Source organism: Citreicoccus inhibens (assembly GCF_019039035.1).
GTDB lineage: Bacteria > Myxococcota > Myxococcia > Myxococcales > Myxococcaceae > Citreicoccus > Citreicoccus inhibens.
The window spans coordinates 1-57,671 of sequence record NZ_JAHNZT010000012.1; the positions used below are offsets into that span (position 1 = coordinate 1).

Consider the following 57,671-nt stretch of genomic DNA (forward strand, 5'->3'; position numbering starts at 1 on the left):
CCGCGAGGCGCCGCCCCGCCCTCCGCCGCCTCGCGCGACGCCCCCCGGCATGGCGCCCGCCCCGCGCGCGGCGCCGATGGCACGGCCCGCGGCCCCCGCGGACAGCCCCGATGCGCGCCGCAACGGGCGGGTGCGGATGCACACGTCCATCGACATGCGGAGCGACTCGAACTTCTTCACCGGCTTCTCCATGGACATCAGCGAGGGCGGCGTCTTCATCGCCACGGTGGAGGCCGTGCCCCGCGGAACCCAGGTCGAGTTGGACTTCACGCTACCGGGCGGCCGGCCCATGAAGGTGGCCGGCGTGGTGCGCTGGGTGCGCGAGGGGAATGACCGCACGCCCGAGCTGATGCCAGGGGTGGGCGTGCAGTTCACGGGCCTGGCGCCCGAGGTGGCCCGCGTCATCTCCTCGTTCGTCACCACCCGCGACCCCATGTTCTATCCAGACTGAGGCGGCTTCGTTGGGTAGCCAACCCGCTGGCTCGCCGCCGCGAGCCCGGGGGCACTATCCTTCGCAAAGACAGACACGGTAGGGTGTCCCCCCTCGTCCGGAGCATGGCAGGCATGACCTCTCCCATCCGGAGCACCGCCTCGGGTAGCGCGCGTCCGCCTCGCTGGGACGCGGGCCGCCGCGCCGAGCCAGCCCCGACCCCGCAGCCCTCACCCGTGGACCTCACCTTGGACAAAGTCAATCTGGCCGCGAAGCTGTCTCTCTTCTCCGAGCACTGGTCGCCCAAGGTCGTGGGCGAACTCAACGGGCAGCAGGTGCGTCTGGCCAAGCTGCTCGGGCCCTTCGTGTGGCATCAGCACGAGGTGGAGGACGAGCTGTTCCTGGTCCTCCACGGACACCTGCGCATGGAGTTCCGCGACCGGACGGTGGACGTGAACCCCGGCGAGTTCATCATCGTCCCCCACGGCGTCGAGCACCGCCCCGTGGCCGACCAGGAAGTCCACGTGCTCCTCTTCGAGCCCGCCACCACCCTCAACACCGGCGACGTGCGCGAGGCGCGGACGGTCGAGCGGCTGGAGCGCCTCTAGGCCCCGGAGTCAGTGCGGCGCGGGAAGCTCCGCGTCCACGCCCGCTCGCGGCAGCGGCAGGTCCACGATGAAGGTGGCACCCTCTCCCAGCGTGCTCTCCACGCGGACGGTGCCGCCGTGCGCCTCCACGAGCTGGCGCACGATGTAGAGCCCCAGCCCGAAGCCGTTGTTCCTCCCAGCGGACGGCTCGCGCTCGAACCGCTCGAAGATGCGCCGCTGCGACTCCTCGGCGATGCCCAGGCCCTGGTCCTTCACCGACAGCCGCGCCCAGCCGCCGCCCGCGCGCTCCACGCTCAACAGGATGGGCTTGCCCCGCCCGAACTTCAGCGCGTTGGACAACAGGTTGGTCACCACGCGATCCAAGCGCGGTCGATCCCACCGGCCCACCAGGCCCAGCTCCGCGGACATCTCCAGCCGGCTGCCCGCCTCCGCCGCCTGCGCCGCGAAGCGCTCCATGCACTCGTGCGCCACGTCCGCCAGGTCCACCAGTGCCACGTCCAGCACCAGCTTCCCCGAGGACAACCGAGACAAGTCCAACAGGTTGTGCAGCAGTTGCCCCAGCCGCTGCGCCTGCTTCAACGCCGCCGCCAACCCCACCCGCATGCGCTCCGGCGACTCCTGCGCGTCCACCCGCTGGAGCCTGCGCAGCAGCAACTGCAACGCATGCAAGGGATTGCCCAGGTCATGCGCCGTGACGCCAATCAGCTCCAGCGCTTGCTGGGCCTCGCTCAGCAGGCGGGCGTTGTCGAGCGCGAGCGCGGCCCGCCCCGCCAGTTCCTCCACCAGCACCTGGTCCTCCGGGGTGAACCGGCGGCCGGCGGGCTCCGCCAGCAGCACGAAGACGCCCCGGGTGCGCTCCTCCACCCGCAGCGGCACCGCCAGATAGGAGCCGATGCCCGTCGCGCACAGCAGGGCCCGGTGCTCGGGGGACTCGGCGCCGCGGTCCAGGGCCTCGGGCGGCACCTCGGACACCCGCTCCGAGCGCCCCGTGTGCAGCACCCGCCAGACCCCGTGGGACGCGTCCTCGCGCGAGGGGTAGCGCCGGGCCGCCTCCCACAGCGCCTCCTGGCGCTCCGGCCGGGCGTGCGCCACCGCGCGCGGGGCGAGCTGCCCCGAGGGCGTCAGCAGGAACAGGATGCAGCCCTCGGCCACCTCGGGGACCATCATCCGCGTCAGCTCGGCCACCATCAGGTCCGGAGCCTTCGCCTGCTGGAACACCTTCCCCGCCACCGCGAGCAGCCGCTGCATGCGCTCGGCCCGGCGGCGCTCGGTGATGTCGCGCACCAGGAGGGCGAAGCCCTGCATCCGCCCCTCCTCGTCGCGCAGCGCCACCAGGATGACCTCGCCCCAGAAGAGCGTTCCATCCTTGCGCAGCCGGGCCGCCTCGCCGCGCAGCCGCCCGTCCCGCTCGGCGCGCGCCACGTCCCGCTCCGGCTGACCCTCCGCCACCGCCTTCTGGGGATAGAACATCGCCACGGACCGGCCGAGGACCTCGTCCTCCCGCCAGCCCGTGATGCTCGCGGCGCCGGGGTTCCAGCTCGCCACCCGGCCCTGGGCATCCAGCAGGCAGATGGCGTAGTCGCGCACGCTCTCCACCAGGAGCTGGAAGCGCCGAGCCGTGGACGCGGCCTCGCGCCGCAGGGGCGCCAGCCGCCGCATCAGCACCCAGGCCAGCATCGCCGCCGCCGCCGTGCCCAGCACCGCCGCCACCAGCATGAGCGCCAGGGCCTGCCGGTCCGCGTCCATCGCATCCCGGACCCCGCGCGACAGCCGCTCGCTCGCGTGCGTCGTCAGCCGCTGGAGCGCCTGCTCCGTGCGCTCCCGCGCGCGCCCCACCCGCTCGTGGAACAGCGCGTCCAGCTGCTCCCGGCTGGCCCCCGCGTCGTTGGCCGCCCCCAGCGCCTGGGCCGCGTCCTCGTGCTCCTGCTCGGCCCGCACCGCCGAGCTGAGCAGCGTGGCGGCCGGTTCATCCGCCAGGCGCGGACGCAGACGCTCCTGGAGCGCCTGGAAGCGCTGGCGCGCGGTGGTCATGTCCCGCTGGAACTGCGCATCCCCGGACATCGCGAGCCCGCGCCCGCTGGCCACCTTCTCGCTGAAGGCGCGGTGCAGCCGCTCCACCTCCAGCACGTCGTTGGACAGGTCCAGGATGCGCGCCTTGTGGCTGGCTCGCACCGTCAGCAGCGCGCCCACGGCCGCGCCCGCCAACACGAGCGCCACGACGAGCGAGGCCACGAAGCCCGCCCCCATGCGCTGCGCGAAGGCCCATGGACGCGCCACACCGCCCCTCCGGGCCCCTTGTCCGGACGCACGAGGCCCGCGGCCAAGGTGAGGCGCCCGCCCCGGCCCGCCCAGGCGTGCCGACGGGCCTTATCGATGTCGGGAAGTGGGCGACGCCGCCCCGCTCAGGGCTGACCGCCCGCCGAGGACTCCGACTCGGGCTGGGGAGCCGCGCCCGCCCCGCCCGCGGCCGGCACGAACGTGCCCGTCTTCGGATCCACGTTCCAGGCGGAGTACTTGTGCTGCTTCACGTCCCGCAGCACGCCGTCCGCGTAGCAGACCGAGTAGACGACGAAGGTGGGGTCCCTCAGCGTGGGCTGTCCGTAGCGGTAGCAGTCCGCGCCATCCACCTTGTCCAGGGTGAGGGGACGCCCGAGCACCGCCACCACCTCGCCCTGCGACATGCCCGGGGACACCGTCCGGATGCCATGGGGCGTGAGGACCCGGAAGTTGCGCTGGGCCTGCCGAGAGAGCGCCCACCCCCCCAGCGCCAGCACCACGGCCGCGCCCAGCACCACGGCCCGCCGCGTGGAGCTCGGCTTGCGCTCATGGAAGGCCGTGAAGAGGCCATGGGGGGCGGTGGGGCCGGGGGTACCCGCGGCTGCGCCATTCGAGGAGATGTCTTGTCCCATCACGTTCCCTGAAATGCCGTCCCGCCATTTTGGATGCAAGCAAGACGCGGACAGAACCGCGCCACGGGTCGCGCCTGTTCCCTGGTGCACCAAAGATTGGCTGAGTGTCCGCTCCCCGGGTGAGAGCGCGAGTTTACAATGGCCTTCTGACCGGGCTGGTACACCGTCTTCGTGAGCGTCTCCACGAGGAGTTACTTCATGTCGAAGCGCGGCACGGGCCGTGGCGGCACCCACAAGCCGGCGGAGCGGGACGTGCTACCCGCTGGGGTCGAGGTCACGGACAGCGAGCTGTTCTTCAACCGTGAGCTCTCCTGGCTGGCCTTCAACGACCGGGTCCTCCAACTGGCCGAGTCCGCGGACGAACCCCTCCTGGAGCGGCTGAAGTTCATCTCCATCTACGCGCGCAACCTGGACGAGTTCTTCATGATTCGGGTGGCGCGGCTGCACGAGCAGGCGCGCGGCGGCGTGGCGCGGCTGGTGCCGGACGGGGCCTCTCCGGGCACCACGCTGGACAAGCTGCACGAGGGCATCTTCGAGCAGAGCAAGCGCCACGCGGACTGCTTCGAGCAGGTGCTGCGCCCGGCCCTGGCGGAGAAGGGCCTGCGCATCCTCTCCGTGAAGGAGCTGGACGCCGAGCAGCGCGCGCAGGTGGACCAGCGCTTCCGCGAGCAGATCTTCCCGGTGCTCACCCCGCTGGCCATCGGGTTGGGGCGGCACTTCCCGTACATCTCCAACCTGTCGCTCAGCCTGGCCGTGCTCCTGCGCGACCCGGTGGCGGAGGAGGAGAGCGTGGCGCGGGTGAAGGTGCCCAAGGAGCTGCTGCCGCGCTTCGTGCCGCTCAAGGGCAACATCTTCGTGCCGCTCGAGGACATCATCGCGCACCACCTCAAGGACCTGTTCCCGGGGATGGAGGTGCTGGGCTGGAGCCTGTTCCGCGTCACGCGCGACGCGGACTTCACCGTGTCCGAGGACGCGGAGGACCTGCTCAAGGCGGTGGAGACGGAGCTGCGTCAGCGCCGCTTCGGGGACGTCATCCGCCTGGAGGTGCAGGCAGGGATGCAGCCCAAGCTGCTCGAGCCGCTGGTGGAGGCGCTCGGGCTGGAGCCTCGGCAGGTCTACGAGGAGCGCGGCCTGTTGGACCTGGCGGACGTGATGTCCATCGTGGGCACGCCGGGGTTCCCGGAGCTGCGCGACCCGCCGTGGACGCCGGTCACCCAGGCGCGGCTGCGGCCGGACAGCGAGTCTCCGGATGGCGGCGGCACGGTGATGGCGGCCATGCGGCGCGGGGACCTGTTGGTGCACCACCCCTACGAGTCCTTCGCCACGTCGGTGGAGCGCTTCGTGGCGGAGGCGGTGGAGGACCCGGACGTCCTGGCGCTGAAGCAGACGGTGTACCGGACGTCGGACAGTTCACCGCTGGTGCCCGCGCTGATCCGCGCGACGGAGAATGGCAAACAAGCGGTGTGCATGGTGGAGCTGAAGGCGCGCTTCGACGAGCGCACCAACATCCGCTGGGCCAACGCGTTGGAAGAGGCGGGGGTGCACGTCGTCTATGGAATCCCGAGCCTGAAGACCCACGCGAAGGCCATCCTCATCGTGCGGCGTGAGGGTGAGCGGGTGCGGCACTACGTGCATATCGGCACGGGCAACTACAACCCGAAGACGGCGCGCCTCTACACGGACCTGGGGCTGTTCACCACGGACCCGGACATCGGGGCGGACGTGGCGGATGTCTTCAATTTCCTGACGGGCTTCGGGCGGCCCAAGTCGTTCCGCAAGATATTGGTGGCGCCGCTGACGATGCGAGAGGGGTTGCTGGAGGAGATTCGCCGCACGGTGGCGGCGCACACGCCGGAGCGGCCCTCGCGCATCGTGATGAAGATGAACGCGATGGTGGATCCGGGCATCATCCGCGCGCTGTACGACGCGTCGCGCGTGGGCGTGCGGGTGGACCTGAACGTGCGAGGCATCTGCTGCCTGCGTCCGGGAGTGCCTGGGGTGTCGGAGCACATCCGCGTGGTGTCGGACCTGGGGCGGTTCCTGGAGCACTCGCGCATCTATCTGTTCGAGCGGGGCACGGAGGTGCGGTGCCTCATCGGCTCGGCGGACCTGATGCCGCGCAACCTGGACCACCGGGTGGAGATCCTCGCGCCCATCGAGGATCCGTCGCTCCTGGCGCAGGTCAAGGACCTGGTGGACCGCTGCCTCGCGGACAACACGCACGCGTGGGAGCTGCTGCACACGGGGCAGTGGAAGCGCCGCACGCCGCCGCCGGGCGGAGAACGCCGCTGGGCCCAAGGCGAGCTGATGGAGCGCGCCACGCGGATGGTGCAGGTGCAGAGCGGCAGGCCGCTGCCGTAGTCCTCAAGGCAACCGACCCCGCCATCTCCCATCTGGATTCGGACTCGCCCTTCCGTGGGGCGGGGCTACATGGCCCGGGCGGACAGGCTTCATGGACTGGGGGACAGGGTGGGGCGTGACGTCTGTTCTTCAGGCTTCGCTTCCCTGCATCCCAGACCGCGACCGTGTTGCCCAGACATTCTTGAAAGCCTATCCACGCTGCCCACCCCCGGACAGACATCCGGCGAATCGCGCGTCCCCCTCGCTCGGGTGTCCCTCGCCGGAAGTCTGCCCTTCACGCAGCCGAACGGAGACAGTGGATGAGCACGCGGTCGCCCGTCGTCGAAACGAAGGAAGGCAAGGTTCAGGGCCTTCAAGACCAAGGCATCTCCCTCTTCAAAGGCATCCCCTACGCCAAGCCCCCCGTGGGCCCCCTGCGCTGGCGCGCCCCCGAACGCGCCACCCCCTGGACCGGCACCCGCGACACCCTCGAGTTCGGCCCCTCCCCCCTCCAATCCAGACAAGGCTGCATCGAAGGCGGCGGCGGTGACCCCGGCAAGCTCTCCGAGGATTGCCTCTACCTCAATGTCTATTCCCCCAAGCTCGGCCCCGGCGCCAAGCTCCCCGTCGTCGTCTGGATTCACGGCGGCGCCTTCGTCGTGGGCACCAGCTCCGTGCCGCCCTACAACGGCGTGCCCCTCGCCTCGCGCAACGTGGTGCTCGTCACCGTCAACTACCGCCTGGGACACCTGGGCTTCTTCGCCCACCCCGCCCTGGAGCAGGAGAACCCCGGCGGCCCCGCCAACTTCGGCCTGCTCGACCAGGCGCTCTCGCTCGAATGGGTGCGCGACAACATCGCCGCGTTCGGCGGTGACCCCGGCAACGTCACCCTCATGGGCCAGTCCGCTGGCGCCAAGAGCGTCCTCGCGCTGTTCGCCTCGCCCCTCGTGCGCGGCAAGGGCCTCTTCCACAAGGGCATCTCCATGAGCGCCTACGTGCTCTCCGAGCGGCCCGTGGCCGACGCGAAGCTCAGCGGCATCGCCTTCGCGCGCCGAGCGGGCCTCACCGACCCGTTCGTCACCATGGATCAGCTCCGCAAGCTCCCCGCCGAGAACTTCTGGATGCTCCCCTCGGACACCCTCAACGCCCCCAACGCCATCTACGGCGACTCGGTGCTCCCCGAGCCCATCCGCACCACGTTCGAGTCCGGCGACCAGCTCAAGCTGCCCCTCATCCTCGGCAGCACGAACGATGACTCCAGCGTGGTGAGCGCGTTCGGCATCGACCCGGGGACCATCCTCGAGCGCCTGGGGCCCATCGCGGACACGATTCGCGAGCTGTACCCCGACGTGAACGACGACCGCGAGATTGGCCGGCGCATGTGCCGCGACTTCGTCTTCGCCGTGTCACCCCGCCACTACGCCTCCTTCCACTCGCACCACGGCGGGCGCGCGTGGCGCTACCTCTTCGAGTACAGCGCGAAGCTGCTCGCCCCGCGCCGCCGCCTGGGCGTGCCGCACGGCGAGGACGTGCCCTACTTCCTGGGCACCCCCGAGCTGTGTCCGCCCACCGAGGGCTTCATCTCCGACGAGGACCGCACCCTCACCACGAACCTCGTCGAGGCCGTGGTCCGCTTCGCTCAACGGGGCGAGCCGGGAGCGCTCGGCCGCGTCACGTGGGATGAGCACACCGAGGACCGCGACGTGCTGCTGCGCATCTCCAAGTCCCCCGAGCAGGTGGAGAACTTCGACCAGCCCGTCCTCGACGTGGCGCAGATCCTCATCCCCATCATCGACCAGTTCGCCAAGCCGCCACCGCCGGCCTTGCCGAAGGCCACCTCCTCCTCCACGAGCAGCAAGTCCAAGGGCCGCCCGCGAGCCAACCCCTAGGCGGAGCGCCGTCGACCGGAAGCGCCGTAGAGCGACTGGAGCGCCGCCCCCAAGGCGCCCAGCCGCTGCCTCAGTGCTTCCGGCCCCAGCACCTCCACCTCCGCCCCCACCTCACAGAGCTGCGAGACCGCGATGGCCTCGCGCTCGAAGTCGAGCACCACCTGTCGCTTCCCTTGGAGCGCCGCGTCCAGCCGCGCGGCCTCCGAGGGCGGCCTCACCGCGCGCAGCGCCGCCACGCCGGCCTCCGTGCAGCGCAGCGTGACTTCATAGCGAGGACGCTCGGTCGCGAACCGCGCGCACCAGTCCTTCCAGAAGTGGCTCAGGTCGAAGTCCACGGGCCGCGTGAAGCCCTGGGGACGCCGGCGCACGCCCTCGATGCGCGAGCCTCGGAACACGCGCGGCCCCTTCTCCGTCCCCGCCACCAGGTACCAACGGTCCGCCTTGATGACGAGCCCATAGGGCTCCACCGCCCGCCGGGTGCGCGCCCCCTCGAAGTCCTGGTACGTCAACGTCACGCGCTGGTCCTGCCACGCGGCATCACGCAGCACGCCCAGGTGCGGCACCCGCTCTCGCGTCGTGAACCACCCGGACGCGTCCACGAGCAATCGTTGCCGCGCGTGCTCCAGGGCTGGCTGTTGGAGCGAGGGCAGCGCCGCCGCCAGCTTCACCAACCCCGTGCGCAGCGGCCCGGACAACCCCAAGTCCTCCAGCGCTCCTGGCGCACCCACCGTGGCCAGCGCTTGAAGCTCCGGCCGCGTGAGCCCCGTGAGCTGCGTGCGCCAACCCTCCATCAACGACACGCCGCCGCCCGCGCCTCGCGTGGTGGACACCGGAACGCCCGCCGTGGAGAGCGCGTCCAGGTCGCGCAGCACCGTTCGCCCGGACACCTGGAGCTCTCGCGCCAGCGCCCCCACCGTGCTCCGCGGGCGGGCTTGCAGGCGCATCAGCAGGTGCATCAGTCGATCGGCGCGCATGGGTGGGCCCCTCCGGGCAGGGCGCGGGTGAGGACGAGAAGTCTCGCCGGGGAAACATGACAGAGGGTGTCATCTTCCCTGAGGCATCTTCGCGGTGGAAAGGAAACAACACCATGAAGCCACTCGAAGGACGGATTGCCCTCGTCGCCGGCGCGACGCGGGGCGCGGGGCGCGGAATCGCGACGATGCTGGGCGAGGCGGGGGCCACCGTGTACTGCACGGGGCGCAGCGTGCGCGGGAATCTCGCCAGCGGCCCCAAGCGGCCGGAGACCCTCGAGGAGACGGCCGAGCGCGTGACGGCGCTGGGCGGCAAGGGCATCGCCGTGCGCGTGGACCACTCGGTGGAGGAGGAGGTGGAGGCGCTGGCGCAGCGGATCCGCGCCGAGGCCGGTCACCTGGACGTGCTCGTCAATGACATCTGGGGCGGCGAGTCCCTGATGGAGCTGGGACTGCCCTTCTGGAAGCAGTCCGCGCAGAAGGCGCGGCTCATGTTCGACCGCGCCATCTTCACGCACCTGCTCACCAGCCGGCACCTCGTGCCGATGATGGTGGAGCGCAACCAGGGCCTCATCGTCGAGGTGACGGACGGTGACTCGTTCGGGTATCGCGGCGCGGTCGCCTATGACGTCACGAAGATGGCGGTCATCCGCCTGGCGTTCGCGATGTCTCGCGACCTGCGGCGCACGAACGTCACCGCGCTCGCCATCACCCCAGGCTTCCTCCGCTCGGAGGAGATGCTGGACTACTTCGGCGTGACGGAGGCGACCTGGCGCGACGCCGCCAAGAAGGACCCCAACTTCATCGCCTCGGAGACGCCCGCGTACGTGGGCCGCGCCGTGGCGGCGCTCGCGGCCGACCCGAACGTGAGGGCCCGGGCCGGCCGCGTCGTCGCATCATGGACCCTGGCCCGTGAGTACGGCTTCACGGACCTGGATGGCACCCAGCCCCACTGGGCCGACCACTTCACGCGGACCTACCAGCAGCCCTACACCGTGGCGCAGGATGCGGCGTATGCCTCGTGGATGAACGGGGCGATTGAAGTCATCGTCCCGGACTGGCCCCAGTACTGAGCCGCGCTCAGGGACGCCTCAGCCCGCCTCTTCCCGAAGGGATGAGGCGTCCCGGCCCGCGCGCCACGCATAGCCGGTGAACAGGTCCCGGCCGTCCTTCACGGTGAGCAGGACGCGGATGTCCTTGAGCGTGTGCTGGGACACCGTGAGCGGATTGCTGGAGAGCACCACCAGGTCCGCGCGCTTGCCGGGCTCGATGGTGCCCTTCGTCCCCTCCTCCGAGTAGAGGATGGCGTTGCCGACGGTGAGCGCCTTGAGCGCCTCCATCACGGGGATGCGCTGCTCCTCGCCCACCACCGCGCCGGACAGGCTGGTGCGGTTCACCGCCGCGTCCACCAGCAGCATGGGCTCCAGCGGAATCACCGGCGCGTCCGAGTGGATGGACAACGGCATCCCTCGCTTCAACGTGGACGCCAGCGGGCTGATGCGCAGCGCGCGCGCCGGCCCCAGCGTCTCCTGCATGTGCCAGTCGCCCCAGTAGTACGTGTGCACGTTGAAGTAGCTGGGGAGGATGCCCAGGTCACGCATCGCATCCAGCTGGTCCTCGCGCACCGTCTGCGCGTGGATCATCACCGGCCGCAGCGCCTTGGGTCCCTGCAGCGTGCGCGCCTTGCGCACGGCCGAGATCATCATGTCCGCCGCCGCGTCCCCGTTGCAGTGCACCAGGAGCTGGAGGCCCTCCGCGTAGGCCCGGTCGAACCAGCCGTCCAGTTCCTCCTGGCTCACCACCGACTCGCCTCGGTACGACTCGGGCTTGCCCTCGGGCGGCTTCAGGTAGGGCTGCGTGAGGTAGGCCGTCTTGCCTTGCGGCGAGCCGTCCGCGGTGATCTTCACCCCGCCCACCTTGAGGCGCCCCACGTAGGTGCCCACGTGCTTGCGCGCCTTGAAGTCCGCCAGCAGCCCCGGCGACGACGACGCGGCGCCCCGAGGCTCGCGGTCGCAATCATGCCGGTGCGGCACGCGCGCGGTGGTGCGCACCGGGTGGGGGGAGATCGTCTCCCCCACCGTGGTCCACTTCGGGTACGCGACGATGTCGATGAGCAACCGGTGCTGGCGCGCCGCCTCCTCCAGCAGCGCCAGCGAGTCCGGCGACGTCTGGCCTTCCTGCGCGGTGGTGATGCCCCGGCTGGCGTAGTGCCATTGGACATCCTCCAGCGTGGTCAACTGCTCCTCGGGCGTCTTCGCCGGCAGGTGCGCCAGGAGCCCGAACACGGCCTGCTCCGTCACCACGCCGGTGGGCTCGCCCCGCTCGTCGCGCCAGATGGAGCCGCCCGGCGGATCCTCCGCGCCCTTCACGTAGCCGGCCTGGGTCAACGCCAGGTGGTTGGCCGTGGCCAGGTGCGCGGAGACGTGGATGAGGACGAGCGCGTGCGTGGTGGAGACGCGGTCCAGTTCGTCCGCCAGTGGGTGACGCCGCTCCTTGAGCCGCGAGTCGTCATACCCCACCGCCACGAGGGTGGAACCCGGCGGCGGCGCGTGCGCCTCCAGGTGCAACCGCAGCCGATCCAGGATGTCCTCCAGGCTCGCGACCTCGCCCGCCGGCGGAGGGCTCAAGTCCGGCCAGCCCCAGGTGTCCACCATGGCGCCCAGGTGCGAGTGCCCATCCACGAAGCCCGGCAACATCGTGCGGCCTCGCAGGGACACCACCTCCGTGTTCGGCCCGCGGTGGCGCAGCACCGCGTCTCGCGTTCCCACCGCGAGAATCGTGTCACCCCGCAGCGCCACGGCCTCCGCCGTGGGCTGCGCGTCATTCATCGTCAGGATGGTGCCGCCCTCGAAGATTCGGTCGGCGATGGGGACGGGGGTCTCAGCGGAGGGGCGTTTCGTGGTCATTCAGGGGACTCGGGGCAGAAGTGGAAAACATGCTCCGCCGAGCAAGGTGGTCCCTGAGCGTCACAGCGTCCATCGCCCCCCAGGGTCGCGAAGGGTTGTCTTTGCACTCGTTCAGTGCCCGAGAAAACAAGACAGCCCTTCGGACCGGATGTCTGGAATGAGGCGCGCTCAGTAGTGGACGGAGAGCGTGACGCCGCTGTAGGCCGAATAGCCTTTCAGCAGAATCCACTGCGTGCCCGCGGGCAGGTTACCCGCCAGCGTGCATGTTTCATTGCTACCCGACAAGTAGGGCCGGCAGTCGAACAGGGTCAGCGTGGGCGCGAGGTTGAAGCGCGTGTAGAGGTCCGCGTCTCCCGTGCTGCCGCTCACGATGCGGACGGTGGCCGGGGTGTTGGCCGGCACGTTCAGACAGAAGTACTTCTCCGAGCCCGAGGAGCCAGAGAGCCCGGTCACCTGCGCGTCGTTGGCCAGCGTGGTGCACGTGACGGGCGGAGGCACGGTTCCCAACCCCACGGCCTCCCACGCCGCGTCCACGGCGAGTTGCACGGACATGTCGTAGCCCATGTCCGAGGCCACCTGCTTCAGAATGAACCGCGCCTGGGTGAAGTTGGTGGACGCGACGAAGTAGTCCGTGTTGGCGCGATACATGATGCGCGCGGCCTTCTCGATACCAATGCCCTGCACGTTCACCGTCGTCCTGCCCCGAGGGTGCGTGCCTCCGGTGGACAGCAGCTTGAACGCCAGGTTCGGAATGCCTGAGCCGTAATGCGGGTCAATGGTGGGCGAGAAGTCCGGGTAGTAGTCCAGCGAGTCGCCATCCCGCTTGGGGTCCTGCATGTAGCGCAAGGCGTCCCCGGCGATGGGCGGCGTCCAGACGGCCTCGCCAATCTTCCAGATGTCCTCGCCCATGCTCCACGTGCCCGAGGCCAGGCTCTGGCAGGTGGCGGTGAAGATGTCCGAGACGGACTCGTTGAGCGCGCCGGACTCGCCCGCGTAGTCGAGGTTGGACGTCGACTCGGTGATGGCGTGGGTGAACTCGTGCACGACGGGCTCCGCGTCCATGCATGGCGAGCTCAGGTTGACCCCATCGCCGTCGCCACACATCAACCGGGTCCCGTCCCAGTAGGCGTTCGCGTAGTTCGTCATGTAGTTCACGGTCGCCACCAGCTTCGCGCCCGAGTTGTCGAAGGAGTCCCGCGCGAAGAGGGTGTTGAAGCAGTCATAGAACTCCCCCAGCTTCGCGAGCGGGACGTCGAGTGAGGGGTCCCACGCGGGAATCCCCTCGATGGAGCACAGGTGCGACTTCCACGAGCAGACCTCTCGCCGGCGCATGGTGCGAATGTCGGAGCGGCGCCTCACCACGGCGGCGTCCTCCGCGCGGACGTAGACGCGGTCCTTCACCGGCGTCCCGTCTTCCTCCTCGCCCGTCACCTTCACCTCGAAGGCGCGCACCAGCGCGGCCTCGGGCGTGGGCCGCAAGAAGACCTCTCGGGGCGGGCTCGCCTCGCGCGCGCCGGGCGTGGAGGTGAGCGCCACCTGCAGCGCGGTCTCGGGGGCGATGCGCGCCGCAGCAGGCTCGGGCTCACCGTCGCGCGCCGAGCCGTTCACCGCGTAGAGACGACCGCTCGCGTCGAGGTGAACGCGCAGTTCCTCGCCCACCACGGGGAGGCCTGCCTTCACCTGCGCGTAGCGCACGTGCACGTTGCCCTGCGCATCCGGCCGCACGTCCCGCGGCACCACGTCCGCCAGCTTGAGCCGGAACACCGGCAGCGCCCGCGCGAGCGCCGGCTCCAACAACGCATGCGCCTGGCGCGCCGAGGCCCCTGAGAGCCCTCGCCCCGCGCTGCCCAGGTCTCCCTTCACGAAGGTGGGCACCCCGTCCGGGTGCGTGTCCAGGACGTGAGCATCCGGCAGCGCGCTCAACGCCGATGCGAGGCTTTCCGTGTCAGGGGCGGACTCCAGGGCGGCCTGGGGGGCGCCCTCCATGCCACACGCCGAGACACCGAGCGCCAAGCTGGCCCACAGCCCATACATCTTCCGCGTCATGGACTTCCTCCTGGAGACAGGTCCGAGAAGCCCAGTCAGCTAAGCATATTTTTCAGTTATTTACCGTTTTTCTCGTTCAATAACAGACAGGGGTCAGGAGGGCGCGGAGTCCTCGCGGCGATGGGCCTCCACCTCGGGGACCTCCTCCCAGCGAATCCAACCCGCGCGGGCGGCGTGGCGCGCGGCCGACACGGTGTCATCCACGCAGCGCATCTGGCTGCCCGCGGCGCGGATGTCCTCGGCGATGCGCGCCAGCTCGGCATCGCGGCGCGGGTGGTGGGGCACGTTGCGGATGTAGACGCAGCGGATGCGGCCCGGGAACTCGCGGACGATGGAGCGGTAGTGCTCGGCGTCCTCCTGTCCGCTGTCTCCAATCAGGATGAACGGCAGCGTGGGCAGGGTGGTGAGCACGCCGCGAATCTTCTCGCGCTTGTGTCCATGGCCACCGCCGGGCGCGAAGCCCTGGCGAGACAGGCCCCAGTCGCGCAGCAGCAGCGGGCCCGCCGGGATGCGGTGCAGCGTGAAGAACTCGTCCAGGTGCTCGTAGAGGTTCCACGGGCTGCTGGAGACGTAGAACAGCGGGTTGCCCGCCGCGCCCGAGGTCCCCGCTTGCAGCGCCGCGTAGAAGGCGTCCACGCCGGGGAAGGGCAGGCGCACGCGGTGGTCGCTGAGGAACAGCGCGTGGGCGCGTTGGAGCAGGTCGGTGACGCCCGTGACGATGACGGTGTCGTCGATGTCGCTGATGATGCCCAGCTCCGCGCTCGGGCCCGCCACGTTCACCGGCGCGAGCACGCGCGGGACGTTCTCCGGCTCGGGAGAGAGCAGCTCCAATTCCACGTCGTGCCAGCCCGAGCGGACGCCCTCGGGAGGCGGCACCCACAGCTCGAGGAAGCCCTCCTCGTCGGTGACGCCCTCCCAGCGGTGCTCGCCCCAGCGCACCGCCACGCGCGCCCCGGGAACCTCGCGCGTCATGTAGCGCTTGTAGGAGGCCACGGCGCTGCTCCACACCGTGTGGCGCTCCTGGCGCGGGCGCACCTTCCGGTCCTCCAGCACGCGCGCCTTGATGACCACCCGCTCGTGCGAGCCATAGCCCCGGTACGGGAGGATGCGCAGCGGCGGAGCAACGCCCAGCCAACGCCGGACAGCGCGGCTCAGCGCGTCGTAGCGGGCGTCCACCTGGACGGCGAAGCGGAAGAGCAGGGGCAGCAGGTCGGCCATGAGGGGAGCGGGGCGAAGCGGGTCGGGGCCTCGGACTGTAGAGGAACTCTCCGAGCCCGGGGCGCCCGTTCACTCGTCCAGGTGCAGCTTCCGGGTCAGCTCCGCGAGCTTCTCGGGCGGCAGGTCCGTGCGCGCCAGCGCCTCGCGGAAGCCCTCCGCGCCACGCTGCACCGCGCGGTAACCACACTCGGGGAAGAACTCGGGCAGGGGAGAGTCCAGGAGGTTCCGCGGATAGTCGCGGCACATCCCGGGGCGGCTGTCATACGCGTCGCACTGGCGGCTCACCGGGTCGTAGTGCGTGCAGCGAAAGACGAGCAGGCGCATGCGCCGGTCCTCGCCCACGGGCTCGAAGCCGTTCACCCACCGGTGCCACGCGAGCACGAGCCGGCGCAGCGTGCGCACATGGAACACCGGCGCGCTCACCGGAATCACCGGCGTCTCGCAGCAGCGCCCGCAGCCGTTGCAGGCACCCGCCAGCCGATAGCGAGGCCCGCCGCGCTCGCGGCGCAGCCACCGCGTGACGCGCAGGTCGAACGCGTAGCACGCCCGAGCGATGCGCTTGAGCACCCGGCGGAGGAGGCCATCCTTCATGGCCTCCCAGCTTAGTGCGCTTCGCCGCGAGGAGCCGCCTCCGCCGAGCCACCCATGCGCGTCGCCTCGCCGCTTGGGTCGTTCCCGTAGAGGGGACGCGTCGCGCCCATGACGGCCCGCGCCACGTCCTGTATGCGGAGTTCGTGCTGGCATACTCCAGGCCCTGCCCCACGGAGCCCTCGTTGGATTGAAGGGACATGACCATGCGCCTCCCCACGTGCGCCGCACTGCTGCTCTTCCTTTCGACGTGCGCGGCGTCGGCGCCCAGTGAAAGAGAGCGCGCGCCGCAGAACCCGAGGGTCTTCAACCTCCGCCGCGCGGCCGGGCTGCCCTGGACAGATGGCGGAAGCTGCGTCGTCCGCGAGGCGGCTCAACCGTGGCCCGTGCTGGCGGAGCGCTGCTTTCACACCCTGGACCATGACCGGGTCCGCTTCAATGACCCGACGAGACGATGCGCGGTCGCTTCGGCGGAGGCCGCGGCCCCAGGCTTCGGCCTCTGTGTCTTCGCTGCACCCGAGCTCATCGCGGGCGCGGTCATCGTCGTGGGCGTGGTGGTGATAGGGGTCGCCATCCAGGAAGCGCTCGATGCGCACGCGCTGCGAGCGGGCACCACCGCGGAGACAGCGGCCGCGCCTCAGCGGCTGTCCGCCCGGCAAGCGACCTCCCCAGGTCAAACACCCAAGCCGAAGCCCTCAGGACAAGACTGGCTCCCTCCGGTACCCACCGAGCCACGGGAGCGCGAGCGTCTTCCTGAGTGCACGCCTGTGCCAGTGCCACACGCGGGCAACGATGCCTCGCACAATGCATGTGCAGACACGTTTCCACCCAACCGTTACCCCGGCATGGACGTGCTCGTGAATGGCATCCGCTTCGATGCGCTACAAGTCGGGGCGCTCGCCCTCTGGGAGATCAAGACCCATCGATTTGATACCTACAATGACTTTGTCCGTGACCATGAGATTGAGAACGAACTCAGGCAACTGCACGAAGAGCTCAACGCCGCGACTGCCTGCGGATACGACTTCGTCGTGGGCGTGAGCACCGAAGAACACAAGCGAGCGTTGCTCGATCGAGACCCCGAACTCAGGGTCGTCGCCACGAGGTGTCCGCGATGAGCACTCGAAAGAACCTCGTGGTCATCACGCAGGGCCCAGAGCTCCGGGACCATGACAGTCGCGCCCTCGCGATGGTTCACGGGCTGGAGCGAGCACTCCCGGACGTGCGCCTGGAGTGGACCGTCACCCAGGGGCGCCAACTGGCCAGGGTGCCTCAACGCGACGCATGGCTCACGGAATCAACCCGGGACGGGGGATTTCCTCTCCTGTGCAATGGGGACACGGACTACCCGGTGACGATTTCGGGTCTCCCCAAACCGGCGGGCCTCAGCCCGGGCAGACAGCCCCTGCTCGAGGTCCACGCGAAGCTGCCCCTGGACCCGACGGGAATCGCCTCAGCGGCGGCGGTGCTGGAGTCTGTAGCGGAGGGCACGCGCGCGTACTGGGGACATGCATCACCGGAGGGGTACGGCTCGGAAGTATCGGAGCAGCTCCGCCACTCGGCTCATGGGCTGGAGCATTCACTCCGTGGGCTCCCCATGCTCCAGGTGTCTCGGAATCTGCGCTCACCCGAGATTCCGCCCTACCTCGGGTGGTTGAACTACTGGTCCGCCGCTGCCGCTCGGGCCATCGGGTTCCCGGACCCGGCCCGCGATGCGGACCTGCATTCACGGGCGTGGCGCACGGCATCAGGAGGGTGGGTGGTTCCTCTCACGGATGCGCCACTCGATTACAACGACCCCTCTCACGTGGAAGCGCTCCTGAGAACCTATGAGCGCTTCCCGGAGATTGGTGGACGCGCGGCACATTGACCCCGCGGCACCGTGGCGCGGAGCATGCTCGGCCAGCGAGGAACACTCTCCCCGCAGACCCTCACCCGCTCACACGAGCGGGTGTCCGCCGTCCACGTGCAACACGGAGCCGGTGGTGAAGCTGTTCTCCATGAGGAACAGCACCGCGTGCGCCACGTCCTCCGGCGTCCCCACCCGACCCACCGGCAGGCGCCGAGCCATGGCGTCGAACCGCTCGGCCTTCGCGCTCCCCGCGAGCTTGTCCCAGATGGGCGTGTCCACCCAGCCCGGCGACACCAGGTTGACCCGCAGGGGCGCCAGCTCCACCGCCAGCGCCCGCGCGAGCCCCTCCAGCGCTCCGTTCACCGCCGCCACCAAGGCGCCCCTCGGCGCGGGCCGCTGCGCCGCGATGCCGCCCGTCAACGTGAACGAGCCTCCCACCTCGATGTGCTTCACCGCGTGCTTGGCCAACAACAGCGACGACGTGAACTTCGAGTCGATGAAACTCCGCGCGCCCGCGAGGTCCAGCTCGCGCACCGGCTGGTAGGCTCGCGTCACATCCGCCGCCGTGGTGACCAGATGACGGAAGGAGCCCACGCGGGCGAAGAGGCGCTCCACGTCCTCCTCCCGCGTGATGTCCGCCTCGCATGCTTGAATGCCCTTCGCCTCGCCGCCCAGCTCCGCCACCCCGGCGTCCAGCTTCGTCCGCGAGCGCCCCACGATGACCGCCTGCCCGCCTCGGCGCAGCACCTCCCGCGCCACCCCGAGCCCGATGCCCGAACCGCCTCCGACAATGACCACTTTCATGTGCCACCTCCCGCCTGGGGCCTCGCGCTGACTCCTCCGCGCGGGCCTGATAGATGCGGGCACCGTTCCATGGCGCGCGTGTGCGCCGGAAACGGGAAGTTCCGTTCACCCCCATCGGCGTTTCCGAAGGAAGGGTCGTGAAGCTCAGACAGTTGGAGACGTTCCGCACCGTCGCTCGCACGCTCAACTTCCGCCGCGCGGCCGAGCAACTCCACTACGCCCAGTCCAGCATCACCGAGCAGATTCAAGGACTGGAGTCCGACCTGGACGTGGCCCTGTTCGACCGGACCGGCCGCGTGCTGCGCCTCACCGAGGCCGGCGCCCGCCTGCTGTCCTACGCGGACCAGATGCTGGCGCTCGCCGAGGAGGCGCGCACCGCGCTCCAGGAGCACGACTCCGAGCTCTCGGGGACGCTGACCATCTGGGCCCCGGAGACCCTCTGCGCCCGGCGCCTGCCCGGGCTGCTCACCGCCTTCCACGCCCACCACCCGCGCGTCCGCCTGGTGGTCAGCCCCAAGGGCCGCGCCGAGATCCTCCAGGGCCTGCGCGGCCAGGAGATAGACCTGGGCATCTTCCTGGGCGAGGTGCCCTCGGGCATCGCGGTCCACTGCGAGCAGCTCGCCACCGAGCCCCTGTGCCTCGTGGCCCCGCCCGGCCACGCGCTCACCCAGCGCGACCGCGTGCTCGCGGACGACCTGCGGCCCTGGCCCTTCATCTCCACCGAGCAGGGCTGCGCCTACCGCGACCTCTTCGAGCGCGCCTGGACCGAGGTGGAGGGGAAGCCCGCCGTGGTCGCGGAGATGGGCAGCGTCACCGCCGTCGCGCGGTGCGTGGCCTCGGGCATGGGGCTCGCCGTGCTGCCCCACGTCGCGGTGAGCGACGAGGTGTCCCGCGGCGAATTGGTGCCCCTGCCCTGGCCGTCGCTGGCGGCCGCGGGCATCTGGTTCGCGTGGAGCGGACGGCGGTTGTCCCCCGCCGCCGCCGCGTTCCTGCGCACCGTGCGCGAGGAGCCCTGGGACCGCGCCGCCTGAGCGCGCGCGGCGTCAGTCTCGCCGGCCCAGCGTGCGATCGAGGTTGTACGCCGCGCTGATGAGCGACAGGTGCGTCAGCGCCTGCGGGAAGTTGCCGAGCGCCTCGCCTGACGGGCCCGTCTGCTCGGCGTACAGCCCCACGTGGTTGGCATAGCCGAGCATCCGCTCGAAGGTGAGCCGCGCCTCTTCCAGCAGGTCCGGCCGCGCCACGCTCGCGCGCGTCATCGCCTCCACCAACCAGAAGCTGCAGAGGTTGAAGGTGCCCTCGCGACCGGCAATCCCATCCAACGTCGCGTCCACGTCGTAGCGGTACACCAGACCGTCCGACACCAAGCCGCCCTCGGACGGCGGGCGGCGCATGGCATCCAGCGTGGAGATCATCCGAGGGTCCACCGGCGAGGAGAAGAACACGAGCGGCATGAGCAGGTTCGCCGCGTCCAGCGAGTCCCGGCCGTACGCCTGGATGAAGGCCTGGCGACTCGAGCTCCAGCCGTTGGCCATGATGTCCTCGAAGATGGCGTCGCGCACGGCCAGCCAGCGCGGCCGAGGCGCGGGGAAGCTGCGCTTGTCCGCCAGGCGGATGGCCCGGTCCACCGCCACCCAGCACATCAGCTTCGAGTACACGAAGTGCCGCCGCCCGCCGCGCACCTCCCAGATGCCCTCGTCCGGCTGCTGCCAGTGGTCACACACCCAATCCACCAGCCGCCGCAGGTGCCTCCAGAAGTCATACGAGATGGGCGCGGCGTACTTGTTGGAGAGGTACACCGAGTCCATCAGCTCGCCGTAGATGTCGAGCTGGAGTTGATCCGCCGCCGCGTTGCCGATGCGCACGGGCTGCGCGCCGCCGTAGCCGCACAGATGAGACAGCTCCTCCTCGTCCGGCACCTGGCTGCCATTCACGGCGAACATCAGCGGCAGCGGCCCGTCCCCGTGCTCCGCGCAGCGAGACTCCACCCAGTGCATGAAGGCGGCGGCCTCCTGCCGGAAGCCGATGCGGATGAACGCGTAGATGGTGAAGGCCGCGTCGCGCAGCCAGCAGAAGCGGTAGTCCCAGTTGCGCGTGCCGCCGGGGAACTCGGGGAGGCTGCACGTGGGCGCGGCCACGATGGCCCCCGAGGGCGCGTACGTCATCAGCTTCAGCGCCAGCGCCGAGCGCTGCACCGTCTCGCGCCAGCGCCCCGTGTACTGACAGCCCGCGAGCCAGTGCCGCCAGTAGAGCACCGTGTCGCGGAAGAGATGCTCGGAGGACTCGTGGTCATGCACCTGGTGCTCGCAGGACGCGGAGGCCCCCTCGCGCAAGGTGAAGACCGCGGACTGGTTCGCCTTCAAGACGAAGCGCGCCACCAACCCGTCGCCCTCGCGCGCCATGGGCACGGAGCCCGTGAGCGTCATCCGCAGCGCGTCCGACACGAAGGTGGCCCCGCCGGGGATGAGCTGCGTCTGGTGCGCCGTGCGGCCGTAGTTGAACGCGGGGAAGCACTCCATCGCGAAGGACATCTCGCCGCGCACCACGCGCACGCGCCGGAGCACCACGCGGCCCTCGTCCTCCGCGCTGCTGCCCATGGGCATGAAGTCGATGGTCTCCGCCACGCCGTCCGGCGAGTAGAAGCGCGTCACCAGCACGTTCGTGTCGGGCCAATAGAACTGCTTGTTGTGCACGCCGTCCGGCGCGGGGGCGATGCGCCAGTATCCGCCTCGCTCCGGATCCAACAGCGCCGCGAAGAGGCTGGGACTGTCGAAGTGGGGGAAGCACAACCAGTCGATGGTGCCCTCGGTCCCCACCAGCGCCACCGTCCGCAGGTCTCCGATGATGCCGTGATTCTCGATGGGCACCGACTTGCGTGCCCGCCCTCCGTCCGTGGGACTCACCGCGCGGCCTCCTGGAAGGAGATGACGTGCTTGATGCCGCCCAGCCGTCCCTCCACCACCTGGGAGAATGCTTCCGGTGGGTGCCGCGCGGTGATGAGCCGCTCCAGCCCGCCTGGCCACCGGGCACGGAAGCGCTCCAGGTTCTCCAGCGCGCGCGTGAAGTCCTCACTGCCGGCGTTCACCGTGCCCAGCACCACCTGGTTCCACAGCACGAGCTGACGCAGCACCTCCTCGCCCGCCAGGTGCAGGTGCTCCTTGCGGCCAGGCACGCCCGTGAAGATGAGCACGCCGTTGGGCCCCAGGGCGCGCAGCGTGTCGAAGGCCACGGTGCTGGAGCCCGTGGCCTCGTAGATCACGTCCACGGGCCCCGCCTTCGCCTTGAGCTCCTCCACCGTGACCTGCTGGGAGGAGAGGTACGGGGCGCCCACTGCCTCGGCCGCCGAGGCCTTCACGTTGGGCGGCGGGCTGCGCGAGTACACCGTGGTCGCGTAGCCCAGGCCCATCAGCGCCATCGCGCCGAGCTGCCCCACCGGCCCCGCCCCCAGCACCACCGCGTTCCCAGGCGCCTGCTTGTAGGGCAGCCGCGCCTGGATGCGCGCCGCCTCGCGCAGGGCCTTCTCCGCGATGGTGAGCGGCTCGGTGAGCACCGCCACGTCGCGCAGCGAGTCCTCGGCGCGGTGCAGGTACATCATGTCCTCGACGAAGAACTCGGCGCAGAAGCCGTGCGCGCCTTGGATGCCGCGCTCGGTGTAGTCGCCGGTGACGCAGAAGTCCGGGTGCTCGTAGCAACACGCGGGGCAGTGCGCGTGCGGACACGGCCGGCGCACCCGAGGCACCACCAGGTCCCCGGGGCGGAAGTCGCGCACGTGCGCACCCACCTCCACCACCTGCCCCAGGCACTCATGCCCCAGCACGAGGTGGCTCTCGCCCGGGGGCGGCGCGCCGTGCAGCCCTTGGAGGATGTCCTTGTCGGTGCCGCACACGCCCACCTCCAGCGTGCGCACGCGGACCTCGGTGGGGGAGTGGAGCCGAGGCTCCGGAGCATCGATGACGCGAACCTCGCGCGAGGGGTAGGCGATGGCGACGGCCTTCATCCACGGACTCCGGGCAGGCGTGTGAAAGGGCCCAGTCGATGCCCGAAGCCCCCAGCGCATGCACCGCCCCCGCGGGCCGAGGGCCCGGTGGTGAACACGCTCGCGCGCGCGGGTGCCCAGGGGTCAACGCCAAAAGCGCTGCCGTCGCCCCGCGCTCGGGTCTATAGACAGGCCCGTGAGTCCCTCGGTCCCCGCCCGCTCGCCGTCGTACACACCCTCGCGACCCAGCCGCGCCACGGCCATTGGCGCGGGGGCCTTCCTGCTGCTCGCCCTGCCCTTCCTGGTGCTGGGCCTGTGGCTGATGGATGGGAAGTCTCGCGTGGAGCTGCGCTGCGAGCCCTCGGGGGGGCCGTGCGTCCTGTCCCGCGCCGGCTGGCTCACCCGCGAGGAGGTGGGGCGCTATCCGCGCGAGGCCCTCCAAGGCGTGAAGCTGGACCGGACGCGCAGCGCTCGCCGCGCCCGTCAGCCCATCTTCCGCCCCGTGTTGGAGACCACCTCCGGCCCCCAGCCGCTGGCCTCGCAGTGGCTGGAGGATGAGGCCGAGGCGCTGCGGTTCGTGGACGCGGCGCGCGCGTACCTCGCCTCGCCCACGCCCTCGGCCGAGGGAATCGTGCGCGATGACCGCCGCCCCAACCTGCGCGTGGGCGGCGCCTTCACGGGCGTGGGGCTGGTGCTGCTGGGCGTCTGTGGTTGGTTGCTCGCGCGCACCCGCGCCCATCGGCGCGCGGAGGCCCGAGCGCCCTGAGTCTCGGGGTGGACCGCGACGCGCGCCACGTCCCCGTGCTACCCCGTGGCCATGTCCGCTCCCCACCCCGCCCCTCCGACTCCGGCCGCAGCGCCGCCCTCCGAGCCGCGCGCTGGCGCCGCGTTCACCTGGCGCTCGGAGAGCGAGGAGCCCGCGCCCACCCGGCTGGCCCCGGTGGATGACCGCCTGCGCGCGGACACGGCGCTCAAGCGGGTGCGGCGCGGCGAGTTCCTCCTGTACCAGGGGGACTTCCACAACGCCCGGCAGCTCCTCGGCGCGCTGGGGCGCCGCCTCCCTCAGCCGCCTGCCGCGCGCACCCCGCTGGAGGCCTTCCGCGCGGAGCGCAGGGCGCGCCAGCTCGAGCACGACACGCTCTCCCGCATCGTCGTCGCGCTCGACCGCGGCTACCGCCTCGCCCTCGCTCGCGCGCCGGACGTGGCGAGCGCGTGCCGTCAGGTCTGGGGCGAGCCCGAGACGGACACCACCGTCGTCCCCCTCAAGCAGCTGTTGGGCATGCTCGGCGCGGCGGAGTGGCGCCGCAAGGGACTGGCCGTGCCCGGGCTCTCCGGTCTGCTGCACCCGCACTACGGCGTCTACCTGCCCACGCGCACCGACTACGTGGAGTTGCTGCTCGCGCTGCCCGCGCCGAAGGGGCTGCGTGTGTTCGACGTGGGCACCGGCACGGGCGTCCTCTCCCTCCTGCTGCTCCAGCGCGGCGCGGCCTCCGCCGTGGCCACGGACTGCGACAGCCGCGCGGTGGCCTGCGCCCGCGAGAACGCGGAGCGCCTGGGGCTCGCCCAGCGCTTCCAGGTGGCCCAGGCCGACCTCTTCCCTCCCGGTCAGGCGGACCGGGTGGTGTGCAACCCTCCGTGGATCCCCGAGCCGCCCAAGAACCGGGTGGACCGCGCCGTCTTCGACGAGGACAGCCAGTTCCTCCGGCGCTTCCTGGAGGGGCTCCCGGACGCGCTCGCGCCCGGCGGCGAGGGGCTGCTCCTGCTGTCGGACCTCGCCGTGCTGCTCGGCCTGCGCCCGCCCGGCTGGCTCGCCGAGGAGTTCGCGCGGTGTGGGCTGGTGGTGAAGGCGAGCCACTCCACCCCGGCGCGCCACGGCAAGGCGAAGGACCGCGAGGACCCGCTGCACGCCGCGCGCTCGCGCGAGGTCACCACGCTCTACCGCCTGGTGCCCGAGCCAACGCGGCGCCGCCCGCCCGGCTGACCGCCCCCGCGTGACAGCGCGGTGGGGCGTGCCCAGCTTGAACCCGATGGTCCGCGCCCTGCTCGCCCGCTGGAAGAAATGGCGGAGTTCGCTGCGTCTGCTCCAGCCGGCGCACGTGGACCCCGGTCGCGCCAAGATTTCCATTGCCCAGCTCGGTCATCGCTACGCCAACAAGGTGGTGGCGCTCCACGACGTGAACCTCAACGTCCGGACCGGCGAGTTCGTCTGCCTGCTCGGCCCCTCGGGCTGCGGGAAGTCCACGCTGCTCTTCGCCCTGGCGGGCCACGTGGAGCCCACCGGCGGCACCGTCTCCATCGACGGGAAGCGCATCCACGGCCCCGGGCCGGACCGCCTGCTCATGTTCCAGGAGGCGGCGCTGTTCCCCTGGCTCACCGTGCGCGGCAACATCACCTTCGCCCTGGCCGCGCGAGGCATCCCGCGCGACGAGCGCCGCGCCCGCGCGGACACCTTCATCCGCCGCGTGCAGCTCACCGGCTTCGAGGACTCGCTGCCGCACCAGCTCTCCGGCGGCATGAAGATGCGCGCCAGCCTGGCCCGCGCGCTCGCGGTGGACCCCGCCGTGCTCCTGATGGACGAGCCCTTCGGCTCGCTCGACGCCCAGACGCGCGTGCACATGCAGGAGCTGCTGCAATCCATCTGGATGCGCACCGCGAAGACCATCGTCTTCGTCACCCACGACGTGCAGGAGGCGCTGATGCTGGGCACGCGCGTGGTGCTGATGGCGCCTCGGCCGGGGCGCGTGGTTCGCGACCTGGAGGTGCACCTGCCCATGCCTCGTTCGATGGAGGACGCCCGGCTGACGGAGATGGCGCGCCACGTCCGCCGGCTCCTTCGCCACTTCGAGGTCCCTGACTCCGAGCACCCCACGCCCCCGCCCCGCCGCGCCCTGCCCGCGCGCGGGCTGCTGCGCCCCAGTCCCCTCCCGTCAAGGTGAGCGCCATGAAGAAATGGGCACAGAAGCTGGGCATGGTGGCGCTGCTGCTGGCCCTCTGGGAGGGCCTGTCGCGCTCGGGCATCTGGTCGCCCCACCTCTTCCCCGGCCCCATGAAGGTCGCGGAGAGCCTGGTGGCCATGGCCAAGGATGGACGGCTGGGCTCGGCCACGCTGCGCTCGCTGGGGCGGTTGAGCCGCGCGTATCTCCTGTCCGTGTCCATTGGCGTTCCCCTGGGGCTGCTCACCGCGCGGGTGGCGTTCTTCCGCAACGCGGTGAAGCCCGTGGTGATGGGGCTGCAGGCCCTGCCCTCCATCTGCTGGCTGCCGCTGGCGCTCTTGTGGTTCGGGCTGACGGACGCGGCCATCCTCTTCGTGGTGGTGATGGGCAGCGTGCTGAGCATCGCCATCGCCACGGAGGACGCGGTCAACGGGTTGGATCCGCAGCTGGCGCGCGTGGCCAGCACGTTGGGCGTGCGCGGCCCGCGCTTCTACTTCGGCGTGCTGCTGCCCGGCGCGCTGCCCGGCATCGTCACGGGCCTCAAGCTCGGCTGGAGCTTCGCGTGGCGCGCGCTCCTCGCGGGCGAGCTGCTCTTCGTCTCGGGCGGCCTGGGCCAGCTGCTCACCATGGGCCGCGAGCTGATGGACGTGCCGCAGGTGATGGCGGTCATGGTGGCCATCATCGTCATTGGCATCGCGGTGGACCGCGTCCTCTTCCAGACAGTGGAGACGCGGCTGCGGCGGCGCTGGGGCCTCACCGCCACGGTGTGAGCCGCCCAACGCTCGGGTGCGGCGGGCGTTGAAAACAACCCGAGCCCATCGCCACGTTGGCGGCGTATGCGCCTGCTTCGCTCCTCTTCGCGCCCGCTGCTCCTGTTGTGCCTCGCCGTGGTGTCACTCGCGGGCTGCAAGCGCGAGTCATCCCCGTCCGGCGCCGACTCGCCGCTGCGCCTGGGCTTCTTCCCCAACATCACCCACGGTCAGGCGTTGGTGGGGGACGCCGAGGGCGTCTTCGCCGCGCAGCCGGGCGTGGGCCGGCTGGAGGTGATGCAGTTCAACGCGGGCCCCGCCGCCATGGAGGCGCTGGTGGGCGGCTCGCTGGACGTCTCGTACGTGGGGCCCGGTCCCGCCATCAACACGTACCTCAAGGCGGGCAAGGACCTGCGCATCATCGCGGGCGCGGTGAACGGCGGCGCGGTGCTGGTGGTGAAGTCCGTCCGGACGCCCGCCGAGCTGAAGGGCAAGAAGCTGGCCACTCCGCAGCTCGGCAACACGCAGGACATCGCGCTGAGGCATTGGCTGAAGGCCCAGGGGCTGAGCATCTCCGCGGACCAGGGCGGCGACGTGCAGGTGGTGCCCATCAGCAACGCGGACATCCTGGGCCAGTACCTGCGCGGCGCCATCGAGGGCGCGTGGGTGCCGGAGCCCTGGGGCGCGCGCATGCTGGCCGAGGGAGGGGGCCACATCCTGGTGAACGAGAAGGACCTGTGGCCCGACGGGCGCTTCCCCACCACCGTGCTGGTGACGACGCGCAAGATGATGGAGACGCAGCGCCCGCGGCTGCTCGCGCTCGTTCGCGCGCACGTGCAGCTGACCGAGCGCTGGAAGGCGAACCCCACCGCGTTCGCCATCTCCGTCAACTCGGCCTTCGGTCGCATCACCCACAAGCCGCTGGCGACGCCCGTGCTGCAGAATGCCTTCTCCCGGCTCCAGCCCAGCCTGGACCCGGTGCCTTCGGCGCTGAAGGAGTCCGCGCGCCACGCCCACGAGCTGGGCTTCATTCCCAGCGATGACATCGAGGGGCTGGTGGACCTGAGCCTGCTTGACGAGGTGCGTGGCGCGGCGAAGCCTTGAGCCTGCTCACCGGGAGTTCTGCACCTCACCCGCCAGGGAGAGGGCCACGTTGTCCGTCTTGTTCTCCACCTGGTAGACGGCCACCACCTCCTGTCCCTTGTCCGGCTGCTTCTTCATCTGCAGCGCGCTGAGGTCCAGCGGAACCACCACGCCCTCGCGGTCCACGAAGAGCGTCTGGCCCTGCTGGTCCACCACGCGCCCGGAGATGCGCTTCATGCGCGCCTCGTCCGGGCGGATGGGGCGCGAGTGGATCCCCGCCCCACTGGTGGGCCCGAAGTCCACCTCGGGAATCGCGCCCGCGCGGTTGCTGGGGGCCTCGCCCACGTTGTCGTTGCCGGACTCGTTGGTCATTCCGCGCTGCGTGGAGGAGATGGGGTCATGGGCTCCCGCGGCCAGGGGAAGCATCAACAGCGACAGCGAGGGCGCGGCCAGGGCCACCTTGCGCCATCGTCGGGAAATTCTGCGGGTCGTCATCACACGCTCCGGCGTCAGGGGGGTTCGTCACCCCGTCTCACTTCACGCCAAAGCTAGGCCCGGTCCGAAAGCACGACCCCGTCCAGGCGCTCGTGCGAATCCCGGACGGAAAGCGTGGCACGCGGCTGTTCATCAGGGACGTCATCTTGCGAAGAGAGAAGGAAGAGAGAGCGCCCGCGCGCATCGGAACGCAGTAGGGTGGGCCGCGCGAGCCCGGCCACCGCCGACGCATTCCCCGGGCCTCCTCAATTTCGCCGCCCCCGCGCGGCATCACGGCATCGAGGCCCCCTTTGGACGGACGCACCGAGCACCGCATCGCGCTATTCCTCGACTTCGAAAACCTCGTCACCAACACCGGCATCAGCGCGGGCAGCTTCGACCTGCAGCCCTCGCTCGACCGGCTGCTGGAGAAGGGGAAGGTCGTCTTCCGTCGCGCCTACTGCGACTGGTCCCGCTTCTCCGAGGCCAAGGCGCGGCTGCACGACGTGGGCGTCGAGTTGGTGGACGTGCCTCCCTCCACGCGCGCCGGGAAGAACGGCGCGGACATGCGCCTGGTCATCGACGCGCTGGAGCTGTGCTACGCGCGCGAGCAGATCGACACCTTCGTCATCGCCTCCGGTGACAGCGACTTCTGCCCGCTCGCGTACAAGCTGCGCGAGAACGGCCGCACCGTCATCGGGCTCGCGGTGAAGGAGTCCAGCTCCCGGCTCTTCGTCAGCGCGTGCGACGAGTTCATCTACCTGCGCCCCAAGCAGAGCCGCGGCGACAAGGAGAAGGAGAAGGAGAAGGAGAAAGAGAAGGGCGGAGGCCGGCACGCCGAGGAGCGCGGCGAGAAGGGCAAGCGCGGCCGTCACGGCCACGAGGCCAAGGGCAACGGCAAGGCCGAGGCCGCGCAGGGCAGCGCGAGCCGCTCGAAGTCCGAGGTGCCCGCCATCGCTCGCGAGGTGGTGCAGAGCCTGCTGGCCCGCGCGACGGGCTCGCTCAATCCCTCGCTCATCAAGGAAGCCATCGTCCGCAAGGAGCCGGACTTCGACGAGCGCGACCACGGCTTCTCCACCTTCACGCGCCTGTTGGCCGCCATGGAGCAGGAGGGCCTGTTGCGCCGCATCCAGCAGGGCCGCCAGTGGTACGTGGTGGGGCCCGACACGGACGTGGCGCCCGCGCAGTCCGGCAAGACCCGAGGCGCCCCCGCGCGCGCCGTGCCCCAGGATGAGCCCGACGACGAGCTGGAGTCCTATCCGGATCCCGACGACGAGGGCCTGTAGTCCGCGTCAGCCCGCGCGCGGGGTGGTGGACTCGAACAGGTGCTCGAGGAACTCGGGCAGCAGGCGCGCGGACATCACCCACAGCTTGCCCTCGCCCAGGTCCGCGAGCGCCGCGCGCTCCACGTACTCCACGCACTCGGCCTCCACATAGTGGACGAACACCTTGCGGCCCCGCGCGCGGTACCAGTCCGCCGCGCGGGACAGCAGGGCCATGAACGCGTCCTGGACCTCCGGCAGCGCGTCGTCCTCCAGGGACACCAGCCGCACGCCGTCCAGCACGTTGAAGAGGTTGAGGCCGGGCTGCGCCGTCTCCACCACGGCCAGCGCCACGGGCCGCCCCGCGTGCCGCGCCACCATCAGCTCCCGCTCGCGCCCCAGGCCCGCGTTGTCCCAGTCGCGCCGGGTGACCTCCAGGTCGAAGCGCTCCGGCACCAGGTCCAGGGCCTCGCGGTACGCCTCGGGCCGCGTGCTGGCCACGTGCTCGAAGAAGCGCGCGCGCTCCTCCTCGGTGGGCGCGCCCACGTCGATTCCCACCGGCACCACCCAGGCCGCGTTCACCTCGGCCTCCATCAGCCGGAAGGGCACCAGGCACGTCTGGCCCGTCTGCTGGTACCACGTGGCGAACTCGAACTTCGTGTAGCGCACCCAGCGCACGTTCGCCTCGCAGAAGGCGAAGAACCACTTCACCTCCGGGTCCACCTGCGTGGGCTCGTAGCCGCGCAGGTAGATGTCGCGCAGCGCCTCGCGCGCGGTGGTGCGCAGGCCCGCGGGGGGATGCCGCGCGAGCTGGTGCGCCATCCAGCTTCCCGCGTACGGCTTCACCACGGAGAGCGTCGCCTCGGCCACGCCGGCCTCCGCGGGCCTCACCACGCGGTAGCCCAGGTCGGGCCGCTCGGCGAGCTTGTCCTGCGTCTCGCTGAACTTCTCGCGCAGCCCCACGAAGTCCGAGGGCTGTTTGCCCGGCAGCCGGAAGTAACCCGAGTGCTCGAACAGCTTCCACGTGGCGGAGTTCCAGTCGCCCGCCGCCTCCGTGCTCGGGTGCATCTGCACCTCCACCAGCGCCCGCCACGCCCGCGCGCCCTCGTTGTCCAGGGGCCGCACGGACAAGCCGCACCGCCTGCCGGACGCCATGCTGGAGATGTTGCGCACCTCCGCGCGCAGCCGCACCGGCGCGCGACCATCCAGCGACACCTCCACCACCGGCAGCTTCAGCCCCGGGTACATCAAGTCCTCGCCCGGCTCGGTGAGGAAGGACAGGCCCTCATACGAGACATCCAGCAGCGCGCGGCGCACGTGCACCTGCGGCCAGAGCGGATGGTCGAAGCCCAGCACGCACGTGGGACTGGCCAGCGTGCGCCTCAGCCAGCGGTGGCGAAAGCGCACCAGTTCCTTGGGCGTGGGCATCACCACCAGCCCGCTCTCCTCGCGCCACTCGCGCACCGGCATGTGCACCACGCTGCTGTAGCCAAACACCTCCAGCGAGAAGGACCGGCGCGGCACCTCGCCGTGGAAGCGCCAGAGGATCTTCCCGTCCAGCGCGTCGAACGCGGCCGCGGTGATGTCCACGCGGTGGCCGTCTTCCGTGCGCGCCACGCCGCGCGCCTGCCGCGCCGCCAGGGCCTCACAGATGCGCGCCACGCGGTCCGCCCGGTCGATTCGCTCGCGCCACACGGGCCGCGTCTCGGGCGTCAGCAGGAGCCCATGGTCCCGCAGCGACTCCAGCACCCCCACGATGCGCCGCCCCGCATCCAGCGGAGGGGCCACGAAGCGCAGGCTCACCTCCGGCCGCGCATCGTGTACGCCCATCACCTCCGCCTCCAGCAGCGTGGCCCACCGCTCGCCATGGCCCACCACCACGGAGGCCGGCTGTCCCGGACGTGGCACCGCACGGGACTCCAGCCGGAGCGTCAGGTGCTCCAGTGAGAGCTGCACCAGACGCCCGGGCGAGTCCCCCCCGCCGAACGACGCCACTGCGTTGAGTTCCGTCCCGACCCGGTAACCGAGGAGGGATTCGCGGCTGGGCATCCCGTCCAACGTGTCGACGTGCATGGGGGCTCCGTGGGGTGCGTGGTGACTCTTAAGACTTCATGGCGGAAGGATTCTTTTCCCCGGTTTCAGGCACTCCAGGGAACACAAGTTCACACAGAGTGGACACGATTCACCACGACTGCATTGAGACCTGCGTACATGCGTCTTTCCGCTACGTTTCGAGTGTCACGGATTGGCCGCTTGGCCCCCCGGACTTCCTACTCATGGACAGCGGAGTTCCAGAAACGTCACAGAGTCGCTCCCCTTCCACCTCGGGTCTCCGCCCACCCGCCCACGCCCTCACCCGCGACGCGATGCGCGGTGCGCGACACTGAAACAGGGGTGACGAGCGCGGCGAGCGTCCCTCGCTCCGGGCGCCGCTCCCCCAGCGGCGTCCTCTATATAAGGCACGCATGCACGCGAGCGCATGGCGCGCGGCGAGGCGCGTACCGCGTCCACGGGGAACAGTTCGCCCGTCCCGAGGACGGGTCCACTGTGTCTGGCAGTGAAGACCTGGGAGGGAGGGCAATGCCTACCCACCTGGGACATTGGATGTCCAAACCCGGCGAGCCGTGAAGTGGTGAACACTTCGGGTGGGATGACTCGCCGCGCGCGGCGCGTTATTCCGGGCGCGATGCCGCTCTCCACCCTCTGCCTCCGCTGTGGCCTGTGCTGTGACGGGACCCTTTTCACCACCGTCGCGGTGCGCCCCTCCGAGGTGGAGCCCCTGCGCCAGCGGGGCGTGCCGCTCGTCGAGCGGGCTGACGGCTCCCCGGCCCTCGCGCAGCACTGCGCCGCGCTGGAGGGTCGCCACTGCACCGTGTACGCGGAGCGCCCCGAGAGCTGCCGCCGCTATCGCTGCCACCTGCTGAGCGCGCTCGCGGAGGGTGAGGTGTCACTCGACGAGGCGCTCGGGGTGGTGGACCAGACCCACGCGCTCGTGGACGCGGTGGCCCGCGCGCTCCCCCCGCCGCGGCCCGGCGAGCCGCGCGCGGTGATGCAGCGCGCGCGGCAGGCGGGACGCGCACCCGGCACCTCCGCGCTGTCCCCAGAAGCGCAGGAGGCGCGCGATCGCGCGGACGCCTTCCTCGTCCGTCACTTCCAGGGGCGCTTCGGCCACGGCGGCTGACGTCACTCCGCCAGCGCCAGCTCCACGCGGCCGAGCGGCTCGTCCGTGGACACCACCTTCACCTTCACCGGCATGCCCACGGTGAACGTGCGCGACTTGCCCACCAGGGAGATTTCGCGCGCGTCCGGACGGTAGGGCCCTTGGGGCAGTCCGTCCGCGGGCACCATGCCCTCCACCAGCATGCCGTCCAACTGCACCACCATGCCGAACGGCTTCACGCGCACCACGCGCGCGGGGAACTGCTGGCCCAGGCGGCTCGCCATCCACCGCGCCTCCAGGGCGTGGTGTCTATCGGTCTCGGCGCGCGCCGCCGCGCGGGCCCGCTGGTTGATGTGCTGCGCGAGTTGCTCCAGCGCGGGGTCCTCATGCACGAAGTCGCGCTGGCCGCGCAGGTAGCGCTTGAGCGTCCGGTGCACCGCGAGGTCCGCGTACCGGCGGATGGGCGACGTGAAGTGCAGGTACAGCGGCGCCGCGAGCCCGAAGTGCCGGCCCGGCTTCACCGTGTAGTACGAGTAGCCCAGCGAGCGGCGCAGCACCGAGCGCAGCGCGGCCTCCGCCTGGGAGCCGGCAATCTGCCGGTCGAACGCGGCCAGGGCCAGCGGCGTCAGCTCCGCGCCGAACCCCGCCGCGAAGCCCGAGTGCAGCGCGAAGGCGTTGAGGTCACTCACCCGCTGCGGATCCGGCTGCTCGTGCACGCGGTACACCGTGGGCGAGCCGCGCGTCATGAGCCACACGGCGATGGCCTCGTTCGCCGCCACCATGAAGCGCTCGATCATCGCGTGCGCGGAGGTGGGCGGCTCGCTCTTCAGTCCAGACACCGCGCCCGTGGCCACGTCGAACGTGAAGCGCGCCTCCTCGCGCGCCAGCTCCATCCCGCCGCGGGCCGCGCGCGCCACCGCCAATCTCGCCGCCGCCAACCGGAACCAGGGCATCACGTCGCGCACCGGGGCCATGGGCTCGGAGACCTCACCTGAGTCCAGGAAGGCGGCCACCTCGTCGTAGTTCAGCCGCGCCCAGGAGCGGATGAGGCTCTCGTACACGTCCGCGGCGGTGACGCGGCCATCCGGGTCGATGCGCAGCTCCACCGTGAGGCAGCGCCGCTCCTCGTGAGGCACCAGGCTCAGCCAGTGCGCGGACAGCGTCTCCGGCAGCATCGGCAGGACGCGGCCCGCCAGGTACACGCTCGTGGCGCGCGCTCGCGCCTCGGTGTCCAGCGCCGAGCCCTCCGTCACGTACTCGCTCACGTCCGCGATGGACACCAGCAGGCGCAGCGCCCCATCCGGGCCGGCGGGCAACACGGAGATGGCATCGTCGATGTCGCGGGTGGACGGCGCGTCCACCGTGACGGTGGGGATGGCGCGCAGGTCGCGGCGCGGGCCCAGGGCGTGGGGCTGGGTGTGCGCGCGCTGGGCCTCCTCCTCGACCTCGGGGGAGAAGTCGCGGCGCAGGCCGTGCCGCACAATCACTCGCTCCAACGAGCGGTCCTCACCCGGCGCAACCTTGTAGCGCAGCGTCACCTTGCCGTCGGCGATGCGCGCCACCACCGCGTCGCCGGACTGCACCTCGGCGCCGTCGGTCTCCAGGAGCCAATCCGAGTTGGCCACCTCGCGGTCGATGCGCAGGTACGCCGCGCCCTTGCGCAGCACCACCTCACCATAGACGTCCGTGCGCGTGCGCTCGACGAGCGACAGGCCGCTCGCGGTCCATCGCCCATCCGCGCCCGCGGTCGCCGTGGCGGACACGACATCGCCGGCGAACAGGACGTTGAGCTCCGGCGGCGGGATGAAGGCGGACAGCACCTCCGCGGAGTCAGGAAGGTTCACGGTGAGGAAGCCGAAGCCGCGGGGATGCACGTCGACGCGGCCCGTGACGGCGCGCGTGGAACCGGAAGGAATCTCCATGGGCTCCCTTCCTAGCGCAGAACACGGGCCCTTCGTCACCGCTCCCCTCACTGGAAGCCGGGGGGCCTGCCCTCCGTCGAGGCCTTGAGGCTCGCGTTGGGGTTCAGCTCGAAGACGAGCCCGAACTGCCAGAGGTTCACGCGCTCGAGGAACAGGATGTTGTAGTAGTCCTGTCCGTGCACGTAGCGCGCGAAGAGGCCGAAGCCCGCGCCCCAGCGAGGGTTCGCGGCCACCTCCAACGCCAGCGTGGCGCCCTGCCGAGGCGTCTCTCCGTAGGGGCATGAGAGCAGGGCCTCCGCGCGGAAGCGGTGCTGGTGCCACATGCGCTCGCCCACCCACGACAGGCCCCAGTGCCCGTTGCCATAGACGGCGCGCTGCTCGCCGGAGATGCCGCCCGGGCCCACGGCGGCGTTGAACTCCCAATAGGCACGGCCCCCCAGGAGCCACGCGTTGTCGAGGTTCGGCGACACGTCCATGGCCAGCAGGGCCCACAACTCCAAACGCAGGAGGTTGGTGGAGAAGCTGCCGGTGAGTTCGTTGAGCGGGAGCTGTCCCTCCTCGGGTGTGCAGTGGGGATCCGTCCCCGTCTGGTTGCCGTAGAAGCAACCATCCTGTCCGTTGGAGTAGTGGCCGATGATGACGTGGCTCGCGAGCGCCAGGCCCCGCGTGGGCGCGTTCTCGCCAGAGGAACCGGGCAACAGCCGCAGGTGCGCCACCTGGAAGGTGAGCTTGGGAAGGAAGGACGGCGGGATGACGGGGCTGCTGTCCGTGCTCAGCATCCGCAGGCGGATGGCGGGGGTGAGCACGAGGGACAGGAAGTACTCGCCGCCCTTGCCGCGAAAGTCTCCGTAATGAAGCTGGGGCAGGAAGAGGTTGGGGGCAATCCAAGACTCGAACAGCAGCGGCGTGGGTGACTCGGGGTCTCCCGCGCGGTGAATCTTGCTGGGCGAGACGAAGAGGTAGCTGCGGTCCATGAAGAGGGTCGCGGGCGCGTCGTATTCCACCTCCCATCCGGAGCCCCACGCCGGGCTCGCGCCGCACACGGCGAGCACCAGCCCGATGCCATGGGCCCACGCGCGCCATGTCTTGCTTGGACTCGAAGGGCCCATCGAGCCCCCTATAGACCGCGGCCTCGCGGGGCTCTCGGTGAACGGCGCGTGCCCGTTCGAAACTGAGAAGCCTCCGTGAATTCTCGCACGCCCTGGCGTCGGAGGATTCGGTTCACTGGCGGGCAGATGGCCGCGTCGCGCTCGACAGTGCGCGAGGGCTCGTGATGGCTTCCGCGCATGGTCCATCCATCGCGACAGGTCGACCTCGTGCTTCAAGGTTCTCTGGAGGATGTGGTTCAGGCGGAGGACGCCGTGCGAGGCCTCTGCGAGGACTCGGGCTATGGCAGACACTCCTTTGGGATGTGTCTGGCCGTCAGCGAGTGCGTCATCAATGCCATCCGCCATGGCAATGCCTTTGACCCGGGCAAGCAGGTCCACCTGAGCATGACGCTGGCGGGCTCGCGGCTGACGGTGCGCGTGGCGGATGAGGGCAAGGGCTTCACGCCCGAGGCAAGCTCCTTCCAGGACGCGGGGCGAGGCGTGCTGCTCATGAAGACGCTGATGGACGATGTCGCCTTCGCGTTCCGGGGCGGCGCGGGCTTCGAGGTCCAGATGTACAAGGATCTCGCGGCGTAGCGGAGTGCCTGCCCTCCTCCGGATGACGGCGCCGTGCTTTGCGTACCCCCTGGGGACCTGGGCTATGTCGGGTCTACCGGAACGCGGTTCGCTCGGAGCACATGCATGCATCAAGTCAGTCTGGGGGCCGTGAAGTTCGCGGAGGGGTTCGACTTCGCCTTCCCCACCACCTGCTGCGCCAACTGCGGCACGCGCGAGGCGTTGCGCCAGCAGCCCCAAGACACGCGCAAGTCCACGTACCTCCTGGTGGGAGGAACCGAGCTGACCTTCAAGCTGCCCCTGACTGTCTGCGTGGACTGCGAGCCCTCCCTGAAGCGCCGGCCGCTGACCCTGGCGAACAAGGTTCTGATTGGGCTCATGGTCTCAGCGGCGATCGCGACCGGCATCCTCATCTTCGCGGACTCAGGGAACCTGGAGATGCCCTTCCTCGCGGACAACCTGCTCCTCATCTCGCTGCTCGCGGGCGGAGGGCTCAGCGCGTTGTACTTCCTGCGCCATCGGCCTCAGCCTCGGCAGAGCAGCTATTACCAGCCGGTGTTGATTCAGCGGTTGAACCGCCGCTTCCTCGACGGCGCCATCGAGGGCATCGTCTTCGCGTTCACCCACCCGGCCTACCAGGAGGCCTTCGAGCAGCTCAACCGCGCCGCGGTGCAAGCAGGCTTCGTGAAGGCCGTGGCCAGCTCCACGGGGCGCGTCCCCTCCTCCGCGTAACGCGCGCCTCGATGGCCGCGCAGCCCTAATGAGCGTATCGCTCGTCGGGCTGCGTGACCGGATCGAATGAAACCCCCAGGTTCCCGACCCGTTCGAGCGCGTCCTTGATGTCCTCCGACACGATGAACGCCACCTTGAACTTCTTCAGCCGGAAGACTTGAGCACCCTCGGTCTTCGCTGGGTCGATTCGCAGTCCGTAGATCCAGTTGTACTCCCCTGCGAACTCAGGGGGGTGACTGTCCTTGTCATAGTGGTGCACCTCGCTGCACCGTGCCTCGTCGATGGCATCAATCACCTTGGTTGCATTGACGACGAAGTACGGTTCGGACTCCCCGGCGATAGTCATCGGGAGCAACTGCACATCATCTGACGCCAAGGTCCTGAAGACGTGAGCGACCGCCTCACTGACGATGGGGGCTTGCTCTATCCCAGAGAGTACGAAACTGCGCCGTGTACCCCGGTGCGCAACTTCGGCCTGCATCGGACCGAGAGCTGGAAGCATGCGGCCGTCCGCGAACATCCATGGTTCGTCGAATGTCCCACCGGCCGCTGGCCCCGGCGTTCTAAGAACCCATTGAGGCACGCCCGCGATTCCTACCCAATAGAAGTGACGTCCCATCCTGCCTCTCCTACTTCACAATGAGACTGCGCAACTCGGAGCCCCGCGTCAGAAGGTCATTGGCAATCTTGGCCAGTTCATTCATCAAACTGGACCGACACGTCTCCGTGGATCTACAGCGCGACACCGCTTGTTCCAGACGAAGCACCACCTTCTCGTGGTACTCCTCTGGGTGCGGTCCTTTGTGCCCATCAATTCGCACCTTGTTCGCGACATCTTCGAGGCTCATCCCCGCCTTCTTGAAGACGTCCTCGCATCTCGGAGTCCATGGGCCACCCGTCGCACTGGAGATGAGGTTCTTGTCCGTGCAGATGTGATGAACCGGCCCCTCCTCATCTCCAGGGATTCGCCCCTCCGAGTACATCGCGAGGGCCGCCACAGCGCCCGGAGCCAGCACCACATTCAGCACGCCCGCGGCCGGCATGGCGATGGACGCCACCCCGCCATTCATGGCCGCTCCCAGTTGGAAGCCCGCCTCGGCCTGCGCTCGAAGCGCGGCCTGGGAGAAGCCGGGGAGCCTCGGGCCCTGGGATGCCATCGCGCTCTTGCCACCCAAGGCGGCCATGACGACCAGCACGAGGACTCGCGTCCCGTTCGTCCCCAGCACCTTTCCAAACCGATGCCCGATGTCCTGCAACGCGATGACGCTCGTGGCCTTCTCCGCGTCGTCCCACAGGCGCACGAAGCCTCGGCCCATCTCCCAGACCGGCACGATGCCCAGATAGGCCACCATCGCCGCCGTCAAGGCCACCGCGATGACCTTGGTGACAGGCTCGGGCAAGGCCATCGTCAGGAGCACGGTCAGCGCGGCAGAGGTCACCATGGCCTTGAGCACCGTGGGGTTCAGCGCCTTCCCAACCTCCACTTCGACGCTCTCCCAGACGGTATCGAGCGCGAAGGATAGCGCCATCAACGTCCGGTCCTTGCGCGAGAACGTCAGCCCCGTCCCGCTCACCAGGGTCAAACACTCGTCACCGTCTGGGCAGATGCGCGAGGACAGCGACTCCAGAGACGCCCCAGCCCCTGAATCCGCGACTCCCTTCGAAGAGGCGAGCAACGTCCTGGAACGCACCCAGCCTTGCTGGTCCACCGCATCGGCTTCGCGGAACGCAACCTCCATCCGCAGGTCGAGGATGAGCCGAGTGAGGGTCGACTTGAACTCCGCTTCACTCACTTCGACCGGATCGACTTCCACGGACTCGTGGACCAACTGCCTGCCGTCTCCAACGTCAACGTGGACGACACGGGCCGTCGCACACGCGCTCATGAAGAGCGATAACGCGACCAAGCCAACCCATCGCATGCATCCCCCCGACGCAGCGCAGTCCTCAAGCCACGTTCACAAACATCCTCCTTCTTGGTTCATCCACCCTCAACACGACGCCTCCGCGCGCCCTCTACAGGGTTTGATAGACAACGCTCGGGTAACGGCGGCCTCCCACCGCCACGCCCTTTCGAGCGCGGCGGTGGAGTGCGTTTCACGCGTCAATCATTGTCAGTCAATGACACGGTGCCGCTCGCGGTGCCCAGCGTGTACGTCGTCCCCGCGGGGATCGTCAGCACGACGGTCTCCGTGGACTCCTTCACCGTGTCATCCAGCGGCGTCACCGTCACCGTCACCGATGACACGCCCGCGGACAACGTCAGTGGCGTGCTGATGGCCACGTAGTCCGTGCCCGACGTGGCCGTCCCCGCCACCGTGAGCGGGATGCTCAGGTCCATCGAGGGCGCGGGCACCGACGTCACCGTGAACATGCCGACGTTCGTCCCCGGCTCGGACGCCGAGCCGTCCGTCACCGAGAGCCGCAGCTCCGGCTTCTCGTCATCATAGAGATACACGGTGCTCGCCACGGTGGGCGTCAGTTGGTACGCCGCATCCGCCACCAGCGTCAGCGTCACCGTCTCACGGCCCTCGACCAGCGCGTCATCCACGGGCTGCACCGCCAACGTCGCGGACGCGGCGCCTGCTGGGATGACCACCGACGAGGGCAGCGCTTGATAGTCGCTCCCCGCCGTCGCCGTGCTGCTGACCGATACCAGCACCGTCAGCGGATCCTCCGTGGGCCCCGTGCGCGTCACGGTGAACACACCCGGGTCCGAGGGCTCCGCGGCCGTGGCGTCCGTCGCCGAGAGCGTGATGACCGGCATCTCGTCGTCCAGGAGGTACGCAGTGGCCGACGCGGAGGTGTGCACCTGATAGGCCGCGTCCTCCTGCAACGTCAGCACCGCCGTCTCGCGCCCCTCCACCAGCGCATCATCCAGCGGCGTCAACACCACCGGCGCGGACACCAGCCCCGCGCCAATCGTCACCGTGCCAGACGGGTCCACGTAGTCCGCCCCCACCGTGGCCGTTCCGCTCATCGCGTAGTGGACCGTCAGCGGCGCCGTGGTGGGACCCGTGCGCGTCACGGTGAACTTCGCCGTATCCGTGCCCGGCTCGGACGCCACCGAGTCCGCCATCGCCACCGTGACGACCGCTTGCTCATTGTCCAGCAGCGTGACGGTGCCGCTCGACACGGTGCCGACCTTGTACGTGGCGTCCGGCGACAGCGTCAGCACCACCGTCTCCTTGCCCTCCACCAGCGCATCGTCCACCGGCAGCACATCCACATTCACGGACGTCACTCCCGCGCCCAGCGTCACCGTGCCCGACAGCGGCGCGAAGTCCACGCCGTTCGCCGCCGTGCCCGTGAGCGTGTACCCCACCGTCAACACCTGCCCCGCCGCGCCCCCCGAGCGACCAATCAGGAACCGACCTGTGTCCGTGCCCGGCTCGGATGCAGTGGCATCGCTGACGCCCACGCTGACGGTGGGCGCCAGCACATTCACCGTCACCGTCGAGGACGCGGTCACCAGCCCCGTGCCGTCATACGCCTTCGCGACATAGCCATAGCTGCCCGCCACCAGCCCCTCCACCGTGAAGCGGTAGGGCTCGGTCATGGACTCCGCGATCTTCACGCCGCCCTGGTACAGCTCCACCTTCGCGATAGGGCCCTCCACGTCGGACGCCGCCACGTCGAGGGTCACCGTCCCCGGTGCCGGAATGGACACACCATTCACCGGCGACGTGATGCGAGCCGTGGGCGCGTCGTTGACCGGCGTCACGTTGAGCGTCACCACAGCCAGCGGCGAGTCCTCCGTCCAATCGTTCGCCAGGAACGTGAAGCTGTCCGAGCCGAAGAAGTTCGCCTCGGGCCGGTACAACGGGCTGGGCAACGGCCCCGACAGCGAGCCATGCGCGGGAGCATCCACTACCGTCAGCGAGAGCGGATCCCCATCCGCGTCGAACGCCGTGAGCGCCACGCCCTTCGTGCTGTCCTCCGTCAGCGTCAGGCTCTGGCTGGTGGCCAGCGGCTTCGCGTTGAGCACCACGTTGAACACCTGCGCCGTGCTGCCACCCACGCCATCCGAGACAACGACGCGCACCGAGTGCGGCCCCACGACGGCGGGAGAATAGCTGAACACAGACGTGCTCTCCGCCACGACCACGCCGTCCACGCTCCACGCATACGACAGGGCTTGTCCATCCGCATCCGAGGCATTCACTTGCAACGCCACGCTCCCGCCCGGTGCCAGCTTCACGCGCCCCACCGGGCTCGCGCTCGAGATGACCGGGCGGTGATTCGTGGGCGTAAAGTCCGCGTGCACGGAGCCCGTGCCCATGTCCACCGTCACGGGTGTGTCCGTACTGACCACCGCCGTTCCGCCCGTGGCGCTGTCCACCACCTTGAGAGACTTCACCACCGCCGGGTCACCCGTCGTCCGGTCATACAGCTTCACGTAGAAGCTCCGAGGCGCGAGCGAGGCCGGCACCCACTCCGTGAAGTCAAACACCAGCGGACCGTCCACCGCGGCGGTGGTGGAACCATTGAAGGACCGCGCCCCACCCGCATAGGTGAACGCCGTCGAGTTCCAGACCGACGGCACACCTGACGCCGGGTCCGACATACCCAGCGAGAACAGGAGTTGGTCTCGCTTCGCATGGTTCACCGTCAACTCGGCCACGTAGGTCGGCGTGTAACCGGGGCGAACGGCCAGGTGATAGACGACGTCGCTCTGGAACGCGGCCACGCGCCCCGTGGTGGGCCCACCCGAGACGGCGGACACCGAGCGCAGCGCATCATAAGCCAGCCACGTGAAGCCGCCCTCGTTCCAGCTGGTGCCCCATGAGTTGGCGATGCGCAGCGCGCCCTTCTCACCCGGATCCACCACGTTGTTCTTGTTGATGTCCGTCCAGATGTCGTCGTCGTAGCCGACGATGGTCATGGCGTGGGAGCCCACGAACCCGTTCAACCAATACGTCACCGACTTGCCCACGTAGGCATTGTCATCCGGCGTGGCCGGATCATCCTTGATGGCCATGCTCTGCCACGACGTGATGTACGTGCCATAGACCAGCACGTAGCCGTTGGTGAGCAGCTCCTTCACCTGCTGGAGCCCTGCCGGAGTGCTCGCCTGATAAATCACCTGCACCGGGTTCGTCCGGTACGACAAGGCCCCTCGCCACACGGCTGGGTCCAACGGCCACGCGGTGTAGTTGGAGTCATACGGGAGCGTGGCCCACGACGTCGCTCCCTGGTAGCGCAGCAGCGAGTACGCAGCGGAGAAGTAGCTGCCCGCGTCCTCGCCGTTGTTGATGAAGTTGTACGTCCACTTCGGTGAGAACAACCGGCTGTTGTCCACGCTGTGCTTCGCGTCCCAGCCATTCGCCAACGCGGTGTTGTGACTGAGTTGGTAGTACGTCGTGGCCCACGCCACGCACGAGCCGAGCGAGCCCTGGCTGCGAATGGGCGGAAAGAAATCCAACGCGCTGTTGTCGACGTGCGTCGGCAGCGCGCTCGCGGAGAACGCGGTGAGGGACTCGGGCGCCTTCGCGTCTCCCACCACCGTCTCCTGCCCCAACGCCGCAGTGGGCACCGCCAGCGCGCGGAGCCCGCGGGCCTGACGCTGCGCATTCACCCGCTCCCACGCCACGCGGTTGGGCAGGACCTGATGAATGGCCTGTCCCTCGGCTCGCAGCCGAGCGACTTCCTCGGCGTCCATGGGCTTCAGACCCGTCGCATGGGATTGCGCCTGAGCAGTGCCCACGCTCCACAGGAGCGCTCCACCGAGCAACACCGTCTGCAAACTTCTTTCTGGTGACACAGCCATCCTCCGCTGAGCCCGCTGTCCGCGGGGTCGAGAAGCGGCGCCCGAAAGGCAAGCTTCGGGCCATGGATGGAGTCAGGGCGGGGCGCGGCAATCGCTCTCACCCCGAGGTGCGGAAGCGAGGTCAGCGCTCCCCAGGTCGTGGGGAGCACTCCTCAAGCTTCACCGGCCAGCCGCCGGGCTCCACCGTGGACGTGGAGCCCGGGCCCTGCATCAGAGCGCGCCGGACGCGGCCGGCGTCTCCGGGGTGATGGCTTCGGGCTCTGACGTCTCCAGGTGAGCCAGCTCCTTCTCACCGCGGTCCACCGGGTTGCGGCCCGCGCGGCGGCCACGCACCCACAGCACCACGTCATCCAGCAACGAGTAGATGACCGGCGTGGCGAGCAGCGTGAGCAGCAGCGAGAGCGTCTGGCCACCCACCACGATGCCGGCCGTGGCGCGGTTGAAGCCGGCGCCAATGCCCTGCGACGTGACGAGCGGCACCATGCCGGCCACGAAGGCCACCGTCGTCATGAGGATGGGGCGCAGACGGTCGCGGTTGGCTTCGAGGATGGCCTCGGCGCGAGTCATGCCCTTGGCTCGCAAGTTGTTGGTGTGGTCCACCTGAAGAATGGAGTTCTTCTTCACCACGCCAAACAACACCAGCAGGCCGAGCGCGGACTGGAGGTTGAACGTCTGTCCCAGCATGAGCAGGGACAAGAGCGCGAAGGGCACCGTCAACGGCAGCGACACGAGGATGGTCAGCGGGTGCAGCCAGCTTTCGAACTGCGCCGCCAGGATGAGGTACATGAAGATGAAGGACAGGGCGAACGCCGTGACGAAGGAGACGGCGGTGCGTCCCATCTCGCGCGAGCGGCCCGTGGGCTGCGCCGCGTAGCCCGGCGGCAGGTTCTGCGCCTTGATGATCTTCTCCAGGCTCCCAGACACCACGCTCTCGCCCATGCCCGGCTGCACGTTGGAGGCGATGGTCACCTGGCGGCGGCGGTTGAGGCGGCTGATCTCCGACGGGCCCGTTCCCTCGCGCAGCTCCACCACGTCGCGCAGCGGCACCGTGCCCAGCTTGCTGGACGGCACCGTCATCAGGCTGATGGCCTCCACCCGGCTGCGGTCCGTCTCCTGCGCGCGGATGCGCACGTCGTAGTCCTCACCGCCGTCCTGGTACGTGGACACCTCCAGCCCACCGACCAACAGGCGCAAGGCATTGGAGATGTCGGAGACCTGCACGCCCAGGTCCGCCGCCTTGTCGCGCAGCACGTGCACCCGCACCTCGGGCTTGCCGAGCACCAGGCTGGAGTCCACGTCCACCGCGCCCGGCGCCTTGCGCAGCTCGGTCACCACGCGCTGGCTGTACTCGGCCAGCTTGTTCAGGTCCGGCCCGTTGAGGATGTACTGCACCGACTTGGACGACGAGCCCGAGTTGAACGCGCTCACGTCCGACACGTCGATGCGCAGCTCCTTGGGCTGCTTGGCCACGATGTCCCGGCGCGCGCGGGCCGCGAGCTGCTGCTGCGTCTGCACGCGGGCCGACGGCTCCACCAGTCGCACGTACACCTTGGCCACGTTGGGCGTGCGCTGCGCGTTGTCACCAATGGTGACCAGCGTGTGCTGCACGCCCGGCAGCCGGCGCGTCTCGCGGGCGATGCGCTCCGCGGTGACGAGCGTGGACTGGAGGCTGGTGCCCTCGGGAGCGCGGATGTTGATCTCGAAGTTGGCCTCGTCGTTGGGCGGCAGGAAGCTGGTGGGCACCGCCTTGAACAGGGGCACGCACGAGCCCAGCGCCGCCACGCACGCAATCACCACCACCCAGCGCTGGCGCATCACATAGCGCAGCATCACCATGTAGACGTTCTCGATGGGCTGGTAGAAGCGGTCCACCAACTTCTGGAGCACCGTCTTCTTCGCGTGGCCGCTCTCCGGCGCGGGGTCCAACCAGCGCGCCGCCAGCATGGGCGTGAGCGTGAAGGACACGAACAGCGACACGCCAATGGCAAACGCCATGGTGAGGCCGAAGCCCTTGAGGAAGCGGCCCACGATGCCGCTCATGAAGGCCACCGGCAGGAACACCGCCATGAGGCTCAGCGTGGTGGCGAGCACCGCGAGGCCAATGTCTCGCGTGGCGAGGATGGAGGCCGGGAAGGGCTTGAGCTTCTTCTCCTCGATGAACCGGACGATGTTCTCCAACACCACGATGGCGTCGTCGATGACGATGCCCACCGCCAACGCGAGCGCCAGCAGCGTGATGATGTTGAGCGTGAAGCCCTGAATCCACATCAGCGCGAACGTGCCGATGATGGAGATGGGGATGGCGAGCGCCGCGATGATGGTGGAGCGCACGTTGCCCAGGAACAGGAGCACCACGAGCGCGGAGAAGAGCGCGCCCAGCATCAGGTGTTCCTTCACCGCGCTCACCTGCGTCTGGATGGTGCCGGACGTGTCGCGCACCACCTCCAGCGTGTAGCCAGGGGGCAGCAGCTGCTCCACCTTCTTCAAGCGCTCGCGCACCGACTTCACCACCGCCACGGTGTTCTCACCGCTCTGCTTGCGCACGGACAGCACCACCGTGGGCTCGCCGTCCAGCCGCGCCGCGGTCTGCTCCTCCTCCTGGCCGTCCTCCACGCGCGCCACGTCCTGCACGCGCAAGGGGTGCCCCGCGACGTTGCGGATGACGATGCGGCCCAGTTGCTCCACGGACTCCACGCGGCCCTGCACGCGCAGGGTCAGGTCACGCGGGCCCGTCTGGATGGTGCCGCCCGGGGCCTCCAGGTTCTGGCTGGCCAGGGCGCGCTGCACGTCCGCCGCGGTGACGCCGTGCGAGCGCAGCGCCTCGGTGTCCAACCAGACGTTCACCTGCCGCTGCCGCCCACCGACGATGGCCAACTCACCCACGCCCGGGACGTTCTCAATCTCCCGCTTGATGCGCTTGTCGGCCAGCTCGGTGGCCTCGCGGATGCTGCCCGTCTTGGGGCTCTTGAGGGAGATGTAGAGGATGGGCGAGGCATCTGGATCCAGCTTCGTGATGATGGGCTGGTCAATGTCCTTGGGCAGGTTGGGCAGCGCGGTGGACACGTGGTCGCGCACGTCCTGCGCCGCCACGTCGATGCTCTTGTCCAACACGAAGGTGATGAACACCTGGCTCACGCCGTTGCTGGACGTGGAGCGCATCTCGTCGATGCCTGAGATGGTGTTGACCGCCTCTTCAATCTTCTCGGTGATTTCGGACTCGACGACTTCGGGCGACGCGCCGTCGAGCCGCGTGGTGACGGTGACGACCGGGAAGTCAATCTTGGGGAAGGCATCCACGCCCAGGTTGAAGTACCCGGCGATGCCCACGACGACGATGGCAATCATGAGCACCGACGCGAACACGGCGCGGCGCACGGCGAGATTGGCAAGCCATTGCATGGCGATTGCTCCTGGGTGAAGGCGAAGGGGCGCGCGCGGTCAGTTGACCGGCGTGCCGTCCTTCACCTGGGCTCCGGGTTGGTTGACCACGTGCTCGCCGTTCTTCAGCCCGTCGAGCACCGCCACCATGCCGTCGCGCTCTGGCCCGGTCTGCACCACGCGCTCCTCGATGTGCCCGTCCACCACCGTGAACAGCCGGTGCGTGGTGCCCTCGGTCACCAGCGACGTGCGCGGCACGGTGGGCAGCGGCTGCTCGGTGAGCTGAAGGTGCGCCGTGGCGAACATGCCCGGCCGCAGCTTGCGGTCCGTGTTGGGCACCACCGCCTCCACCACCAGGTCGCGCGTGTTCGCGCGCACGGACGGGCCGATGTACTTCACCGCCCCGGTGAAGACCTGCCCGGGGAAGGCCACCACGTCGAAGGCCACCTGTTGGCCATCCTGGAGCTGGCCCAGGTCCGCCTCGCCCACGGTGAGCTGTAGACGCAGGGGCTCCAGCTCCACCACGCTGGCGACCTTGGTGCTGGGCTGCACGTACTCGCCCACGCTCACGAAGCGCTCGCCCACCATGCCGGCGAAGGGCGCGCGGACGATGGAGTCATTGAGCGTCTTCTGGGCCAGGTCCGCCCGAGCGCGCGCCGCATCCGCGCTGCCGCTGGCGGCCTTGCACTGCGTGGAGATGCGGTCCCACTCGTCGCGGCTGATGGCGCCCTTGTCGAGCAGCTTCTGGTAGCGGTCGCACTGCGCCTGGGCCAGCTCCTGCTGGGCCTGGACGTTGCCCAGGTTGGCGCGCGCCTCGGCCTGGGTCAGCACGGCGCCGCGCGTGTCGAGTTGAACGAGCGGCGTGCCAGCCTTCACGAAGGCGCCGCGCTCGACGAAGGTCTTGATGACGATGCCGGTGGCGTTGGCGGCCACGTCCGACTGCTGGTTGGACACCAGCGAGCCGGTGAGCGCGAGCGCGCGCGGCATGGGACGGGACTCCACGGTGAGGGTGTCCACGTGGATGGCGGGAGGCGGCGGCGCGGCGGGCGGCTCGGCCTGCTGACGCGAGCAGGCGGTGAGGGACAGCACGGCGAGCACGCAGACCCGGGAGACAGGGGCGTTCATGTGATTCCTTTCAAAGAAGGGCATCGGAGGAGGGTTTCGAAGGGGGCTTCAGGAGCCGCTGGGAGCAGGGGGGGTGGAGAAGGGGTCCTGGCCCGCGGCCAGACGAAGCTGCAGACGGGCGTTGGCGAGCTCCGCGTCGGCCTGGATGCGGGACACCTCCGCGCTGAAGGCGTCGCGCTGGGCCTGGAGCAGGTCGAGCTGCGTGGTGGCGCCCACCTGGTAGCGGTCCAGCGCCAGTTCGGAGGCGTGGTTGCTCGCCTGGACCTGCGCGCGCGCCGAGCGGCTCTTGGCGATGTTCGCGTTCACCTGGCTCCACGCGCGGTGGATGGCGTCATGCGTGGCGCGGCGGGTGCGCTCCTCGCGCGCCTTGGCCACCGAGGCGGCCGCGTCCTGCACGCGGATGTTGGCGAAGGTCGTGTAGTCCAGCGCCCAGTTCAGGTTGAGGAGCGCCTGGTACTGCGCGCTGTGCCCGGAGAAGCCCGCCGCGTTGGTGAAGCGCTCGGTGACGCTGCCGGACAGCGTGGGCAGCAGCGTGAGCCGCTGGGCCCGCGCCTGCTTCTCGGCGGCCTCGGTGAGGGACAGCGAGGCGGCCAGCAGCGGCAGCTGGGCGTCCTGCGGGACGAAGGTCTCCAGCGACGGCTCCGTGTGCAGGTCATCCTGCACCGCCGCCGAGGCCAGGTTCTCCAACTCCGGCGTCAGGCCCGTGAGCGATTGGAGCGTGCGCGCCGACAGCGTCAGCCCCAGCTCCGCCGAGGCGAGCTGCTGCACCTGCCGCTCCACCTCCGCCTGGGCCCGGTCCACGTCCAGCGCGGCGGCCGTGCCCGCGCCGAAGCGGGCCTCGGTCAGCCGCAGGCTCTCGCGCGACACGTCCAGCGCGCGCCGCGAGGCATCCACCAGCGCGCCGTTGGCGACCAGTTGGTAGTACCCCTGCGTCACGTTGGCCTCCACCTGGAGGTGCGTGGCGCGCGTCTGGTGCTCGGCCGCCGTGGCGCCGGTGCGGGCCGCCCCGATGCGCTGGAAGCGGGCCAGGTCCACCAGCGGGACGTTCAACGTGAGGGTGCCGTCCAACTGGTTCAGCGGGGTTATCACCGCGTGCACGGGCGGCGCGTTCGGGTCCAGCTTGAGGTCCAGCTCCGTGGCGTACTGGTTGCGCGTGTAGGTGCCGCGCGCGGACAGCCCCGGCAGCGCGCCGCCCAGCACCGCGTCCGCCTGCGCCTGCTGCTGCGCCAGGCTGGCCCGAGCCTCCAGGTTGTCCGGACTGCCCTCGTGCGCGGCCCGCACGAAGGACTCCAGCGGCTGGAGCGCGAAGGCACTCCCAGACAAGGACAGCGTCGCGAGCGCGAACGCCCTGATAATTGAGTTCATACTCATTAACTCGACGTAGAGGAGATGCGTGAAGGAGGTGGGAAGGGAGGCGCTCAGCCTGGCGGGGCGGGGGAGCCCGGGGGGTGGGCTCCATTCATCAGCAGGTCGAGGAACTGGCGGACGAAGACGGGGGCGCTGCGCGTTCGGGCCTCGGCGCCGGGCAGGCGGAGAATCTGACCCATCACGTAGTTCATCACCCCGCCGATGAGGGCGTGGGCGAAGAGGGCGGGGTCCATGGGGCGCACGCGCCCGCGCTCCACCTCTCCTTGGATGTAGTCGGTGACGGCCTGGGAGACCTTGGAGCCGGGGTGCTCCCCCCGCTCGACAGCCACCGGGAGGCCGCTCGGCCCGGGGTTGGACCAGGCCATCATCATGTAGGGCACCCGCACCTTCAGGAACCCGATGAGCGCCACGCAGGCGTCATGGAGGTTGTCCACCACCGTGCCCTGGCCCACGCGCGACGGCAGCTCCACCACCTCCAGGGGCTCCTCCAGCTCCGGCTGGAGCGCGGCGCGGAACAGGCCCTCCTTGGTCTTGAAGCGGCGGAAGATGATGCCCTCGGACACCCGGGCCCGCTCGGCGACGGCGGCCGTGGTGGCCCTCACCCCCTGCGCGAGGAAGACCTCGCGGGCCGCCCCGAGGATGTCTTCGTCGCGGATGGAGGGTGGACGCGCCATGGTATTCCTGAGCGGGGACTCAATTTCCGCGCAAAGAGATAGCCCGGCACTCCCCCCGGCACAAGGGCGAGGCCTTCCCCGACACATTTCTTAATCCTGGCTTCACGCTCATCCGGGAAGTCACTTCACGCTTCTCAAGCAAGTATTGAACTTCCGTAAATACCTGCCAGTGGCCGGTCTTTCGCGTCCATCCGGATGACGGTGTAGATTCTCGGGTTCCGATGGCTGGGACGACGTTGCCGCTCGCGCTGGAGGGATTCCAGGGCCGGCAGTTGGGCAAGTATGAGGTGCTCTGCCGCCTGTCCACGGGCGGGATGGCGGAGATTTTCCTCGCGTCCCTGCGGGGCCTGGGTGGCTTCCGCAAGCTGGTGGTGCTCAAGCAAATCCTCCCGGACATCCGTGGCGAGGAGGAGTTCGTCCGGATGTTCCTGGACGAGGCGAAGGTCACCGGCGCCTTCAACCAGCCGCACATCGCGCAGGTCTACGACCTGGACGTGGCGGAGGGAGAGCTGTTCCTCGCCATGGAGTTCGTGCCGGGCGCCACGCTGGTGGAGGTGGCCCGCGCGGTGCGGGGCGTGAACGAGTCCATCCCCATGGGGTTCAGCCTCATGGCGGTGCGCGACACGGCGGTGGCGCTCCACTACGCCCACACCTTCACGGACCCGCTGGGTCACCCCTCGCCCGTCATCCACCGGGACATCGCCGAGAAGAACATCATGGTGACGTACGAGGGCGTCACCAAGCTGCTCGACTTCGGCATCGCCAAGAGCCTGGCGAGCGCCAGCCGCACCGCGGTGGGCATGGTGAAGGGCACCAGCGGCTACATGTCCCCCGAGCAGGTGCTGGGCGAGCCGCTCGACGCGCGCAGCGACCTGTTCAGCCTGGGCGTGGTGCTGCACGAGTGCCTCACCGGCATGCGGCTGTTCTACGCGAAGCAGGCCGACGCCATGCTCAACGCGGTGCTGCGCTGTGAGGTGACCGCGCCCTCTCGCATCAACCGCGCCGTGCCGCCCGAGCTGGACGCCATCGTCCTCAAGGCGCTGTCCAAGCGCCGGGAGGACCGCTACGCGACCACGCTCGAGTTCGCCCGCGCCTTGGAGCGCGCGGTGGGCCCGCTCATCTGGCACCCGGAGCAGAGCAGCGAGCTGATGCGGCGGCTGTTCGCGGACCGGCGCGAGCAGACCCGCCAGCTCCTCGCCAGCGGCACGCCCATCGAGGGGGGCGAGACCAGCGTGGTGCAGCGGCTCACCCAGGGCAGCGTGGAGAGCCCGGAGCCCGGCAGCACCTCGGGGCGCCCGCCCACGGCACGCCCCGCCGCCGCGACGAAGTCCGCGCCCCCGTCTCGCCCGCCCGCGCCTCGTCGGCCGACCGCCAGCGTGGACGCCGCGGCGCATCAGGCCGTGCTGTCCCCTCCCGGCAAGCGCGTGCGTCCCCCGGCGCAGCCCGTGGAGGCCCCGCCCCCACCCCAGCCCACGCCCGAGTCGCTGGCTCGCACGCAGCCCAACACCCCCGCCCTCTCCTCGGAGCAGCCCCAGCGGCCACCGGGCAACGGCGCGGGAGCCTCGGGCCATCGAGAGGGGGAGACGGTGTTCGCGCCTCGGCCCCGCGCGGCGACTCGCGAGGTCATCTCCGCCGAGCCTCCCCCACCGCCTCGCTCCTCGCGCTCCCTCACCTCGGACTCCGTGCGCGTGGCCGCGCCTCCCGAGCCGCGCAGCGATCACACCGCCGTGGTGCGGCTGCCCTCGTCACCGTCGGGAGAGCTGTCTGCCGAGTCGCCCTCGGGCTTGCGTCGCCCCGCGCCCAAGCGCCGGCCCACGACGCCCGTGGAGGCGGCGTCCGAGTCGAGCAGCGGCCGCATCACCGAGCCCATGCGGCCGCAGTCCCGCTACGCGGTCGAAGAGGCCGAGCAGGCACCTCCTCCCGCGACGAGCAGCCCGCGCAGTCACACCCACGCGCGCATCCAGGTCCCCCGTCCTCCCCCGCCGCGGCGCTCCCCCTGGCTCATCATGGGAGGCGTGGGGGTGGCCCTCCTCGTGCTGGGTGGCGTGGCCCTGGGAATGGGCGGGGATGCCAGCCACGAGGCCCCGCCCGAGGCGATCGCCCCCCCGACCTCTCGGGTCGCCCAGAAGCCCGCGCGCACGCCTGCTCCCGCCGACGACTCGGCCGCCCACCCCACGCCTCCGGATGCGCCGGTTCCCGAGACGCCCACCGCCGTGGCCGTGGTGGCCACCGCGGCCCAGGCCGCACCCGCGCAAGCCACCCCCACCGAGGCGCCTCCCGCCGCGGAGTCCGCCCCGGTTGAAGCGGCCCCCGCGGAGCCCGTCGCCGAGGCGGAGCCCCGGACCGCGAAGAAGCCCCGGAGCCCCGTCCGCCGAGCCAAGGCCCGGGACTCGGAGCCCGCCGCCGACCCGAACGCCCCCCCCGGGTTCCTGACGCTCGTCACCGAGCCCCCCGCCACGGTGTACCTGAGCGGGCGGGCCCTGGGAGAGACGCCGCTGTTCAAGCTGTCCCTGCCCGCTGGGAAGCACAGCCTGAAGCTGGTGAACGGCGGTGGCCGGCCGCTCAAGCTGGCGGTGGAGATCAAGTCCGGGGACACCACCGCGGTGCGCGTCCCCCTGGGCATGCTCGAGGCCCAATAGCCGGGCGCAATGGGCGGGCGCGCCGTCCGTAGGAAGGACATTCCAGGGCCACTGCCCTCCTTCCTACCCAGAGGTCTCCATGCTCACCGCCCGCGCCTCCCTCGTCGCCGCCATGCTCGCCTGCGCCTGTGCCCATGCCGAGGACCGGGCCAGACCCCAGGGCTCCTCCCGGGGCGACACGCGCGAGGTCTCCGACTTCCGGGGCGTGTCCATCAACAGCGGGATGCGGGCCGAGGTGAAGGTGGGCCCCAAGTCCGTGCGACTCGAGGGTGACCCGGAGACCGTGTCCCGCGTCCTCGTCGAGGTGAAGGACGGCATCCTGGAGGTGCGCGCCGAGCGCAACAGCCACTTCTTCTCCTCCGGGCTGCGCGGCAAGGTGCGCGTCTACATCAGCAGCCCCAAGGTCACGAGCCTGGAGGCCAACGGCGGCAGCAGCATCACCGCCGAGGCCACCTCCTCCAGCGAGTTCAAGGTGGAGGCCACGGGTGGCTCGGAGGTGGATGTGCGCGGCGTGGACACCGACGAGCTCAAGACCGAGGCCAGCGGCGGCTCCAACATGACGGTGCGCGGCCGGGCCACGGAGATGGACGCCGAGGCCAGCGGTGGCTCCGAGGTGCACGCCCGCGAGGTCCGCGGCATCTCCCGTCTGGAAGCGGAGCTCAGCGGCGGCTCCAGCCTGGAGGCGGACGCGCCCAAGCACGTCAAGGGCGAGGCCTCGGGCGGAAGCACGCTGTCGCTCACGGCGCGGCCGGAGCACTCGAAGTTCGAGACGAGCGGCGGCTCGCGCATGACCTACTGAGCCGCGCGGCCCGCCCCTGGTGAGCACCCCGGCGGCGGGCTCCAGGTTTGAATCACCTCCGCGCTCGCGCCGAGCACGCTCGAGCCCGGAGGCAACACGGGGGGGCACCCTTCGTGGAAGGTCGAGTCCGCCGCCCGCAGCAGGCTCCGCGCGTGCACCTCTCCCATCTTCTCGGGGAGTGAGTACACGAACGTTCCCGAGTAGGGACTCGCCACGCCGGGGACGGACCATCGCCACGTGACGCGCGTCGCGTCCGTGCTGCCGCCCACGACCCCGCTCATCCGCCCCGTGCGCTCCCAGCTTGCATCCTTCCACCACGTCACGGAGAAGTCCGAGGGGATGGGCACGCGCCACACGTCCGCGCGCACCTCCTCGCGCACTTCGTGGGACAGCACGAGCATCCACGTCAGCTCGCGCAGCCGCTCCACCTCCGTCAGGCCCGCCACCACGCGTACCTCCCCCGCCGCGCCTCGCACGAGGTACGTCGCGCCCGTGCCCAGGTGGAGCACCTCCATCCGCCCACGGCCGGATTCGTCGTCGCGTCCTCTCAGCACCAGCCACCCCTCGGTGGGCGTGCGCAGGTTCCCCAGGGGCAGCACGTCGCGGCGCGGCCACAGGTCCAGGAAGTCCGTCAGGCAGTAGCGCCAGGCCATGTAGCGAAGCGCGGCCGGCTTCGCGCGCGCCAGGCCCTCGCAGTCCGCCACGGTTCGCGGAATCCCTGGCTCGGGTAACGCGTCCGCTGCCCCGTGGTCCGCGCGCTCCCGCTCCGCTTCCTGCTTCCGCTCGCGAACAAAGGCCTCCTCGGCCCGGGCGCGCCACACCTCGGTCCGCGCGCCGCAGTCGCCGCTTCCGGCGGGACAGAGCAGCGCCGCGAGGGGATGCCTCGGGGCGCGCTCCGGCGTGAGCACCGGCTCGCGCAGGGCAGGAGGAATCACCGCCGTGTGCGGACCGGGCCGCCCCAGCTCCAGATAGGACTCCAGCCACGCGCGCCCACCGTCGCGCCACCAGGTCTTCAGCGCGAGCGCGGACACCTCGAGCACCGACTCGGCACTGCGCGAGCCGGTGCTCACGCCCGTCGCCGGCGCGTCCCACTCCAGCGGCCAGTCTCCCGCCCGCTCCTCCCGGGCCAGCGCGAAGCAGCCGAGGCGCATGAGCGACTTCATCTCCAGGCGCGCCTCCCGCGTGTCTCCGTCCTCGGGCAGCGCGTCCAGCCGGCTCGAGTACGCGGTGAGCGCGTCGTGGGCCTTGCGCCACGCGGAGGACTCGGGCGCGCAGGGCACCAGGGGGCTGCCAGCAGGAGGAGCCGCCGCCAGGAGGACTCCCAACGCGGTGGTGACGAGCAGGGGCGCGGACATGGGCCGGCCATGGCACCGCCCCAGCCCCGGGAGCGTCAAGCCTTCCCAACGTCCGGTTCACGCACCGGGCCTCGGCTGAATCCATACATGTGGGCGGGACGCCGGAGAGGACGAGGACACTCGGGCCCCGGGTCGCTATCCCCCCGGGACCCGAGCGGGCCCCCCACGTTGCAACGGAGCCGCCGCACACCGGACCTCCAAGGTCATCCGGGCGACTGCCGCACTCCTTCCACGTGAGAGCTGGAGCTGCGGGGGCATCTCCGAGCGACCTGCGCGTGGGCACCGTGGAACACGTTCACGTGAGCGAACGCTTCGCGGGGCGGAGAATATCGATACGGAGCCGGAGGACAAATGTCTCGTGTGGGCTTTTGCCCTTCGTCACAGGTCGGTCCTGGATTTCCACACACCGTGAGGCTCACCTGACCCAGGGCCTCTCCGACGCATGACGTAACAGGTCGGATGGCATGCGGGCGGGCAGCCGCCGGGACATTCCAGGAGGGGAAGCCACACCCGGGTGTGACTCCCCCTCCCAGCCTCTTCCGGGAAGCACGAGCGGGACTGGCTCTCATGCACCCGGACGAAGACGACGTCGTGGCGTTCCCCAGGACGCCGCGCGCGGGCGATCTTCCCGGGTGAAACCGACGGAAGTCGTTACTTCGACACGGGGACGCGGTCCACGCCCTGCCGCTCCAGCATCCAGGCCGGGTACTCGGGGGTGAGCTTGGAGACGGCATCCAGCTTCGCGAGCTGCTCGGCGGACAGCTTGAGCGTGGTGGCCGCGAGGTTGTCGTCGAGCTGGGCCTCCGTCTTCGCGCCGATGATGACGGTGGTGACGTGCTGCTGGTGCAGCAGCCACGCGAGGGCGACGCGGGCCACGGAGGTCTGATGCTCCTTGGCGACGCCATCCATCACGTCGATGACGTCGTAGGCGCGCTCGCGGTTGATGGGCGGGAAGTCGAAGGAGGCACGGCGCGCGCCCTCGGGCCCCTGGGCGCCGCGGCGGTACTTGCCCGAGAGGAAGCCACCAGCCAGCGGGCTCCACACCATGAGGCCCAGGCGCTGGTCGTTCATCAGCGGCACCAGCTCACGCTCCAGGTCGCGGCCGGCGATGGAGTAGTAGGCCTGGAGCGACTCGAAGCGGGACAGGTGCCGCGACTCGCTGATGCCCAGCGCCTTCATGAGCTGCCACGCGGCCAGGTTGGACGCGCCCAGGTAACGCACCTTGCCCTGACGGACCAGGTCGTCCAACGCGCGCAGCGTCTCGTCCAGCGGCGTGACCGCGTCGTACCCATGGATTTGGTACAGGTCGATGTAGTCGGTGCCCAGCCGCCTCAGGCTGTTGTGCACCGAGTCCATGATGTGCCCGCGCGACAGGCCAATGTCGTTGACGCCCGCGCTCATCCGGCCGCGCACCTTGGTGGCCAGCACCACCTGCGAGCGCTTCGCGCCCAGCGCCTTGCCAAGAATCGTCTCCGAGGCGCCGAACGAATAGATGTCCGCGGTGTCGAAGAAGTTGACGCCCGCGTCCAGGCACTTGCCCACAAGCTTGTTCGCCTCGTCCTGGCCCTGCTGGCCAATGGCCTGCCAGTAGCCCTCGCCGCCGAACGTCATGGCGCCGAAGCACAGCTCCGAAACGTACAGGCCGGTGCGGCCGAGCTGACGGTAGTTCATGTGGGGGTCACCCTCGGGAATCCTGCGATGTGAGGCCGCCCATCTAACGTCCGGGAGGCGAAATCGCATGAGGACCGCGCCTCCCACCCGCCCCGGTGTCACGTCACCGGATGCTCTGGGAGCGGGCCTGGACGGGGTTCTCGTGGTGGCTGTGCCCCGGCCCTCCGAAGGTCCCCGGCCACGGCTCGGAGGCGGGGCGGATGCCCGGCATCTGGAAGCGTTGGAAGCGGGCGCGGCTGTAGGCGAACGGGGGGTCACAGTCCCCGCACGTGGTGGTCCCATCGAGCAGCACGAGCTGGTCCGGTCCCAGCTCCATGAGGATCTCCGCGCCCCCGCGCGTCAGCGGCGGCGAGGCGAGCGCGCACCGGAAGGCCTCGCTGCCATCGCGTGCCCGCACGCCCAACAGCACCGGCGTGCCCGAGTCCTGGTGGGCGAACCCCAGCGCCAGCGTCTCGGGAGGCGCGCCCACCTGCTCGGGCCAGGTCGCCAGCCGCAGCTCGCGCGAGATGAAGGTCACGTTGGCGGGCGCGGTGTAGCGCCACGTCGGGCCCAGCCCCGCCAGCCGATGCCCCTCCAGGCTCCAGGCGGACGCGCCATTCGTCTGCGTCGTCGGCGCGGGCAGGCTCACCAGCACCTCGGAGGTCGCCACCGGCCGCCCCAGCCCCGAGGGGAAGGACGCGAGCTCCACCGCCGCGCCGTCCTGGGTGCGCAGCGCCTGCGTGCCGCGCTCATTGAGCAGCAGGCCGTTGACCACCGCCAGCTCGCCCGCGGTGAAGGCCTCCGTCTTGCGCCAGCGGGGCACCCCGTCCTGCGAGAAGGCCATCAGCAGCGTGGGGGCGCCCGGCTGGAGCGGCGCGCCCTGGTTCAGCGTCTGGGAGAACGCGACGTACAGGTCACCCACCGCGTCCGAGACCACGCCGAAGGGATGCGGGTGGTTGCACTCCGACAGCAGCGGATCCTCCAGTCGCTGCGCGGACACCATGTGCCCCATGGCATCCAGCACGACGAGGAAGTAGCGGCGGCACAGCGAGTTGCGGTCCTGCCCATCGGGGTAGGCCTCGAAGAGCGCCGCCAGGCGATCCGGCTGAATCACCGCCAGCCGCGCCATGAACAGCGTGGAGGCCTGCGCCGCGAAGTCCGGCCGGTTCGTCGCCAGGTCGAACGTCCACCGCGGCAGCCCGAAGGACCGGTCCAGCAGGGACACCTGCCCGGAGTTGGGCATGTCCATGCACAGCAGCCGGTCGTTCCACAGCATGCAGCGGCGGCCGGAGCGGCTCGCCAGCACGGGCTGAGCGCCCGCCGCGTCCATGAGCGGGAACGCGAAGAAGCCCACCAGCGTGAAGTCGCCCTCGGGGCCGACGAGCACGTCGTGCAGGTCCTCGCCGGTGATGTTCGCGTCGTAGGTCCAGTCCGGCTTCAGGGCCAGCGCGGGCGGGCGCTCGCAGAGGGGGCCCTGGCAGTGCCCCGCGCCCTGGCAGGGGCTGGCCGGCGCGCACGTGAAGCCATCCGGCAGGTCGCGCCGCAGGCACGCGCCCTCGATGCACACGTCCGCGGCATCGCACCCGCGCGCGCTCCCGCAGAAGGTGCCGTCCGGCGCCGGCGCGAGTCCGCAGCCGAGCTTGGGGTCGCACGCGCCCACCTGGCACTTGCCATCCCCCGGGCACGGCGGCGCGGGCACCGCCCTGCATCCATCCAGCGGATGACAGAGGTCCGTGGTGCACGCGTTCCCGTCATCGCAGAAGCGCTCCGTGCCCTTGCACCGGCCCTGCTGGCAGGTGGCCTGGATGAGGCACGCGTTGCCCGGGTCACACGCGGTGCCGTCTGGCAGCACGTCCTCGACGCACAGCTCGCTCGCCACGTCGAAGTGCGCCAGGTGACAGGCCGTGGACACGGGGCAGGTGGGCACGGGCCGCGACTCGCCCTCGAGGACCAACGTCACCGTGCCACCTCCCGGCGCGGTGCCAGTGAGCGTGGCGGTGAAGTGGCCCTCGGCGGGGGGGAGGAAGCGCAGCTTCACGGGGGCGTCGCCGGGTGCCAGCCGCGTGGGCAGCCCCTCCGCGGTGAAGGGCATGTCCAGCGTCGACCAGGTGATGTCCAGCGAGGCGCGGCCGGCGTTCTCCACGCGGACCTCCGCCTCGCGGACGAGCTGCGGATACGCCGGCGGGAAGGTGACGTGCTCCTGCGACACGCGCAGCCGGGCCGAGGCGTTCGTCAGCGGCGGCGTCTCCCGGCAGGCCGTCACCATCACCAGGCCCAAGGTGAGGAGCAGGCTTGCGCGCACCGCTCCGCCTGCGTTCGTCCCGTGAGACATGACGGCCTCCCTCCCCTGCTCGGTCGCGTATAGCCCCGGGACTCATGGGACGCGAGGGGCCCATCATG

Annotated in this window: 43 protein-coding genes; 19 read left to right on the plus strand and 24 right to left on the minus strand. The window is 70.2% G+C overall.

From position 1 onward, the window contains the following. Together KRR26_RS16210 and KRR26_RS16215 are read left to right on the plus strand one after the other, a co-directional pair. Positions 1–451, plus strand: a 451-nt coding sequence (locus KRR26_RS16210; RefSeq protein ID WP_217080255.1) for a TIGR02266 family protein, incomplete at its 5' end; no start/stop codon positions are given. 113 nt (positions 452–564) lie between these two features. Continuing rightward, positions 565–1,038, plus strand: a complete 474-nt coding sequence (locus KRR26_RS16215) for a cupin domain-containing protein (protein ID WP_217080256.1) — start codon at positions 565–567, stop codon at positions 1,036–1,038. A 9-nt stretch (positions 1,039–1,047) separates the two neighbouring features. On the opposite strand, the gene KRR26_RS16220 is transcribed toward KRR26_RS16215, so the two are convergent. Both KRR26_RS16220 and KRR26_RS16225 read right to left on the minus strand, forming a co-directional pair. Then, on the minus strand, positions 1,048–3,315 hold the full coding sequence (locus tag KRR26_RS16220) for an ATP-binding protein (RefSeq protein ID WP_217080257.1): 2,268 nt from the start codon (positions 3,313–3,315) through the stop codon (positions 1,048–1,050). 125 nt (positions 3,316–3,440) lie between these two features. Beyond that, the gene (locus KRR26_RS16225; protein WP_407931722.1) at positions 3,441–3,947 is read right to left on the minus strand and encodes a hypothetical protein; all 507 of its coding nucleotides are present in this window, start codon (positions 3,945–3,947) and stop codon (positions 3,441–3,443) included. A 198-nt stretch (positions 3,948–4,145) separates the two neighbouring features. Between KRR26_RS16225 and ppk1 the strand changes: the two genes are divergently transcribed. Then, the gene (ppk1, locus tag KRR26_RS16230) at positions 4,146–6,308 is read left to right on the plus strand and encodes a polyphosphate kinase 1 (RefSeq protein WP_120206639.1); all 2,163 of its coding nucleotides are present in this window, start codon (positions 4,146–4,148) and stop codon (positions 6,306–6,308) included. Positions 6,309–6,607: 299 nt separating this feature from the next. After that, entirely contained in the window at positions 6,608–8,176 is a 1,569-nt protein-coding gene (locus KRR26_RS16235) for a carboxylesterase/lipase family protein (RefSeq protein ID WP_120206638.1), read from the plus strand. Here the strand turns inward: KRR26_RS16235 and KRR26_RS16240 are convergent. Then, positions 8,173–9,150, minus strand: a complete 978-nt coding sequence (locus tag KRR26_RS16240) for a helix-turn-helix transcriptional regulator (protein ID WP_120206637.1) — start codon at positions 9,148–9,150, stop codon at positions 8,173–8,175. The genes KRR26_RS16235 and KRR26_RS16240 overlap by 4 nt on opposite strands. Positions 9,151–9,263: 113 nt before the next feature. Between KRR26_RS16240 and KRR26_RS16245 the strand changes: the two genes are divergently transcribed. Further along, positions 9,264–10,220, plus strand: coding sequence for an SDR family oxidoreductase (locus KRR26_RS16245; RefSeq protein ID WP_120206636.1), 957 nt, complete (start codon positions 9,264–9,266; stop codon positions 10,218–10,220). Positions 10,221–10,238: 18 nt separating this feature from the next. Here KRR26_RS16245 and KRR26_RS16250 read toward each other — a convergent pair whose 3' ends face one another. From KRR26_RS16250 to KRR26_RS16265, 4 genes are all read right to left on the minus strand, one after another. After that, positions 10,239–12,053, minus strand: a complete 1,815-nt coding sequence (locus KRR26_RS16250; protein WP_217080259.1) for an amidohydrolase — start codon at positions 12,051–12,053, stop codon at positions 10,239–10,241. Between the two features lie 168 nt (positions 12,054–12,221). Next, positions 12,222–14,099 carry a M4 family metallopeptidase gene (locus KRR26_RS16255; RefSeq protein WP_217080260.1) on the minus strand — a complete coding sequence of 626 codons (1,878 nt, stop codon included), beginning with the start codon at positions 14,097–14,099 and terminating at the stop codon, positions 12,222–12,224. A 93-nt stretch (positions 14,100–14,192) separates the two neighbouring features. Continuing rightward, the gene (locus KRR26_RS16260) at positions 14,193–15,317 is read right to left on the minus strand and encodes an App1 family protein (protein ID WP_217080261.1); all 1,125 of its coding nucleotides are present in this window, start codon (positions 15,315–15,317) and stop codon (positions 14,193–14,195) included. 69 nt (positions 15,318–15,386) lie between these two features. Further along, positions 15,387–15,908, minus strand: a complete 522-nt coding sequence (locus KRR26_RS16265; protein ID WP_158611490.1) for a YkgJ family cysteine cluster protein — start codon at positions 15,906–15,908, stop codon at positions 15,387–15,389. 383 nt (positions 15,909–16,291) lie between these two features. On the opposite strand from KRR26_RS16265, the gene KRR26_RS16270 reads away from it, so the two are divergent. Together KRR26_RS16270 and KRR26_RS16275 are read left to right on the plus strand one after the other, a co-directional pair. Continuing rightward, on the plus strand, positions 16,292–17,023 hold the full coding sequence (locus KRR26_RS16270) for a DUF6310 domain-containing protein (RefSeq protein ID WP_328707151.1): 732 nt from the start codon (positions 16,292–16,294) through the stop codon (positions 17,021–17,023). Further along, complete coding sequence (locus KRR26_RS16275) at positions 17,020–17,775, plus strand: DUF5953 family protein (protein WP_217080262.1); 756 nt, start codon at positions 17,020–17,022, stop codon at positions 17,773–17,775. The genes KRR26_RS16270 and KRR26_RS16275 overlap by 4 nt, the downstream gene beginning before the upstream one ends. Before the next feature lie 69 nt (positions 17,776–17,844). Here KRR26_RS16275 and KRR26_RS16280 read toward each other — a convergent pair whose 3' ends face one another. Then, the gene (locus tag KRR26_RS16280; RefSeq protein WP_217080263.1) at positions 17,845–18,561 is read right to left on the minus strand and encodes an SDR family oxidoreductase; all 717 of its coding nucleotides are present in this window, start codon (positions 18,559–18,561) and stop codon (positions 17,845–17,847) included. A 137-nt stretch (positions 18,562–18,698) separates the two neighbouring features. Between KRR26_RS16280 and KRR26_RS16285 the strand changes: the two genes are divergently transcribed. After that, positions 18,699–19,592 (plus strand): LysR family transcriptional regulator, encoded by an 894-nt coding sequence (locus KRR26_RS16285; RefSeq protein WP_158611489.1) that lies wholly within the window; start codon positions 18,699–18,701, stop codon positions 19,590–19,592. A gap of 12 nt (positions 19,593–19,604) precedes the next feature. Here the strand turns inward: KRR26_RS16285 and KRR26_RS16290 are convergent, their stop codons facing one another. Then, positions 19,605–21,461, minus strand: a complete 1,857-nt coding sequence (locus KRR26_RS16290; RefSeq protein ID WP_328707152.1) for a glycoside hydrolase family 15 protein — start codon at positions 21,459–21,461, stop codon at positions 19,605–19,607. Beyond that, complete coding sequence (locus KRR26_RS16295; RefSeq protein ID WP_120206627.1) at positions 21,458–22,555, minus strand: glucose 1-dehydrogenase; 1,098 nt, start codon at positions 22,553–22,555, stop codon at positions 21,458–21,460. The genes KRR26_RS16290 and KRR26_RS16295 overlap by 4 nt, the downstream gene beginning before the upstream one ends. A gap of 175 nt (positions 22,556–22,730) precedes the next feature. On the opposite strand from KRR26_RS16295, the gene KRR26_RS16300 reads away from it, so the two are divergent. The 5 genes from KRR26_RS16300 (at position 22,731) to KRR26_RS16320 (ending at position 27,320) form a co-directional block, all read left to right on the plus strand. Further along, complete coding sequence (locus KRR26_RS16300; RefSeq protein ID WP_120206626.1) at positions 22,731–23,300, plus strand: hypothetical protein; 570 nt, start codon at positions 22,731–22,733, stop codon at positions 23,298–23,300. 51 nt (positions 23,301–23,351) lie between these two features. Continuing rightward, positions 23,352–24,515 (plus strand): 50S ribosomal protein L11 methyltransferase, encoded by a 1,164-nt coding sequence (locus KRR26_RS16305; RefSeq protein WP_120206625.1) that lies wholly within the window; start codon positions 23,352–23,354, stop codon positions 24,513–24,515. Between the two features lie 46 nt (positions 24,516–24,561). Continuing rightward, on the plus strand, positions 24,562–25,470 hold the full coding sequence (locus tag KRR26_RS16310) for an ABC transporter ATP-binding protein (protein ID WP_120206624.1): 909 nt from the start codon (positions 24,562–24,564) through the stop codon (positions 25,468–25,470). Positions 25,471–25,475: 5 nt separating this feature from the next. Beyond that, entirely contained in the window at positions 25,476–26,237 is a 762-nt protein-coding gene (locus KRR26_RS16315; RefSeq protein WP_120206623.1) for an ABC transporter permease, read from the plus strand. A gap of 66 nt (positions 26,238–26,303) precedes the next feature. Then, positions 26,304–27,320, plus strand: coding sequence for an ABC transporter substrate-binding protein (locus KRR26_RS16320; protein WP_217080264.1), 1,017 nt, complete (start codon positions 26,304–26,306; stop codon positions 27,318–27,320). A gap of 6 nt (positions 27,321–27,326) precedes the next feature. Here the strand turns inward: KRR26_RS16320 and KRR26_RS16325 are convergent, their stop codons facing one another. Next, complete coding sequence (locus KRR26_RS16325) at positions 27,327–27,794, minus strand: hypothetical protein (protein ID WP_233577013.1); 468 nt, start codon at positions 27,792–27,794, stop codon at positions 27,327–27,329. 290 nt (positions 27,795–28,084) lie between these two features. Here KRR26_RS16325 and KRR26_RS16330 point away from each other — a divergent pair, with 290 nt between their 5' ends. Continuing rightward, positions 28,085–29,059 (plus strand): NYN domain-containing protein, encoded by a 975-nt coding sequence (locus tag KRR26_RS16330; protein ID WP_217080265.1) that lies wholly within the window; start codon positions 28,085–28,087, stop codon positions 29,057–29,059. Between the two features lie 6 nt (positions 29,060–29,065). On the opposite strand, the gene KRR26_RS16335 is transcribed toward KRR26_RS16330, so the two are convergent. Then, positions 29,066–31,108 carry a PilZ domain-containing protein gene (locus tag KRR26_RS16335; RefSeq protein ID WP_217080266.1) on the minus strand — a complete coding sequence of 681 codons (2,043 nt, stop codon included), beginning with the start codon at positions 31,106–31,108 and terminating at the stop codon, positions 29,066–29,068. Positions 31,109–31,685: 577 nt separating this feature from the next. Here KRR26_RS16335 and KRR26_RS16340 point away from each other — a divergent pair. After that, a complete protein-coding gene (locus KRR26_RS16340; protein WP_328707153.1) occupies positions 31,686–32,216 on the plus strand; it encodes a YkgJ family cysteine cluster protein in 531 nt (176 codons plus the stop codon). A gap of 2 nt (positions 32,217–32,218) precedes the next feature. Here the strand turns inward: KRR26_RS16340 and KRR26_RS16345 are convergent, their stop codons facing one another. Both KRR26_RS16345 and KRR26_RS16350 read right to left on the minus strand, forming a co-directional pair. Beyond that, on the minus strand, positions 32,219–34,117 hold the full coding sequence (locus KRR26_RS16345) for a ribonuclease R family protein (RefSeq protein ID WP_120206618.1): 1,899 nt from the start codon (positions 34,115–34,117) through the stop codon (positions 32,219–32,221). 47 nt (positions 34,118–34,164) lie between these two features. Further along, positions 34,165–35,226, minus strand: a complete 1,062-nt coding sequence (locus tag KRR26_RS16350) for a hypothetical protein (RefSeq protein WP_236068682.1) — start codon at positions 35,224–35,226, stop codon at positions 34,165–34,167. A 207-nt stretch (positions 35,227–35,433) separates the two neighbouring features. Here KRR26_RS16350 and KRR26_RS16355 point away from each other — a divergent pair, with 207 nt between their 5' ends. Together KRR26_RS16355 and KRR26_RS16360 are read left to right on the plus strand one after the other, a co-directional pair. Further along, positions 35,434–35,802, plus strand: a complete 369-nt coding sequence (locus KRR26_RS16355) for an ATP-binding protein (protein ID WP_217080267.1) — start codon at positions 35,434–35,436, stop codon at positions 35,800–35,802. A gap of 105 nt (positions 35,803–35,907) precedes the next feature. Next, positions 35,908–36,513, plus strand: a complete 606-nt coding sequence (locus KRR26_RS16360) for a hypothetical protein (RefSeq protein ID WP_217080268.1) — start codon at positions 35,908–35,910, stop codon at positions 36,511–36,513. 25 nt (positions 36,514–36,538) lie between these two features. Here the strand turns inward: KRR26_RS16360 and KRR26_RS16365 are convergent, their stop codons facing one another. From KRR26_RS16365 to KRR26_RS16395, 7 genes are all read right to left on the minus strand, one after another. Continuing rightward, complete coding sequence (locus KRR26_RS16365; protein ID WP_236068683.1) at positions 36,539–37,033, minus strand: imm11 family protein; 495 nt, start codon at positions 37,031–37,033, stop codon at positions 36,539–36,541. Between the two features lie 109 nt (positions 37,034–37,142). Next, a complete protein-coding gene (locus KRR26_RS16370) occupies positions 37,143–38,435 on the minus strand; it encodes an AHH domain-containing protein (RefSeq protein WP_120206615.1) in 1,293 nt (430 codons plus the stop codon). A gap of 182 nt (positions 38,436–38,617) precedes the next feature. Beyond that, positions 38,618–42,250, minus strand: a complete 3,633-nt coding sequence (locus tag KRR26_RS16375; protein ID WP_217080270.1) for a Calx-beta domain-containing protein — start codon at positions 42,248–42,250, stop codon at positions 38,618–38,620. Positions 42,251–42,493: 243 nt separating this feature from the next. Next, on the minus strand, positions 42,494–45,682 hold the full coding sequence (locus KRR26_RS16380) for an efflux RND transporter permease subunit (RefSeq protein WP_120206613.1): 3,189 nt from the start codon (positions 45,680–45,682) through the stop codon (positions 42,494–42,496). A 39-nt stretch (positions 45,683–45,721) separates the two neighbouring features. Continuing rightward, positions 45,722–46,786, minus strand: a complete 1,065-nt coding sequence (locus KRR26_RS16385; protein WP_158611486.1) for an efflux RND transporter periplasmic adaptor subunit — start codon at positions 46,784–46,786, stop codon at positions 45,722–45,724. 48 nt (positions 46,787–46,834) lie between these two features. Continuing rightward, positions 46,835–48,151, minus strand: coding sequence for a TolC family protein (locus KRR26_RS16390; protein WP_236068684.1), 1,317 nt, complete (start codon positions 48,149–48,151; stop codon positions 46,835–46,837). A 53-nt stretch (positions 48,152–48,204) separates the two neighbouring features. Beyond that, entirely contained in the window at positions 48,205–48,828 is a 624-nt protein-coding gene (locus tag KRR26_RS16395; protein WP_217080272.1) for a TetR/AcrR family transcriptional regulator, read from the minus strand. 221 nt (positions 48,829–49,049) lie between these two features. Between KRR26_RS16395 and KRR26_RS16400 the strand changes: the two genes are divergently transcribed. After that, the gene (locus KRR26_RS16400) at positions 49,050–51,467 is read left to right on the plus strand and encodes a serine/threonine-protein kinase (RefSeq protein ID WP_217080273.1); all 2,418 of its coding nucleotides are present in this window, start codon (positions 49,050–49,052) and stop codon (positions 51,465–51,467) included. Positions 51,468–51,546: 79 nt separating this feature from the next. After that, a complete protein-coding gene (locus KRR26_RS16405) occupies positions 51,547–52,266 on the plus strand; it encodes a head GIN domain-containing protein (protein WP_217080274.1) in 720 nt (239 codons plus the stop codon). On the opposite strand, the gene KRR26_RS16410 is transcribed toward KRR26_RS16405, so the two are convergent. The 3 genes from KRR26_RS16410 to KRR26_RS16420 form a co-directional block, all read right to left on the minus strand. After that, positions 52,260–53,621 (minus strand): hypothetical protein, encoded by a 1,362-nt coding sequence (locus tag KRR26_RS16410; RefSeq protein WP_217080275.1) that lies wholly within the window; start codon positions 53,619–53,621, stop codon positions 52,260–52,262. The two genes, KRR26_RS16405 and KRR26_RS16410, sit on opposite strands and share 7 nt — an antisense overlap. A gap of 651 nt (positions 53,622–54,272) precedes the next feature. Continuing rightward, complete coding sequence (locus KRR26_RS16415) at positions 54,273–55,292, minus strand: aldo/keto reductase (protein ID WP_120206606.1); 1,020 nt, start codon at positions 55,290–55,292, stop codon at positions 54,273–54,275. A gap of 103 nt (positions 55,293–55,395) precedes the next feature. After that, positions 55,396–57,603, minus strand: coding sequence for a tenascin-X (locus KRR26_RS16420; protein WP_217080276.1), 2,208 nt, complete (start codon positions 57,601–57,603; stop codon positions 55,396–55,398). Positions 57,604–57,671: the final 68 nt, after the last annotated feature.

Excerpts from the sequence above, each read along its gene's own strand:
- KRR26_RS16215 (WP_217080256.1), top strand. The coding sequence starts at position 565 with ATGACCTCTCCCATCCGGAGCACCGCCTCGGGTAGCGCGCGTCCGCCT.
- KRR26_RS16225 (WP_407931722.1), bottom strand. The coding sequence starts at position 3,947 with ATGGGACAAGACATCTCCTCGAATGGCGCAGCCGCGGGTACCCCCGGC.
- ppk1 (WP_120206639.1), top strand. The coding sequence starts at position 4,146 with ATGTCGAAGCGCGGCACGGGCCGTGGCGGCACCCACAAGCCGGCGGAG.
- KRR26_RS16235 (WP_120206638.1), top strand. The coding sequence starts at position 6,608 with ATGAGCACGCGGTCGCCCGTCGTCGAAACGAAGGAAGGCAAGGTTCAG.
- KRR26_RS16240 (WP_120206637.1), bottom strand. The coding sequence starts at position 9,150 with ATGCGCGCCGATCGACTGATGCACCTGCTGATGCGCCTGCAAGCCCGC.
- KRR26_RS16245 (WP_120206636.1), top strand. The coding sequence starts at position 9,264 with ATGAAGCCACTCGAAGGACGGATTGCCCTCGTCGCCGGCGCGACGCGG.
- KRR26_RS16250 (WP_217080259.1), bottom strand. The coding sequence starts at position 12,053 with ATGACCACGAAACGCCCCTCCGCTGAGACCCCCGTCCCCATCGCCGAC.
- KRR26_RS16255 (WP_217080260.1), bottom strand. The coding sequence starts at position 14,099 with ATGACGCGGAAGATGTATGGGCTGTGGGCCAGCTTGGCGCTCGGTGTC.
- KRR26_RS16260 (WP_217080261.1), bottom strand. The coding sequence starts at position 15,317 with ATGGCCGACCTGCTGCCCCTGCTCTTCCGCTTCGCCGTCCAGGTGGAC.
- KRR26_RS16265 (WP_158611490.1), bottom strand. The coding sequence starts at position 15,908 with ATGAAGGATGGCCTCCTCCGCCGGGTGCTCAAGCGCATCGCTCGGGCG.
- KRR26_RS16275 (WP_217080262.1), top strand. The coding sequence starts at position 17,020 with ATGAGCACTCGAAAGAACCTCGTGGTCATCACGCAGGGCCCAGAGCTC.
- KRR26_RS16280 (WP_217080263.1), bottom strand. The coding sequence starts at position 18,561 with ATGAAAGTGGTCATTGTCGGAGGCGGTTCGGGCATCGGGCTCGGGGTG.
- KRR26_RS16295 (WP_120206627.1), bottom strand. The coding sequence starts at position 22,555 with ATGAAGGCCGTCGCCATCGCCTACCCCTCGCGCGAGGTTCGCGTCATC.
- KRR26_RS16305 (WP_120206625.1), top strand. The coding sequence starts at position 23,352 with ATGTCCGCTCCCCACCCCGCCCCTCCGACTCCGGCCGCAGCGCCGCCC.
- KRR26_RS16310 (WP_120206624.1), top strand. The coding sequence starts at position 24,562 with ATGGTCCGCGCCCTGCTCGCCCGCTGGAAGAAATGGCGGAGTTCGCTG.
- KRR26_RS16315 (WP_120206623.1), top strand. The coding sequence starts at position 25,476 with ATGAAGAAATGGGCACAGAAGCTGGGCATGGTGGCGCTGCTGCTGGCC.
- KRR26_RS16320 (WP_217080264.1), top strand. The coding sequence starts at position 26,304 with ATGCGCCTGCTTCGCTCCTCTTCGCGCCCGCTGCTCCTGTTGTGCCTC.
- KRR26_RS16325 (WP_233577013.1), bottom strand. The coding sequence starts at position 27,794 with ATGACGACCCGCAGAATTTCCCGACGATGGCGCAAGGTGGCCCTGGCC.
- KRR26_RS16335 (WP_217080266.1), bottom strand. The coding sequence starts at position 31,108 with ATGCACGTCGACACGTTGGACGGGATGCCCAGCCGCGAATCCCTCCTC.
- KRR26_RS16340 (WP_328707153.1), top strand. The coding sequence starts at position 31,686 with ATGACTCGCCGCGCGCGGCGCGTTATTCCGGGCGCGATGCCGCTCTCC.
- KRR26_RS16345 (WP_120206618.1), bottom strand. The coding sequence starts at position 34,117 with ATGGAGATTCCTTCCGGTTCCACGCGCGCCGTCACGGGCCGCGTCGAC.
- KRR26_RS16350 (WP_236068682.1), bottom strand. The coding sequence starts at position 35,226 with ATGGGCCCTTCGAGTCCAAGCAAGACATGGCGCGCGTGGGCCCATGGC.
- KRR26_RS16360 (WP_217080268.1), top strand. The coding sequence starts at position 35,908 with ATGCATCAAGTCAGTCTGGGGGCCGTGAAGTTCGCGGAGGGGTTCGAC.
- KRR26_RS16365 (WP_236068683.1), bottom strand. The coding sequence starts at position 37,033 with ATGTTCGCGGACGGCCGCATGCTTCCAGCTCTCGGTCCGATGCAGGCC.
- KRR26_RS16370 (WP_120206615.1), bottom strand. The coding sequence starts at position 38,435 with ATGCGATGGGTTGGCTTGGTCGCGTTATCGCTCTTCATGAGCGCGTGT.
- KRR26_RS16380 (WP_120206613.1), bottom strand. The coding sequence starts at position 45,682 with ATGCAATGGCTTGCCAATCTCGCCGTGCGCCGCGCCGTGTTCGCGTCG.
- KRR26_RS16385 (WP_158611486.1), bottom strand. The coding sequence starts at position 46,786 with ATGAACGCCCCTGTCTCCCGGGTCTGCGTGCTCGCCGTGCTGTCCCTC.
- KRR26_RS16390 (WP_236068684.1), bottom strand. The coding sequence starts at position 48,151 with ATGAACTCAATTATCAGGGCGTTCGCGCTCGCGACGCTGTCCTTGTCT.
- KRR26_RS16395 (WP_217080272.1), bottom strand. The coding sequence starts at position 48,828 with ATGGCGCGTCCACCCTCCATCCGCGACGAAGACATCCTCGGGGCGGCC.
- KRR26_RS16400 (WP_217080273.1), top strand. The coding sequence starts at position 49,050 with ATGGCTGGGACGACGTTGCCGCTCGCGCTGGAGGGATTCCAGGGCCGG.
- KRR26_RS16405 (WP_217080274.1), top strand. The coding sequence starts at position 51,547 with ATGCTCACCGCCCGCGCCTCCCTCGTCGCCGCCATGCTCGCCTGCGCC.
- KRR26_RS16410 (WP_217080275.1), bottom strand. The coding sequence starts at position 53,621 with ATGTCCGCGCCCCTGCTCGTCACCACCGCGTTGGGAGTCCTCCTGGCG.
- KRR26_RS16415 (WP_120206606.1), bottom strand. The coding sequence starts at position 55,292 with ATGAACTACCGTCAGCTCGGCCGCACCGGCCTGTACGTTTCGGAGCTG.
- KRR26_RS16420 (WP_217080276.1), bottom strand. The coding sequence starts at position 57,603 with ATGTCTCACGGGACGAACGCAGGCGGAGCGGTGCGCGCAAGCCTGCTC.